We start from the raw sequence: 56,339 nt of genomic DNA, 5'->3' as shown, positions 1-56,339 counted from the left end.
TGCTCCTGAGGGCGAGCGAGCAGGTAACCCTGCACCAGATCGACGCCCATCTCGGTCAGCACCGCCAGTTCTTCCGGCAACTCGATCCCCTCGGCAATCACCTGCGCCCGCGAAGCCTTGGCGATTTGCAGGATCGAGCCGACGAACTCGCGTTTCAATGCGTCCTGATGGATGCCGTCGATGAAGTGGCGGTCGATTTTCACATAGTCCGGACGCAGCTCCGACCATAGACGCAAGCTCGAATAGCCGGCACCCAAGTCATCCAATGCAATCGAAAAGCCCATCGCCCGATAGTGATGCAGGGCGGTTTGCAGCAACTGGAAATCGTCGATTGGCGTCTGTTCGGTGAGTTCGATCACTACTTGGCTGGGTGGAATACCGAAGTCCTGCAGCAGTTGCAGGGTCCGCCCCGGTTGGTGCGCGGCTTCAAGCAGGGATTCCGGTGAGACGTTGAGGAACAGCTTGCCCGGCAGTTGCTGCTCGTTGAAACGACGGCAGGCAGACTGGCGGCAGGCAATTTCCAGTTCGCTCAGGCGGCCGGCCTGACGCGCCACGGCGAACAGCGCGATTGGCGAATGCAGAGGGCTGTTGGACGGGCCGCGAGTGAGAGCTTCGTAGCCGAGAATACGACGCTCGGAGAGACAGATGATCGGCTGGAACAGGCTGTGCAAACCGCTTTGAGTCAGGATCGAGCTCAAGGCACTCAGCTGTTCGGTCGTGGTCATGGCAATCTCTGGCGATAAAAAAAGGACTGGGAGCGCTCTTGCTTGAAGAGGCGCTCCCAGTCCTTTATTTCACGACAGAATGATGACTGTTTGATGACGCTCCGGGGAGCGTCACCACTAAATTGCCATCATCTTACTTCTTGGCCACCTGATTGCTCAGCTTCAGATAATCCAGCAGCACGCGCCCGGTTTCGCTCAGGTAGGCGTCGTCTTCTGGTTTGACCTTGTCCGGCTCAGCCGCAGCCAGCGCGTCTTCATCTTCTTTCTTCAGCTCTTTGAGCGGTTCTTCGCCTTTGGCTTTGCGACGAATGTTTTCCATGGCCAGTTGCTTGGCATCGATGTCCGCGTGCTGGGCACGGCGGTCGGCTTCGTTGAGGCTGACGGTTTTTTCTTCCATCAGCTTCTGCGCCAGGGCCAGCTTGTCACGGATGAACACGAACTCGGCATCTTTGGCGCTGCGTGCGTCATGCTCGGACTTGAGCTGCGCCAGGTACGGCTTGAACGGATCGGAGGCCGGCTTGATCGCTGCCTTGATGGTGTCCCACGGCATGGCTTCCGGCAGGGCGCTTTCGCCGATTTCCTTGGTGTCGATGATCGACGGGTAGTCGATGTCCGGCAGTACGCCCTGATGCTGCGTGCTCTGCCCGGAAACCCGGTAGAACTTGGCCAGGGTCAGTTTCAGTTCGCCATGGTTCAGCGGCTGAATGGTCTGCACGGTGCCTTTGCCGAAGGTCTGGCCACCGATGATCAATGCGCGATGGTAGTCCTGCATGGCGCCGGCGAAAATCTCCGAAGCCGAGGCGGACAGGCGGTTGACCAGCAGAGCCATCGGGCCTTTGTAGAACGCGCCCGGGTTTTCATCTTCCAGCACATCGACGCGGCCATCGGCGTTACGCACGAGTACGGTTGGGCCTTTGTCGATGAACAGGCTGGTCAGCTCGGTGGCTTCCTGCAGGGAGCCGCCGCCGTTGTTGCGCAGGTCGATGACCACGCCGTCGACTTTCTCTTTCTGCAGTTCGGTCAGCAGTTTCTTGACGTCACGGGTGGTGCTCTTGTAGTCCGGATCACCGGCACGGAACGCCTTGAAGTCGAGGTAGAAGGCCGGGATCTCGATGATGCCGAGCTTGTAGTCCTTGCCGTCCTGTTTCAGGTTCAGCACGGACTTTTTCACCGCCTGGTCTTCAAGCTTCACCGCTTCACGGGTGATCGGCACGATCTTGCTGGTCTGGTCGTTCGGCGCATTGCTGGCCGGAATCACTTCCAGGCGCACCACGGTACCTTTCGGGCCGCGGATCAGCTTGACCACTTCGTCCAGGCGCCAGCCCACCACGTCGACCATCTCTTTGTTGCCTTGGGCAACGCCGATGATCTTGTCGGCCGGTGCGACCTGCTTGGTCTTGTCGGCCGGGCCTGCCGGCACCAGGCGCACGACTTTCACTTGATCGTTGTCGCTCTGCAACACGGCGCCGATGCCCTCGAGGGACAGGCTCATGTTGATGTCGAAGTTCTCCGCGTTATCCGGCGACAGATAGTTGGTATGCGGGTCGTAGGACATGGCGAAGGTGTTGATGTACGCCTGGAAGATGTCTTCCGCGCGAGTCTGGTCCAGGCGCGCCAACTGGTTCTTGTAGCGCTTGGTCAGGGTTTCCTGGATCTGCTTGGAATCCTTGCCGGCGATCTTCTGCCGCAGCACTTCGTCCTTGACGCGTTTGCGCCACAGGTCGTCGAGTTCAGCGGTGGATTTGAGCCAAGGGGCGTCCTTGCGATCGATCAGCAAGGTTTCCTTGGTGGTGAAGTCCATCTTGTCGACGCCCTTGTTCAGCTCCGCAATGGCGAAGTCCAGGCGCGCCTTGACGCGGTCCAGATAGCGCTTGTAGATGGTGAACCCGGCGTTGAGGTCGCCGCTTTTGAGGAAGTCGTCGAACTGGGTCTTCCACTTGTCGAATTCGGCGATGTCGCTGGCCATGAAGTAGCTGCGCGACGGGTCCAGCAGCTTGATGTAGCTGTCGTAGATGATCACCGAGCGCGCATCGTCGAGCGGCGGCTTGCTGTAGTGGTGACGCTTGAGCAACTCGACGACGTTGAGGCTGGCGATCACTTCGTCGCGATCCGGCTGCAACTTGTCCCAGCTGTTGGCTGCGAATGTAGTGCCCGACACCGGCAACAAGCCGATACCGATGAAAAGAGCGAGGGCGGTGCTGGGGAGCAAATGCTTCATGCTGATTCGACGCGGGGACAATTGATAACGCATATTAGGCCGTCTTTGAAGTCGCCGGTTCTACGAGAGCCGGTCGCATAATGCAAAAAGCCCGGCGCTACAGCTTCGGGCTCAGTCCAGACTCACTATGGAGGCACTGTGAAGGCATTGCAAGGCGTTGAAGGTCAAGTGGCATGGCTTGAAGAGCCGAGTCCGGCATGTGATGTAGGACAAGTGCGCATTCGCGTGGCGGCTGCGGGCCTCAATCGCGCCGATTTATTACAGAAAGCCGGGCTTTATCCACCGCCGCCGGGCGCCAGTCAGGTGCTCGGTCTGGAGTGTTCCGGGGTGATCAGCGAAGTCGGCGCCGGCTCGTCCTGGCAGGTCGGCGACCGGGTCTGCGCCTTGCTGGCCGGGGGCGGAATGGCCGAGGAGGTGGTGGTCGATGGACGGCACGTGCTGCCGGTGCCCGAGGGCGTTTCGTTGATCGAGGCCGCGGCATTACCCGAGGTTTATGCAACGGTCTGGCTCAACGTGTTTCAACTGGCGGCGCTGAAACCCGGCGAGAAGGTTCTCCTGCACGCCGGGGCCAGTGGAATTGGTTCAGCCGCCATTCAGCTATGCAAGGCGTTCGGCAATCCCTGTTGGGTCAGCGTCGGGTCGGCTGAGCGATTGGCCTACTGTGAGGCGCTGGGAGCCCAGGGCGGCGTGGTGCGCACCGATGATCTGGAAAGCCTGCGCGACTTCGGGCCGTTTGACGTGATCCTTGATCCGGTCGGCGGCAACTATGCGGCACTGAACCTCAAGCTGACGGCGCTGGACGGACGCTGGGTACTGATCGGCCTGATGGGCGGACGTGAGGCGAAACTGGACCTGGCACAGGTACTGGCCAAGCGCGTGCAGTTGCTCGGTTCGACGTTGCGCAGTCGCGACGATCAGTTCAAGGCCGACCTGTTCAGCGATTTGAGCCAGCATGTGTGGCCGCTGTTTGCCGAAGGGCGGTTGAGTCCGCAATTGGCGAAAACCTTCCCGGTGAAAGACGCCGAAGCGGCGTTTGCCGAGCTGGCGAGTAATACGGTGTCGGGGAAAGTGGTGTTGGTGATTGACGACAGCCTCACCTGAAAACACAAACCCCTGTGGGAGCGGGCTTGCTCGCGAAAGCGGTGAATCAGACACGAATTTATCGACTGACACTCCGCCTTCGCGAGCAAGCCCGCTCCCACATTTGGATCGATGTTTAGCCGGATTTTTCGGCAAGCTCCCTTGCCACAGTCAATAATCCATATCTGGATCTTTGGTTATTTCCAGAGATGGATCGGCCAGCCTGCTTTTTCGGCGTGCTCCAGCAGGACCGGATCCGGATTCACCACATGCGGGAAGTCCACCTTCAGCAACAATGGCAAATCGTTGCGTGAGTCGGAGTAGAAACTCGCGCCTTCCAGGTTCTCTTCCTCGGCATCCAGCCATTCCAGCAGGCGGGTGATCTTGCCTTCGCGGTAGGTCAGCGTGCCGACGGTCTGGCCAGTGTAAACGCCGTGCGCAACGTCCAGTTCTATGCCGAGAATTTCGTCGATGCCCAGGCGCTCGGCGATCGGTTTGACCAGGTGCGTGCCGGAAGCCGAGATCACCAGAATCCGGTCGCCGGCCTTGCGGTGGGCGGCGATGGTTTTGGTCGCGTCGCTGAAGATGATCGGTTCGATGAAGTCTTCCACCCACGGGCCGACCAGGTGTTCGACTTCCTCCGGGGTACGGCCGACCATGGGTTCGAGGCTGAACGCCATGAATTCTTCCATGCGCAATTTGCCATGGCTGTAAGCGTCCATCAGTTCGTTGTTCTTGCGCATGAACGACTCGGGATCGACCCAGCCCAGGCGCCCCATCTGCTCGCTCCAGAGGGTGGCGCAGTCGCCGTGGATCAGGGTTTCGTCCAGATCAAAAATTGCCAGGGCCATCAGTGCAGTTCTCTCTTCAACGTCAGCAAAGTCATCAGGCTACCTCACACAGGGCCGTCGGATCGATGGAAAGCGCCAGACGCTGCCCGTCGGGATGCAGATCCGCCGCCGAGCGGTTGAGCACGTCCACCACCAGTTCCACGCCACGCGCTTCGACTCGATAGCGGATCACGTTACCGAGCAGGCTGTGGCTGCGGATCTGCGCATCGAGTTCGCCATTGAGGCTCAGTTCGATGGCTTCCGGGCGAATCGCGATGCGGTGGTTGATCGGCCGTTGCAACAACTTCGAGGCGCTGTCGGCGTCAAGCAAGTTGTAGTTGCCGATGAAGCCTGCGGCGAATATGTCCACTGGTGCGGTGTAGAGGGTTTCGGCATCGCCGCTCTGCACGATCTTCCCTTGGTTCATCAGGAAAATCCGGTCGGACATGGTCAATGCTTCTTCCTGGTCGTGGGTGACGAAAATCGTGGTCAGGCCGAGTTCGCGCTGGATCTGCCGGATCTGTTCACGCAGGTGTTTGCGGATACGCGCATCCAGCGCCGACAGCGGTTCATCCAGCAGTAACAGGCGTGGACGGGTCACCAGCGAGCGGGCGAGGGCCACGCGTTGACACTGGCCGCCGGAGAGCTGATGCGGATAACGGCTGGCGAAGTCGTTGAGCTCAACCAGTTTCAGCACCTCGGCGACACGCTTGTGGCTGTCGTCCGAGTTGACTTTTTGCATGCGCAGGCCGAAGGCGACGTTCTGTTCGACGGTCATGTTGGGGAACAGCGCGTAGCTCTGGAACACCATCCCGATCCCGCGTTTCTGCGGGCTCAGCGGCACGATGTCGACGCCATCAAGCAGGATCTTGCCGCCATCCACCGGCGTCAGGCCGGCAATGCAGCGCAGCAGCGTGGACTTGCCGCAACCGGAAGGGCCGAGCAGGGTGACGAATTCGCCCTTGTTGATTTCGCAGTTGATGTCGCTGAACACGGTCGTGCCCGCGTAGTTTTTCTGCAGGTGTTGGACGCTGACATAGCTCATTCGCTTTTGTCCTTGTTCAAGATGTTGGCGATCCAGGTCAGGACCAGCACGAAAAAGAAGTACGAGATCACCAGCGCACTGGTGAAGTGGCCGCTGCTGTTGCGCATGTTGTTCAGGTACACCTGCAGGGTTTCGTAGCGCGTGCCAACGAGGATGTTGGCGAACACGAACTCACCGAACAGGAACGAGAACGACAGCAGCAACGCGACCATCAGGCCCTTGCGCAGGTTCGGCAGCACCACCAGAAATGCCGCCTGAAAGGTGCTGGCGCCGAGCAGTTGCGCAGCGTCCATCAGGTCGCGCAGGTTGATCGCCTGCAGGTTGTTGGTGATCGCCCGGTACATGAACGGCAGCGCCACGGTGAAGTAGCAACCGATCAGAATCCACGGTGTGCCGACCATCGCCAGCGGCCCGGAACCGTACAGTTGCAACAGACCCACCGACGACACCACCGGCGGCACCGCGAAGGGCAGCAGGATCAGGATGTTCATCAGCGCATCGAGTTTCGGGAAGTGGTAATGCACCACGAACAGCAGCGGCAGGATCAGCACCACCGACAGCACCAGCGCGCCGACGCACACCAGCAGCGACTGGCCGAAGGCATGCAGGAAGCGCGGGTCGCTCCACAACTGGAGGTACCACTTGAAGGTGAAACCGCTGGGCAGGATGGTCGCCGACCAACTGCTGGCAATCGAGTAGATCAGCGTGCCCACCAGCGGCAGCAGCAGAATCGCGAACAGCAGATAAACCACGACGCGGTGGTAGACGCCGGCCGGGCCGGATTCAGCGCGAGACATGGTAGCTCCTCTTCAACAGCAGTTGATGCACGACGGTGACGATAGTCATCAACGCCACCAGCACCACGGCCAGGGCACTGGCGAGATTCGGATCGAGGGAAATATCCCCGGAAACCATTGCCGCGATGCGGATCGGCAGCACGTTGAAGTTGCCGGTGGTCAAGGCGTACACCGTGGCGTAGGCGCCGAGGGCGTTGGCCAGCAGGATCACGAACGTGCCGAGCAGGGCCGGGGTCAGCACCGGCAGACCGATGTGCCGCCAGAACTGCCAGCCGTTGGCGCCGAGCAGCGCGGCGGATTCGCGCCAGTCTTCACGCAAGGCGTCGAACGCCGGGTACAGCAGCAGCACGCCGAGGGGAATCTGGAAGTAGGTGTAGAGGATGATCAGACCGGTTTTCGAGTACAGGTTGAAGTCCTGAATGACCCCGGCCTGCTTGAGCATGATGGTGATGCTGCCGTTGAAGCCGAGCAGGATGATGAACGCGAACGCCAGCGGCACCCCCGCGAAGTTGCTGGTCATGTTGGCGAAGGCATTCACGAAGTTGCGCAGTTTCGAGTCGACCCGGCGCAACGAATACGCACCGAGCACGGCGATGATGATGCCGAATACGCTCGACCAGAAACTGATCTCCAGGCTGTACTGAATCGCCTGCAAATAGAACTTCGAGCTGAAGATCTTGCTGAAGTTGGCGAAGCCCCAGCCGAACTCTTCCGATTGCAGGCTGTTGATCATCACCCAGACCAGCGGGGCGATTTCGAACACGATAAAGAACAGCGCGAACGGCACTAGACACAGGGCCGCCAGCCATTTGCCGCGAGTCATGGCATTCATTTGAGCAGCTCCCGGCACACAGGTTTGTCGTGAGGGACGCCGAGCAGTTCGCAGACGGTGCCGCAGATCTCGGTCTGCTTCGGCGCGGCGTCAGCATTCAGGCTGAAGGCGTTGCCGAGGATAAACAGCGGCACCTGGCGCTCTTCCGGTAGCAAGCCGTTGTGCGAGCGGTCGTTGTTCATGCCGTGATCGGCAGTCACCAGCACCTGATAACCCGCGTCGAGCCAGCCTTGCAGGTAGTCGGCGAGGATGATGTCCGCCGAGCGCGCGCTGTTGCGATATTGCGCGGAGTCGAGGCCGTGCTTGTGACCGGCGTCGTCGATGTTCATCGGGTGGATCAGCAGGAAGTTCGGCGCATGGCGCAGGCGCAGGTGTTCCGCGTCGGCGAACAGGTGCGAATCCGGGTAGTGATCGTTCCAGTAGAAATGCCCGTGCTGGATCGGTAACGCTGGATCGTCGGTATGACGGTCGCGGGCCGCTACGAACGGTGAGCGGTTGTACAGCTCGCTGACCCAGTGATAGGCCGCTGCGGCGGTTTTCAGGCCGGCGTCGCGGGCATAGTGATAGATGCTGCGCTGGTTGGACAGGCGCGCAACGTTGTTGTGGACGATGCCGCTGTCGATCGGCGGCACGCCGGTAAGGATGCATTCGTAAAGCGGTCGGGACAGGGCCGGCAACTCGCACTCCAACTGATAGAGCGCGGCGCGTCCTGCGCCAACGTAAGCCTGCAGATGCCCCATGGCGTGACGCGCGACCTCGTAATTGAGACCGTCGAGCACGACAAGGATGACGTTGTGCTTCATAGGGGCAAAAACTCCGCGAAAACAGGACATTTCAGATTCAACCTGGATCCCCTGTGGGAGCGGGCTTGCTCGCGAAGGCGGAGTGTCAGTCAATAGATGCTTGACTGATCCACCGCCTTCGCGAGCAAGCCCGCTCCCACATTTGGATCTCCAATGGATCCAGCAGTGGGGATTTACAGGATTACTTCATCTCTACGATGACTTCTTCGTTCCACTTCTGCGGCAGGGCCTTGGAGGTTTTTTCCCAGGCGTCGGCGTCCTTGATCGGCGTGACCTTCTTGTACTGCTCGTTCGGCAGCAGCTTGGCCTTCACGTCTTCCGGCAGTTGCAGGTGCTCGGCACGGATCGGACGAGCATTGCCGCGAGCGAGGTTGGTCTGGCCGGCGTCGCTGAAGATGTATTCGCGGGTCAGCTTGGCGGCGTTCGGGTTTTTCGCGTACTTGTTGATGATGGTGGTGTAGCCGGAAATCACCGAGCCATCCGACGGGATCAGCACCACGTAGTCATCCGGGTTGGCCATCTTGGCCTTGTAGCTCAGGCCGTTGAAGTCCCAGACCACGCCGACTTCGATCTCGCCTTTTTCCATGGTGGCGATGGTCGGGTTGGCCATCGACAGGCGACCTTGCTTGGCGATGTCTGCAAACAGCAGCAGGGCCGGCTGGATGTTCTTCTCGTCGCCACCGTTGGCCAGGGCAGCGGCCAGTACGCCGTTGGCGGCTTGCGCAGCGGTGCTCACGTCACCGATGGAAACCTTGTATTTGCCGCCCTTGAGGTCAGCCCATTTGGTCGGGACTTCGGAGCCGTGCAGCAGCTTCTTGTTGACGATGAAGGCGATGGTGCCGGTGTAGGCCAGTGCCCAGTTGCCGTCCTTGTCCTTGGCCCAGTCCGGGACTTGATCCCAGGTGCTTGGTTTGTACGGTTGCACCACGCCCTGCTTGACCGCGATCGGGCCGAAGGCGGCACCGACGTCGCCGATGTCGGCAGTGGCATTGTCTTTTTCGGCGGCGAACTTGGCGATTTCCTGGGCCGAGCTCATGTCGGTGTCGATGTGTTTCAGGCCATAGGTCTTGGCCAGGTCTTCCCAGGTGCCTTTCCAGTTGGCCCAGTCATCGGGCATGCCGACGCTGTTGACGGCGCCTTCCGCTTTCGCAGCGGCTTCGAGGGTTTTCAGGTCGGTACCCGCCGCCATGGCGGAGGTGCACATTGCAATGGTCGAGCCTAACAGTGTTGCCAGGAAAAGCTGTTTCATTCCGAAGCTCCTTGGTCGTGTTCAACGCTGCGATTGCGGTTTGTGTTGGTCTAGGTCAGCAATACCTGAGCCAATTTAAGGGGGTTGGATGACACTTTGATGTCGGCGGTCGCCCGGCAGGCCTTTTATTGGCCCGGGTTCGGCGCTTGCCCGGTAAGCGTAGACCAAGGTCAAAGCCCCGGCGGACAAGGGACTTGGCCGATGTATTGCAAGTCATGAGGGCGACCGTCGGGCGGGTTTGTCATCTCTCGGTCATCTGCACTGCCTAGGCTTGCAACACATGAAAACGGCTTGCAGGCCGTACGGTTTTTGCCCCGAAACAGTGCTGGTCTAGTCCAGATAGGTAACGTTGATGCGCGATGAGGCAACAAAAGCGGTGACAGCGATTGGTCAGGTGCTGCAGGAGCAACTTGATCACGGCCTGCTCGCGCCCGGGAGCAAGTTGCCGGCCGAGCGCAAGCTCAGCGAGTTGTTCGGCACTACGCGCATTACGGTGCGTGAGGCGCTGTTGCAACTGGAGGCGCAGGGGCAGATCTATCGCGAGGAGCGCCGTGGATGGTTCGTTTCGCCGCCACGTCTGGCGTACAACCTGATGCAGCGCAGTCATTTTCACGCGATGGTCAGTGCGCAGGGGCGGGTGCCGTCGACCGAGGTGATTTCGGCGCGGTTGCAGCCGGCATCGGTGGCGGTGTGTGCGTTGTTGCAGTTGCCTGCTTTGTCGAGCGTGATTCAGATTTGCCGGTCGCGGCGGATTGACGGGCGGCTGGTGTTGTATGTGGAGCATTATCTGAATCCGCAGTATTTTCCGGGGATTCTGGGGTTTGATTTGAATCAATCGATGACCGAGTTGTATGCGCGGCATTACGATTTGCACTATGGGCGGGTGCGGTTCGAGATTGTGCCGACGTCGTTGGCGGTGGATGCGGCGGCGGCTTTGCGGGTTTCTGTCGGGAGTCCGGGGTTACGGATTGCTCGGGTCAATTATGATCAGCATGAGCGGTTGATTGATTGTGATCTGGAGTTTTGGCGGCATGATGCGATTCACGTTGGTGTAGATGTTGTTTGACCTTGGCGGCCTTTGGGCCGACCAGGTTCTTGGGGTTTTGGGTGTATATCCGTTGCTTCGGGTGTTGCCACTGGCGGTTTCGCTTTTACAGCGAGTCCCTTTGGCAAACGCCCCAAAGGAACCAAAGGTCTGTGCCCTGACGTTCGGCCCGCTCGCTAAAGCTCGGGGTTCCTTCGCTCCGGGATCGATCCGGGCGCATCGCCTCCGGTTTGCTTCGCTGCACCTCCTCTCGATGTGTTCGACTTCGTCGAACGGTCGCTTCGCTCCCACCCCCGGATCAATCCCTCCGCTCAGCCTGCCGACGGGCCGGTGAGTCAAGATCAAGAGCTTTCGGCGAGCTGACACTCGGCCATGGAGTGGTGAAGAGCCTGCGGTCGGCTTTTGCTTTGCTGTAGGGGTGAGCCTGCTCGCGATAGCGACCTCCCAGCCGACCAATCTCCAACTGCCTGCACCCAATCCAACTGTGGGAGCTGGCCTGCCAGTGGTGGTGACCTCCCAGCCGACCAACTCCAACAGCCCACACCCATCCACTGTGGGAGCGAGCTTGCTCGCGAAGGCGGCCTGACAGCCGACCAATCTCCAACTGCCTGCACCCAATCCCACTGTGGGAGCGAGCCTGCTCGCGAAGGCGGCCTGACAGCCGACCAATCTCTAACTGCCTGCACCCAATCTCTCTGTGGGAGCTGGCCTGCCAGTGATGGTGACCTCCCAGCCGACCAATCTCCAACTGCCTGCACCCAATCCCACTGTGGGAGCGAGCCTGCTCGCGAAGGCGGCCTGACAGCCGACCAATCTCCAACTGCCTGCACCCAATCCCACTGTGGGAGCGAGCCTGCTCGCGAAGGCGGCCTGACAGCCGACCAATCTCCAACTGCCTGTACTCAATCCAACTGTGGGAGCTGGCTTGCCAGCGATGGCGGCCTGACAGCCGACCAATCTCTAACAGGCTGCACACGGTCAAATGTGGGAGCGAGCCTGCTCGCGAAGGCGCCCCCACTGTCACTTCATCTCTACTTGCCCGCCCCGGCACTGGCATACAAATAATCCGTCGCCAACGACGCCATCGTCCTCACCCCAACCACCAGCGCCGACTCATCCACAAAGAATCCCGGATTGTGATTCGGCGCCGCCTTGCTCATGTCCTGATCCCGTGGCGTCACCCCGAGAAACACAAACAGCCCGGGCACTTCCTTGGCGAAGAACGAGAAGTCTTCCGCGCCGCCCACCAGCGATGCATTGACCACGTCATCCTTGGCTGCCCACTTCAACGTCGGCAGCATTTTTTCCGTCAGTGCCGGGTTGTTGATCGTGGGGTCGTATTTTTCGATGATGGTGACGTCGGCTTTCGCGCCGCCGCTTTCGGCGATTTTTTCGATGGTCTGGCGTACGTCGGCGTGGAGTTTCTGGCGGATGCCGTAGTCGTAGGAGCGGATGGTGCCGCTCATGTCCACGGATTCGGGAATGATGTTGTAGCGGGTGCCGCCGTTGATGGTGCCGATGCTGACCACCGACGGGTAGGACGAAATGTCGGTGCGGCGACTGACCACGGTTTGCAGGCCGACGATGGTTTGTGCACCGACGGTGATCGGGTCGATGCCGTCCCACGGGCGGCCGGCGTGGGTTTGTTTGCCGAGGATTTTGATGCGCAGGTCGTCGGAGCTGGCCAGGGTGGCGCCGGGGCGGTAGGCGATCTGGCCGGCGGGGACGCCGGCCCAGACGTGGAGGCCGAAGACGGCGTCGGGTTTGGGGGATTTCATCACGCCTTCCTGCACCATCATTTTCGCGCCCCAGGTGTTTTTGCCGTCGGGGATGAAGTCGCTCGGGCCTTCTTCGGCGGGCTGGAAATAGAACACAACGGTGCCGGGCAGGGTATTGCGCAGGCCCGTGAGAATTTTCGCCGTGCTCAGCAGGATCGCGGTGTGGGCGTCGTGGCCGCAGGCGTGCATCACGTCGACTTCTTTGTCCAGATAAGTGCCTTTGGCTTTCGAGGCGAAGGGCAGGTCGGCGACTTCCTTGACCGGCAACGCGTCCATGTCGGCGCGCAAGGCCACGGTCGGGCCGGGCAGGGCGCCCTTGAGGATCGCGACCACGCCGGTGCGGGCGACGTTGGTTTTGACTTCCAGGCCCATGGCCTTCAGTTGTCTGGCGACCAGTTCCGCGGTGCGTGTTTCGGTGTTGCCCAGTTCCGGATGCGCGTGGATGTTGCGGCGGGTTTCCAGCAGTTGCGGTTCAAGTGCCTTGGCTTGCGTGGCGATCTGTTCGCGGGTGCTGTCCAGGGTGGCGGCGCTGGCGGTGCCGGCCAGCAGAGTGAGCAGAACGGTCTGGGCGATACGTGTCAGCTGCATCGGGTGTCTCCATGGTTATTGTTTTTCTGGCTTCCCTGCCTGTGACCCGAGTGTCTGCGCGAAGTGCTATTCCTTCGGCTGGCCACCGCCGGCAGTGATGACCTGGACGCTCATGCGTGGCGTCGCCAGATCGAGTCCGGCTTCGTCCAGATGGCGTTTGAGCGACAGGTTGAACGCTCGGGAAACTTCCCATTGTTTGATCGGTGCGGTCTTGAAGCGCGCTCGCAGAATCGCGCTGCCGGACTCGAAACTTTCCACGCCCTGAATCTCCAGCGGCGACCAGATGTTCCGCCGTTGCAGTGGGTCGGTGCGCATTTTCTGGCCGACTTCGCGCATCAGTTTGATCGCATCGTCGATTTCCATGTTGTACGGCACCGCCACGCGGAAGATCGCGTAGCCGAATTCCCGGGAGTAGTTCTTGATGCTTTTGATTTCGCTGAACGGGATGGTGTGGACGATGCCGTCGATGTCGCGCAGGCGCACGGTGCGGATGGTCAGGCCTTCGACAGTGCCGAGGTGGCCGCCGACGTCGACGTAGTCATCAATGGCCAGCGAATCTTCGATGATGATGAACAGGCCGGTGATCAGGTCCGCCACCAGCGACTGCGCACCGAAACCGATGGCCAGACCGATCACACCGGCACCGGCCAGCAGTGGCGTGACGTTCATGCCCATGTTCGCTAGGGCGACGATCAGCGCGATGATGAAAATCGCCACGAACAGCACGTTGCGGATCAGCGGCATCATCGTCTGCGCGCGGGCATTCGCCAGGCCTTTGCGCGAGCGGGTGAGGGCGTGGTGCACGGCGGTGTCGGCGAGGATCCAGATCAGCCAGGAGAAAATCAGCGTGCCGATCAGGCTGAACAGTTTGACGCTGACGTCATGCCCTTCGCCCTCGGCAAAGCCGATCAGCGACTTGCCCCACACGCGCAGGCCGAGCTCGATGAAGATCAGCCACACCAGCAGGTGGGCGAGGGTGTAGAAGAAGCTTTTCAGGCGCTCCGAGTACAACGCATGGCGCTTCGGCCCGCGTTGCGGTTTGAGTGAATGACGGCGCACGAGGCCGTTGATCACCATGCACATCACCAGCAGCACCGTGCAGATCAGCGACTGACGCAGGGCGGTGCTGGTGTCGCCGGCGGAGACGAAGGTGGCGAACAGCGAGATCCCGACCAGCACCAGCGCCGGCACGTACCAGAAGGTGCCGAGGATATCGATGGTGTCGCTGAGGGCGCGGCGGGTCAGGCGGCGGGACAACGGCTGGTTGCGGATCAGGTGCGCGATCGGCCGGCGGAAACGCAGGATGAACAGCCCGGTGAACAGCGCCGCGAGCACGTTGGTGATGGTCGCGGTGGTGTGCGCCAGGTGCACGCCGAGGCCTTCGACCAGGCGCGGGTCACTCAGCGCTTCACCGAATGCGGCGAAGCTGCCGATCAGCCACAACGGACGGAAGGCCTGATGCCGCAGGATGTACAACGCCCGGTGCCGGTGCGGGCCGTCGAGCAGCGAGAAGGCGATCACGCAGATCGCCGAGAAACAGGTGCCGACCACCAGCGCATAAGCCAGCACCATCGCCAGGCTTTTACCCAATGACGACGGCAGCGCGTAGCTCATGTAAACGGTGATGACCAATGCAATCAACCACGGCCCGAGCTTGCGCAGGGCGAAGCGCAGCATGTCGAGGGCCTTGGGATGCTGCGGCAGTTCTTCGGTCAGGCCGAAGCGCATGCGCACCCGGTGACCGAGCCAGATCAGCGCGGCGGCGAGCAGGCTCCAGACCATCAGGATCACCGCGAAGCCGAAGATGATCGGCAGCCATTCGCTGGCCGGCAACATCAGGTTGTCGAGTTCGTCCCTGGCCAGATCGAACTCGTCGGACCAGCGGGTCAGCGGGCTGTCGTCACCGGAGAACTGTTTCTCGAAGCTGGCCAGGGTGCCGCCGATCAGGCCCAGCACGCCTTCTTCCGGTGAAGCCTGGGCTTTCTTGGTGGCGTCGCGCAGCTTTTTCAGATCGCTCAGCAATTGCGTGCGTTGCTTGTCGTTTTCCAGCGACTTGATGACTTCATCCAGCGACTGGCCCAGCGGCTCTTGCGCCTCCGGCTGCGTCTTGGTGGTGTTCAGCAGCCCCGGCAGACCGACCGCCTGGGCAGGGGCCAACGGCAGCAGCGTCATCAGGCAGACAAGGAGCAGGCAGGGCAGAGCAAACAGACGAGCGAACACTAGGCGGTCAACCTCGCAAAGGGGCGAATTGAGCGAGTGTACGAGGCAGCCAGAATCAATGCGAGCCGGGCGCGGATTTATTCGTTGAGTTTGGCGAGGATCTTGTAGACCACGGTCGCCAGGATCATCAGCATGCCGACCCACATGGCAAACACACCGGCGTTCTTGTCGCGGAAGTTGAAGCCGATCGCCAGCAGGATCATCCCGGACAGAATCGGAATGAGCATCGCGTGAAAGGAGGACATCGAAATCATGGTGACTGCCTTGTCGAAGGGGATGATTTAAGTCTAGGTCGCTTTTGGCGGAGCGGTTCTGATGTGTATCAGAATTGAGTCAGTCCAATGATGAAATTGTGTTGTCTGGACTACCGCTTTCGCGAGCAGGCTCGCTCCCACCCTGGAATGCATTCCAAACTGTGGGAGCGAGCCTGCTCGCGAAGCTTTTAAGGCAACTCGCGGCTGGCGTAGAACGCGCTCAGCACTTTGACCAGGTGCGCCAGATCGTGGCTGCCGCACAGTTCGCGGATCGAGTGCATGGCGAAGGTCGGCAGGCCGATGTCGACGGTGCGCACGCCCAGGTGGCTGGCGGTGATCGGGCCGATGGTCGAGCCGCAGCCCATGTCGCTGCGCACCACGAAGCTCTGCACCGGTACTTCTTCGGCCATGCACAGGTGGCGGAAGAACCCGGCGGTTTCGCTGTTGGTGGCGTAGCGCTGGTTGCTGTTGACCTTGATCACCGGGCCGGCGTTGAGTTTCGGACCGTGGTTGGCGTCGTGCTTCTCGGCGTAGTTCGGGTGCACGCCGTGGGCATTGTCGGCTGAGACCAGCAGCGATTTCTGGATGGTGCGGACGAACTCGTCACCTTCCGGCAGCAGACGGCGCAGGGTCTGTTCGAGCATCGGGCCATCGGCACCGCACGCCGAGCAGGAGCCGACTTCTTCGTGGTCGTTGCACACCAGCACGCAGGTTTCTTCGGTGTCGGCAGTGAGCAGGGCTTGCAAGCCGGCGTAGCACGACAGCAGGTTGTCGAGGCGCGCACCGGCAATGAAGTCACCATGCAGGCCGATGACCGCCGCGCTCTGGGTGTCGTAGAAGCTCAGTTCGTAATCCAGCACCACATCGGCGTTCAGGCCATGTTCGCGGGCCAGTTGATCAGTCAGTACGGCGCGGAAGTCGACGCGTTCGTCGCCGGCGAATTGCGCGAGGATCGGCGGCAGCTCGGTCTGCGCGTTGATCGCCCAGCCCTGATTGGCTTCACGGTTCAGGTGAATCGCCAGGTTGGGAATGATCGCGATCGGCGCCTTGAAGTCGATCAGTTGGCTTTCGACCTTGCCGTCGCGACGGAAGGTGACGCGCCCGGCCAGCGACAGGTCGCGGTCAAACCACGGCGCCAGCAGCGCGCCGCCGTAGACTTCAACGCCCAGTTGCCAGAAGCCCTGACGTTGCAGTTCCGGTTGCGGCTTGACCCGCAGGCACGGGCTGTCGGTGTGGGCGCCGACCAGACGGATCCCGTCGTGCAGCGGCGAGTTGCGGCCCATTTTGATCGCGACGATCGAGGAGTCGTTACGGGTGACGTAATAGCGGCCGTTGGCCTCGGTGATCCATGGCTCGCGCTCGTCGAGGCGCACGTAACCGGCGGCCTCCAGACGCTGAACGAGGCTGGCGGTGGCGTGGAACGGGGTAGGGGAGGCCTTGAGGAAGTCGATCAGGCCTTGGTTCAACTCTTCGCGCATAAGAAGCTCCAGACAGCAATGGGCGCGAGTTTAACGCATCGGCCCGGGAATTGAATCCGGACAGGATCGGGGTGGGAGCGGGCTTACTCGCGAAAGCGGTGGGTCAGATGCAGATTCTTGGATGACACACCGCTTTCGCGAGCAAGCCCGCTCCCACAGGGGATGGTGTGGATCAGCGGGCGGCTACGCGTTTTTTCAAGTAGTTCATGATGACTTTTTCGTCCTCCGGTTTATCCGGACGCGGCAGCTGTTGCGGCCAGGACTTCTGGCTCAGCAGTTTTTTCTGCTGGCTCTCGTCCCAACGCAGAATTTCCCGCGAGGCGCATTCCCACCATTCGTGTCGGCAAACGCTGTAGTACGGATCTTCCGGCGCGGCGCTGCCGTACAGCAGATCACGACCGACCTTGCGCAGGGCACCTTTCTGGTGGCGCAGCTTCCATTTGATTTTCAATCGGCGCCAGGCCGAGGGGAACGGTTTGACCCGTGGCACATCGCTGCACAGATCCACCAGGCGCTGGCTGAACTGCTCGCCGTGCTGGGAGAAGAAGTACGTCTGCATCGCGTGGAAGAAACGTTTTTCCGCGAAGTAGTGGTAGACGTGTTTGCGCGCTTCCACCACCTGACGCTCGCGCATGGCATACGACAGGGCGATCTGTTCGATGGTGTGGATTTCGAAGCCGCCGAGTGTCCACTCATCAATCAGGCGGATCGACTCTTCGAACAGCGCTGAGTCGCTGTCGGTCACGCCGCACAAGCCGCTGTTGTAGAGCTTGAAACCGTTATCCGGCGTCACGCCGTGGCTGCGCAGGTCGCGACCGAGTTTTTGATAGTCGGGACGCTGGTGCACATCTTTCCAGTCGTACTCGAAGCGATCCATCACCGAGCGATTCGGCTCGATGAATTTGAACAGTTGGCTCGGGTGGCGGGTGAACAGGGTGTCGGTGTCGACGAACAGGGTTTTTTCCGCCCACTGCATGCCCGCGGCGATGGCGCAGGCCTTGCGGCGGTGGTGATAGCCGTGGGTGCCTTGCCAGCGGGTCAGGGTCGCTTCATCCAGCAACACCGTGTCGACCGGCCAGCCCGCATAGTCATCGGGGCGATCGGTGAGAATGCGGATCGCCGGAAGCTCGCCGTTTTTAGCCTGGGACAGCGCGGTCAGGATGCTGAACTTGGCTTCGCGCCGGTACACATCCTGATTGCCGTAAATCAGGTAAAGCAGTTGATGACGAACTTTCGTGAGGGGGGTTACCCGGGAATCAATACAACTCATCCGAAAACAAAATCCTTGTACAAAAAAACGCGCTGCCGCTCAGGCAACGCTTAAAACGGTGCCGGGCATTCGAAGCGCAGACGCTCGCCGGTTTGCGGGTGGGTGAAGCTCAGCATGCTGGCGTGCAGGCACAGACGCGGCCAGGCGGCCAGGGCCTGTTCGTGGGCGTAGAGCCCGTCGCCCAGCAGCGGGTGACCGATGGACAGCATGTGCACACGCAACTGGTGTGAGCGCCCGGTGATCGGCGTCAGCTCGACGCGGCACCAATCGCCGCAACGTTCCAGTACGCGCCAGAAGGTCAGCGCATGCTTGCCGAATTCGTGGTCGACCACGTGCCGCGGTTTGGTCGGCGGATCGTAGCGCAACGGCAGGTCGATGCTGCCGCTGTCCAGTTCCGGCTGACCCCAGCAGAGCGCAGTGTAGGCTTTCTCTGTTTCACGATCGTGAAACTGCCGCGACAGTTCGCGGTGAGTATCCGCGTCACGGGCCAGCAAAATGATGCCAGAGGTTTCCCAGTCCAGGCGATGAACGATGCGCGCTTCCGGGTAGCCGTTTTCCTGCAGGCGGGTGATCAGGCAGTCCTTGTTGTCGTCGGCGCGACCGGGCACCGAGAGCAGCAACGTCGGTTTGTCGACCACCAGTACGGCGGCGTCCTGATGAATGATGCGGATGTTGGACAACGGCATTAAAACAGCCTCGTAACAAATGCCAACGGCGGCTCAGGGCCATTCCGCGATGGGAATGGCCCTGAGCCGCCGTCGTTCCTGCCGGATCGACTCAGCGATCGGGCAGGGTGATGTTGAGTTCCAGAATCGAGCAACTGCCCTGGCTTTCCAGTGCAACATGTACGTCGTCGTTGCCGATGTTGACGTACTTGCGGATCACGTCGACCAGTTCCTTCTGCAAGGCTGGCAAGTAATCCGGCGTGCTGCGCTGGCCGCGCTCATGCGCCACGATGATCTGTAGACGCTCTTTCGCTACCGAGGCGGTACTTGGCTTTTTGTTGGCACGAAAGAAGTCAAAAAGGTTCATTACCTACCTCCAAACAGGCGCTCGAAGAATCCCTTCTTCGTAACATCGAGGAAACGATGTTCTTTTTCTTTGCCCAGCAGACGATCAACGGCATCGCTGTACGCCTGACCGGCATCGCTCTGGTCGTCGAGAATCACTGGAACGCCCGAGTTGGAAGCCTTCAGTACCGCTTGCGACTCAGGGATGACGCCCAGCAGGGTCACGGCCAGAATTTCCTTCACGTCTTCGACGCCCAGCATTTCGCCATCGCTGACGCGCTGCGGGTTGTAACGGGTCAGCAGAAGGTGTTCCTTGATCGGCTCTTCGCCGAGTTCGGCACGACGCGATTTGCTGGCCAGCAGGCCGAGCATGCGGTCGGAGTCACGTACCGAGGACACTTCCGGGTTGGTCACGATGATCGCTTCGTCGGCGAAATACATGGCCAGGTGCGCACCTTTCTCGATGCCCGCCGGGGAGTCGCAGACCACGAAGTCGAAGTCTTCCTTCAACTGCATCAGGACTTTTTCCACGCCTTCCTGGGTCAGCGCGTCTTTGTCGCGGGTCTGGCTGGCGGCCAGCACGTAGAGGTTTTCCAGGCGCTTGTCTTTGATCAGGGCCTGCTGCAGGTTGGCTTCGCCGTTGACCACGTTGACGAAGTCGTACACCACGCGACGCTCGCAACCCATGATCAGGTCGAGGTTACGCAGGCCCACGTCGAAGTCGACGATCACTGTTTTGTGGCCGCGCAGAGCGAGGCCGGTACCGATAGCGGCGCTGGTGGTGGTCTTACCCACACCACCCTTGCCGGATGTAACCACGAGAATCTTGGCCAAGGTGTTTCACCCCTAAGGAAGAAGGACTTTTTAGCCCCTGAAAAACATCTCTTGAAAACTACTGCAGTCGGACAGCCTTGGCTGGAATTCGGCGCAAGTCGCAATTGCCGGGGGCAAACGCTGCTTGTTCCTTTTTCCTACTTCGTTTGAGCCGTTTTCGCTACGTTTTAGAGATGCTTGGAAAATGCGGCAGTATCCGTTAAAGCCGAATGATGTTCAACACGTCGGCCGACAGGCTGACCTGGACGCCGGAGCCCCACAGTGGATCGCGGCGCAAATCTTCGGAAACCTTGTAATGCCCGGCGATGGAGATCAGTTCAGCGCTCAATTGCTGACAGAAAATCCGGGCCTTGGTGTCGCCTTTGACGCCGGCCAGTGCGCGACCGCGCATCGGGCCGTATACATGGATGTTGCCATCGGCCAGAAGTTCCGCCCCCGGACTGACCGAGGACACCACCACCAGATCGCCACCCTGGGCATATATCTGTTGGCCACCACGTACTGGCGTGGTGATGACGCGGGTCGGTTTGACCGTTGGCTCCGGCGGCTTTTCCGGCTTCTTTTTGACTTCCGGTTCCGGCGCTTCCAGCGGTCGCTCGCGGGCGCCGGACGGCGGCAGCACCGGGATGTCGATGGCGATGGCGGCAGCGATGTCTTCGATACGGCTGGCGCGGATCGCCAGGGTGCGCAGGCCATGTTGACGGCATACGCGCATCAGGCCGGGCAGATCGACCGCGCCTTCGCCGGGCGGCAGTTTGTCCAGCGCCAGGACCAGCGGTGCATTGCTGAAGAAATTCGGCGCCTGGGCGACTTTGGCGGCCAGTTGCCGATCAAGGCTGTCGAGGTCGTTGCGGGACAGTTCCAGCACCGTGATGGCCAGCATGCTGCCCTTCAACTGGAACACGGGATCTCGGTCTGGCGATTCGTTTTGGCTCATATCGGCATACAACGGCTTGTCACTAAAAGTGCCGAGACTTATAACGAGAACGCCCGCGAGCCGCAAGCCGGGTCGAACGATGTAGAATGCGCGGCCACTGAATTTACGGAAGCTTTAATGGATCGCCCGCGTTTTCGAAGAGCCTTTCTTTCTCCCCGCTTCTGGCCGCTCTGGTGCGGTCTGGGGCTGTTGTGGCTGGTCGTGCAGTTGCCGTATGCGGTTTTACTGACGATCGGTCGTGTGCTGGGCGCATTGATGTATCGCGTGGCCGGCGACCGGCGGCGCATCGCCAAGCGCAATCTCGAGCTGTGCTTCCCGGAAAAATCCGCTGCCGAGCGCAAACGCCTGCTCAAGGAAAACTTCGCCTCCACCGGCATCGCGTTTTTTGAAATGGCGATGAGTTGGTGGTGGTCCCGTGAGCGTCTGGCCAAACTGGCGCATGTCGAAGGCCTGGAGCATCTGCAAAAGGCCCAGCGCGAAGGCAAGGGCGTGATCCTCATGGCCGCGCACTTCACCACCCTGGAAATCGGCGCCGCGTTGCTCGGCCAGCAGCACACCATCGATGGCATGTACCGCGAGCACAAAAACCCGTTATTCGACTTCGTCCAGCGTCGGGGCCGTGAGCGGCACAATCTCGATTCGCTGGCGGTGGAGCGTGACGACGTGCGTGGCATGCTCAAGCTGCTGCGTTCGGGCCGGGCGATCTGGTACGCACCGGATCAGGACTACGGCGCCAAGCAAAGCATCTTCGTGCCGCTGTTCGGCATTCAGGCGGCGACCGTGACCGCGACCACCAAGTTTGCCCGTCTGGGCAAGGCGCTGGTGGTGCCGTTCACTCAGGAGCGGCTGGCCGACGGCAGCGGTTACCGGTTGGTGATCCATCCGCCATTGGAAGACTTCCCGGGTGAAACCGAAGAGGCCGACTGCCTCCGCATCAACCAGTGGGTGGAAAGTGCGCTGCGCGCCTGCCCTGAGCAATACTTGTGGGCGCACCGCCGCTTCAAGAGCCGTCCACCGGGCGAGCCGAAGCTTTACCCGAAACGGCGCGGCTGATTCACTCACCCTTTCAAGCACCATGGAGCGTTGCGATGAGCCCAGCGGAACCGGTCACAGGTTTGATTCTTTCCGGCGGCGGGGCTCGGGCGGCGTATCAGGTGGGGGTGCTGGCGGCGATTGCCGAATTGCTGCCGCTGGGCGCGGACAATCCGTTTCCGGTGATCGTCGGCACTTCGGCCGGGGCGATCAATGCGGTCAGCCTGGCCAGTGGTGCCACCGATTTTCGCGCCGCCATCGAACGCCTCACACTGTTCTGGCAGGGCTTTCGCAGCCATCGGGTGCTGCGCAGCGACTGGCCGGGGGTGATCCGTCAGGCCAGCCGCTTTGTCAGTCACAGTCTGCTCGGCATCGGTCGCCAACTGCCAGTGGCGCTGCTCAACAGTTCGCCGCTGCGCGACCTGCTCAATGAAAAACTGCACATGCCCGGGATCGCCGAATCCATCGCCCGCAAGCAATTGCATGCGGTGGCGGTGACCGCGTTCGGCTACGAATCGGGCCAGGCGGTGACCTTCTATCAGGGCGGCGGCACGATCGATGCGTGGTTGCGCCATCGGCGGATCGGCGTGCCGGCGCAATTGTCGGTGGACCATCTGCTGGCAAGTTCGGCGATCCCGTTGCTGTTTGCCCCGGTAAAAATCGGTGAGGAATATTTCGGCGACGGTGCGGTACGCCAGTCGGCGCCGATCAGCCCGGCGCTGCACCTGGGTGCGAGTCGGGTGCTGGTGGTGGGCGTCAGCGGCAACCCGCGCGGGTTTGATCCGCAGCAGCCGCTGGAGCGCGCCTACACCGGTCAGCAGCCAACGCTGGCGCAGATTGGCGGACACATGCTCAACAGCACGTTCATTGACAGTCTGGAGAGCGACATCGAGTTGCTGCAGCGTTTGAACCAGTTCAGTCGACTGATGCCCGAGGGCGTGCCGACTCGTGAGTTGGGTGTGGCGCCGGTGGAAGTGCTGGTGATTGCGCCGAGTCAGCCGATCGACGAGATCGCGGCGCGACATCGACAGGAATTGCCGGCGGCATTGCGTCTGTTTTTGCGTGGGCCGGGGGCGACCAAGACCAGTGGGGCAGGGGTGCTGAGTTATCTGCTGTTCGAGGCGGGGTATTGCAGCGAACTGATCGACCTGGGACGGCGCGATGCGTTGGCCAAGCGTGAGGAGTTGTGCCGGTTTCTCGGGATCACCGAGTCGGTGGTTCCAGTCTGAGATTCGCGGTGAAGCCTTCGCGAGCAGGCTCGCTCCCACATTGGAACTCGGTCGAATGTGGGAGCGAGCCTGCTCGCGAAGCTTTTAAGATCAGAAGTGGAACTTCACCAGGAAGCTGGTCACGTTCTGATTGGTGGTGAACGCACGGGTGTCGTCGATCCCGTACTTGTCTTTCCAGTAGTCGTATTCAACACCGACATACAGCTGCTTCTCGCCGAAATTCAGCGCCTTGCCCAGGTCGTATTTGACCTGTGGGTTGAAGTGCAGGTTGGCGTGGTATTCGCCTTTGCTGTTGACGTCGTTGTCGACCACCCAGTCCATGAAACCGTCGATCAGGATGTTCGAGTCGCCAACCGGAATGGTGTAAGACCAGACCGGGGTGATCTGCCAGACGTTGTCACCGGCGCGCGAGCCTTCGGTGTGGCGCTGGTAGAAGTTCAGCTGGAAGTAGTCGAAGCCTGGAATCGCCAGGTCAAAACCCGGGCCGATCAGGTACGACTCGACGTCGCCTTCACCGAACTCGTAAGTCATCGCCAGCAGCACATCCTTGACCGGACCGAATTCGATCTTCTGGTCGAGGATCTTGCCCAGCGACAGGCGTGGGCTGAATTCGCCATAGTAAGTGTTGTTGCCGACGCCGCCATCCGGCTTGCCGTTGTAGAAGATCTTGTCGACGAACAGGAAGTTGTCCCCGTACTTCCAGGCATCGGCGTGCTCGAAGGTGACGGTCTGCTGGATCGCCGGGTTGACCTTGAAGTCTTTGCCGTAGAGGTAGGTCAGGCTGTTGTTCTGCCATTGCAGCAGGCCGTCGGCCATGGCCTCGCCGCCGGCCAGCATCGATCCCGCGAGCATCAGGCTGGTGCACATACGTTTCATTCGGTTGCTCCCAAAGTAGGTGTTCCACGTTTATTTTTTTAAGATCGGCGCTCTGGTGTGGCGCCTTTTTTCGTCGCTGCAAAAGTCATCCGATCGGTCAGCTTCGCTGGTGATAGCAAGAGCTGGGCCAACGCTTTCGAAAAGCAAAAAAACGCCCGTTCGGCTGCTGAAAAACAGTCGATTGCGCGTGTTTTCGGGATGCCTCGGTACTGACCGGGGCCGGGATAAGTTGGCTTGTCGGTCAGGAATTAAATCCGGGCTTTTTTTTAGACCGAATTCAAGAGGCCGCGGAGAATACTGACTCCTCGGCCAGCTCTCAAGTGCCCCGCAACAGAGCACCGACGACAGGTATGGGGCACGGTTGCGGGCCATCTCAGAAGTGCACCTTTACCAGCAGGCTGGCGGTGTTCTGGTTGGTGTCGAGGTTGTGGCTGCTTTCGACGCCGTATTTGTTTTTCCAGTAGCTGTATTCGGTGCCGACGTACAGCTGCTTGTGGCTCCAGCCGAGGGCTTTGCCGAGGTCGTATTTGATCTGCGGATTGATGTGCAGGTTGGCGTGGTAGGTGCCGCGCGAGTTCTGGTCGTTGTCGACGACCCAGTCCAGATAGCCGTCGATCAACAGGTCGGAGTTGCCCAGCGGCACGCTGTAAGACCAGCCCGGGGTGATCTGCCAGACGCCGTCGCCGGGGCGCGGGCCTTCGGTCTGGCGGCGGAAGATGTTCAGGGTCACGTAGTTGAAGCCGGGTACTTTCAGATCGAAGCCGGGGCCGATCAGGTAGGCCTCGCTGTCGCCTTCGCCGTACTCGTACGTCATCGCCAGCAGCACGTCCTTGATCGGGCCAAACTCGATTTTCTGGTCGAAGATCTTGCCGAACGAGAAGCGCGGGGTGAATTCGCCGTAGAAGGTGTGCGGGCCTTTGTTGCGGTCTTCCTGACCGTTGTAGAAGATCTTGTCGACGAACAGGAAGTTGTCGCCGTACTTCCACTTGTCGGCGTGCTCGAACGTCACCGTCTGCTGGATCGACGGGTTGATCGCGAAGTTCTTGCCGTACAGGTAGCTCAGGCTGTTGGTCTGCCACAGCAGTAAATCGCCGGCCATGGCCTGACTCGCGGCCAGCAGGCCGCCACTCAACAGAACGCTGGTTTGCGTGCGAATCATCGGTTGCTCCCTCTTGTTTTTATTGTTGAGGCAGGGTGTTGCACGTCCCCTGTGGGAGCGAGCCTGCTCGCGAAGAGGGCATGTCAGTCGCCATCACTGTTGAATGACACAACGCTTTCGCGAGCAGGCTCGCTCCCACAAGGTTTTGTGGTGACTTGGTTAGTGCTGATGCGCGTGGCAGTCGTTGATCGCTGCGCGTTCGGCGCCGCCGAGGATGTTGAACAGCAGATTCAACGTCAGCGCGCTGAGGGTGGCCATGGCGATGCCGCTGTGGGTGATCGGGCTCATCCACATCGGCAAGTGCGCGAAGAATTCCGGACGCACCACCGGGATCAGACCCATGCCGATGCTCACCGCCACCAGCAGTTGATTGCGCCGGTCGCCGATGTCCGCTTCCTGAAGGATCTTGATCCCGGTCGCAGCGACCATGCCGAACATCGCAATCGCCGCACCGCCCAACACCGCCGGCGGAATCGACGCCACCAGGAATGCGGCTTTCGGCAGCAGGCTGAGCACGATCAGCAGGCCACCGGCAACGATGGTCACCGAGCGGCAGCGCACGCCGGTCATCTGCACCAGGCCGATGTTCTGCGCGAAGGAGGAATGGGTGAACGTGTTGAAGAAACCGGCAGCGAACGACGCGCCGGCATCGCACAGCAGGCCGCGACGCAGCATCCGCGGGCAGACTTCCTGACCGGTGATCTTGCCCAGCGCAAGGAACATCCCGGTGGACTCGACGAAAATGATCACCACCACCAGACACATCGACAGGATCGGCGCCAGTTCGAATTTCGGCATGCCGAAGTGCAGCGGAGTGACGAACTGAACCCACGGCGCGTTGGCCATGCCGCTCAGGTCGACCATGCCGATCGCACCGCAGAGCACGTAGCCCAGGCACATGCCGATCAGCACGGAAATATTCACCCAGAAGCCGCGCATGAAGCGGTGGATCAACAGAATGGTCGCCAGTACCAGAGCGGCGATGGCCAGATAAATCGGTGAACCGAATTGCGCCGCGGCGGCACCGCCACCGGCCCAGTTCACGGCCACGGGGAACAGCGACAAACCGATCGAGGTGATGACTGTGCCTGTCACCAAAGGCGGGAAGAAACGCACGACCTTGGACATGAACGGCGCGATGAGCATGCCGAAGAATCCGGCGGCGATGGTCGCACCGAAGATCCCTTGCAGACCGATACCGGGCATGCCGGCCATGGCGACCATGCTGCCGACCGCCGCGAAACTGGCGCCCATCATCACCGGCATGCGGATACCCATCGGGCCGATACCCAGCGACTGGACGATGGTGGCGATACCGGCGACCAGCAGGTCGGCGTTGATCAGGAAGGCAATTTCTTCACGACTCAGGCCAGCGGCCTGTCCGATGATCAACGGCACCGCGATGGCACCGCCGTACATCAGCAGAACATGTTGCAAACCGACCAGGATCAGTTGCAAAAGGGGCAAACGCTGAATGGCGGGTGCGTCGGGGATGCGCGCTTTGGACAGCTCGGACATGCAACACCTCGGATCTTTTTTATTCTTGTGATTGAACAGCTGCCGGGTGGCTCACAGCTGTTTCTTTGCATCAGGTAAACCGCGTTGCGGCTAATCGCTGGCAAGCCAGCTCCCACACAGGCACTGCAAAACCCTGTGGGAGCTGGCTCGCCAGCGATGCTTTTACTGCTTAGTTGGTCTGGGCTCCCTGGGCGATCCATGCACCGATCAGGTCACGTTCCTGCTGGGTCATCTGCGTGATGTTGCCCAGTGGCATGATCTGCGTGGTGATGGCTTGCGCCTGGATCCGCGCCGCGTTCTGGCGGATCTGCTCGGGGGTGTCGAACATCACACCGGCAGGTGCCGCGCTGAACAACGGGCTGGTCGGTTTGGCCGAATGGCAGACCGCGCAGCGCTCCTGGATCACGTTGTGCACCTTGTCGAACGCAGGACCTGCGTTGGACGCTTGCGCCGGTGCCGCAGCAGGGGCAGCCGGAGCGGCTGGCGCTGCAGGTGCCGCCGCTTCAGCCGGTTTCGCGCCACCGCCCAGTGCCGTTTCCGGCAATGGCTGGTACTCGATTTTTGCTGGCGCCTTGGCCACGTCCGGTGCGGTCGGCATCGGCGCAGGGCCGGTGACGTACGCCAGGGTGATCATGCCCACCGCTGCCACAGGCAGGGTCCAGGCAAACTTGTGGCTGTCGTGACGGGTGTTGAAGTAGTGACGCACCAACACCGCCAACACCGCGATCCCGGCCAGAATCAACCAGTTGTACTGGCTGCCATAAGTGCTCGGGAAGTGGTTGCTGATCATGATGAACAGCACCGGCAGGGTGAAGTAGTTGTTGTGACGCGAACGCAGCAGGCCTTTGGCCGGCAGCGCCGGGTCCGGCGTGCGGTTCTCGGCAATCGCCGCGACCAGTGCACGCTGCGCCGGCATGATAATGCGGAACACGTTGCCGACCATGATGGTGCCGATGATCGCGCCGACGTGCAGATACGCACCACGACCGCTGAACACCTTGCTGAAGCCATACGCCGCGCCGATGATCAGCACGAACAGGATGAAGCCGAGCAGGGCGGGTTTCTTGCCCAGAGCCGAATCGCAGAGGAAGTCGTAGATGAACCAGCCGGCGATCAGCGAACCGATGCCGATGGCCACGCCTTCAGGGCCGGTCAGGCCGCTGCCGGGTGCCACGAGGTAGAGCACGGGATTGGAGTAGAACACCACGCACAGCAGCGCGATCCCCGACATCCAGGTGAAGTAGGCTTCCCATTTGAACCAGTGCAGGTTCTCCGGCATCGACGGTGGGGCCAGTTTGTATTTTTCCAGGTGATAGATACCGCCGCCGTGGATTGCCCACAGATCACCGGCCAGGCCGGTTTTCGGGTTGACGCGGTTGAGGTTGTTCTCCAGCCAGACGAAGTAGAACGACGCGCCGATCCAGGCCACGCCAGTGATCATGTGAACCCAGCGCACGCTCAGGTTCAGCCATTCCAACAGATGTGCTTCCACAGTCTTTACCTCTCGCCTGTCACTCTTGTTGTCGAGTGATCAGACCTTCTCTTATTGGTGGGGGGCGAGGATCAAACGCTCATCCTCTTTGAAAAAATGCTCATCGCAGTTGTTGCCTGTGCCACTGCGATCAACCACCAGGAAGTCATCCCGCTTTTCGATCGTCAGCACCGGGTGGTGCCAGACGCCGCGATGGTAATTGATGCCCTGCCTGCCGTTGGTGACGAAGGCGCGGACCAAGCCTGATACAGGTACATCGCCAAGTGGCGCGACCACGATCAGAAAGGGGTTGCCGAGCAGCGGAATGAAAGCCTGGCTGCCCAGCGGATGGCGTTCCAGCATGCTCACGGTCAGCGGCATGTCCTGCGCGTCGGCGCGGAAGATGCTGATGATCGCGTTGTCCTCAGGCGTAGCGGTTTCGACCGTCGCCAGTTTGTGGAAGCGCATGGTCGAACCGTTGTTGATCATGAAGTGGTCGCTGCCGTCGGTTTCGATCACGTCACCGAAGGGGGCGAAGGCTTCTTTGGTCAGCGGTTCAATCGTTAGTGTGCGCATGCTGTTCTTTTCCGAATTCTGTGTTGACTGTTCTGACGCCTTCGCGAGCAGGCTCGCTCCCACATTTGGAATGCAGTCTCCTGTGGGAGCGAGCCTGCTCGCGAATGGTTTCACTGCTTACTTCGCGACCTTGCCCAAAACGCGCAGGCGACTCACGCCACCATCCGGGAACACATTGAGGCGGATGTGGGTGATCGGGCCCAGTGCCTTGATCTGCTCGACGAAGGTGTGTTCGGCGTGCATTTCCAGCTTCTGGCTTGGCAGCAGTTCACGCCAGAACAGCGACTGGGTTTCGATCTGGCTGTCGGTGCCGCCCTTGACGAACGCGCCCTGGATCGAGCAGGTGTCCGGGTAGTTGCCCTTGAAGTGCAGGGTGTCGACGATGATTTTTTCGATCTCACCCGGATGGCCCAGCGCGACGATCACCCAGTCATTGCCCGGGGTGCGACGACGTGCGGTTTCCCAGCCGTCGCCCATGTTGATGCCACGGCCCGGGTTGAGGATGTTGCTCATGCGACCGAAGTGTTCGTCGGAGCAGGCGAGGGCGCGGCCACCGTTGAGGGCTGCAGCCAGATCGACTTGCTCATTGTCGCCAACAGCGGACCAGTCGCGGAACGGAATGCCGTAGACGCGCAGACGGGCGACACCGCCGTCCGGGTAGATGTTGAAGCGCAGGTGGCTGAACGCTTGGTCATTGCTGATTTCGTGGTAGTGGTGGCTGTTGCCTTGCAGTTCGACGGCCGACAGCACTTCAGTCCACTGGGTGTTTTCGTCCGGCTCGCCCGAGGCCAGGAAGCACGCTTCCAGCGAGGCCGATGGCGGGAAGTTGCCGGTGAAGAATGAGGTGTCGATGTCCACACCTTTGATCGAGCCCGGTACGCCCAGGCGGATTACCGCGCTGTCGTAGCCTTCGAAGCGCTTGCGACGCGATTCCCAGCCGTCCATCCACTTGCCGTTGTCGTCGAACACACCCTCCTTCCACACGGCCGGGGTCGGCTGAAACAGACGATTGGCGTCTGCGAACCAGTCATCGGTGACCGAGATGATTTTGGTGCCCAGACGGGCATCGGCCAGGTTGACGAACTTCTCGAAAGGTACGGCGTAAGCTTTCATTCTTCTTGTCTGCCTTTAATAAGTTGGCTGGGGATGCTTGCAAGGCCCTGGGTGCTCTCCGCGTTTGATGCACTCGGGCCAGGCTTCGCTAGAGAGTCAGTAAACGGAACAGGGCGATCTTGTTGATCTCCGCCAGCGCGCATTTGAATTCGGTGTCGACCGGGTTGTGAATGCGCGTTTCGAACGCCGCGAGGATCTGATGCCGGTTGCTGCCTTTTACCGCCATGATGAAGGGAAACTTGAACTTGGCCTTGTAGGCGTCGTTCAGCTCGGTGAAGCGCTGAAACTCTTCGGCCGTGCATTGGTGAATACCGGCGCCCGCCTGTTCATTGGTGCTGGCTTCGGTCAGTTGGCCCTGGACGGCAGCTTTGCCGGCCAGGTCCGGGTGAGCGTTGATCAGTGCCAGTTGACTGGTGTGATCGGCGCTCAACAGGATGTCGCTCATGCGCTGGTGCAGGGTTTCGATCTCGTCGATCGAAGCGTCCACGCCCAGGTCGTAAGCCTTCTCGGCTACCCATGGCGAATGTTCGTAGATGTCGGCGAAGGCTTTGACGAAGGCGTCGCGGCTCAGGGTCGACGGTTGCAGGGTTTGAAAGTGGCTCATTTAGCGGCCCCTTGGTACGGGTGGGTTTGGTGCCAGTGACGCGCGATGTCGACGCGACGGCTGAACCACACCTGTTCATGACTTTTGGCGTATTCGATGAAGCGCTTGAGCGAGGCCAGACGCGCCGGACGGCCGATCAGCCGGCAGTGCAGACCGATCGAAAGCATCTTCGGCGCTTCGGCGCCCTCGGCGTAGAGCACGTCGAAGGCGTCTTTGAGGTATTCGAAGAAATCGTCGCCCTTGTTGAAGCCCTGCACCTGGGTGAAGCGCATGTCGTTGGTGTCGAGGGTGTACGGGATCACCAGGTGCGGTTTGCCGGTCGGGTTGTTCGGTTCCCAGTAGGGCAGGTCGTCGTCGTAGGTGTCGCAGTCGTAGAGGAAGCCGCCTTCTTCCATCACCAGGCGTCGGGTGTTCGGGCCGGTGCGGCCGGTGTACCAGCCCAGTGGGCGCTCGCCGGTGAGTTCGGTGAGGATGCGGATCGCTTCGAGCATGTGCTCGCGCTCCTGCGCCTCGTCCATGTATTGGTAGTCGATCCAGCGGTAGCCGTGGCTGCAGATCTCGTGACCGGCTTCAACCATCGCGCGGATCACATCCGGGTGGCGCTGGGCGGCCATGGCCACGGCGAAGATGGTCAGCGGAATGTCGAATTCCTTGAACAGTTTCAGAATCCGCCATACGCCGGCGCGGCTGCCATACTCGTAAAGCGATTCCATGCTCATGTTGCGTGCGCCTTGCAGCGGTTGAGCAGCGACCATCTCGGAGAGGAAGGCTTCGGATTCTTTGTCGCCGTGCAGAATGTTGCGCTCGCCGCCTTCTTCGTAATTGAGCACGAAGGACAGGGCGATGCGCGCGTTGCCCGGCCAGTGTGGGTGAGGAGGGTTACTGCCGTAACCGATCAGGTCGCGTGGGTAGTCAGCGCTCACTGCAGTCTTCCTTCTTATTCGTTGACAGGTTTGTGTAACGGCCTGCACAGGCTGGCGTCACAGCGATGGGCTGATTGTATACAACTTTACTCGCAATTTGTAAGCCTGAATTTTCGCATTTTTCACCGACTGTCATCTTTTGCTGCTAATGGCGTAAACCTGCAAGAAACCTGCCTGATCAGTCAGCTAATGGCTGTGAGGTTCAATAGGCAGGCGCTTGAGGGGCAGATCAGGGGTAAACGCCCGAATGGCGGGGGTGAGGTGAAAAATGTCGTTTTTATTGTGTACAATTTTTTTTAAAAGTGTCTTAATCAGTCGCTCGCCGCAACTTTTCGTGCTCCGAATCGGTGCGGTCTCCTTTTTACCTGACTTCGGGAGGCGCGAAGTCTGACTGCTCTTTGCGGCCAGGCGCGCAGAATCAATGGGACGTTTGACAACACACGTTTTGGACGCTGCACACGGTTGCCCGGGCAGCTCGATCAAGGTCGAGCTGTACCGCGTTGAAGGCTCGCATCTGGAATTGGTCGCCAGTGCGATTACCAACAGTGATGGCCGGGTCGATGCGCCGCTGCTGCAAGGCGATGACTACCGCACCGGGGTCTATCAGGTGCAGTTCCACGCCGGCGATTACTACCGCGCCCGTGGCGTGCAACTGCCGGAACCGGCGTTCCTCGACGTGGTGGTGCTGCGTTTCGGCATCTCTGCCGAACAGGATCACTACCATGTGCCACTGCTGATCTCGCCTTACAGCTATTCCACCTACCGGGGCAGCTGACCCCAAGCAGCTGCCCCTACCGGGAAGCGACTGCGCATATAGCTTCTTTGGTCTTTCGCCCGCTCACACTGCGGGCTTTTTTTCGCTTGGAGGAAAGTGCTGTCTGGTCTGACGCCTTCGCGAGCAAGCCCGCTCCCACAAGGGAATGCATTCCAAATGTGGGAGCGGGCTTGCTCGCGAAGCTTTTGCTGTCAGCGGCTCAACAGCGACGCAGCACCGGCACCACTGAACAGTCCGGCACTCACCCGGTTGAACCAGCTCTGTCCCTTGCCGCTGCGCAGATAGCGCGCCGCGCCATGTGCACCCAGCCCATAAGCCAGTTTGCAGCACAGGTCGAGCACCACCCAAGTCGCGATCATGATCAGCAACTGCGGCAGGAACGGCTGTTGTGCGCTGAGGAACTGCGGCAGAAACGCGGCGAAGAACAGAATGTCTTTCGGATTGCTCGCACCCAAGACAAACGCACGCCCGAACAGTGTGCGAAAGCGTGGCACTGGTGCGGCTTGTGGCACTTCGGCACCGACCGCTGGCTGACGCGATTGCTGCCAGCTCTGCCAGGCGAGATAGAACAGGTACAGCGCGCCGACGATTTTCAGGGCGCTGAACAGTTGTTCTGACGCCAGCAGCAGGGCGCCCAGCCCCAGCGCCGAAGCACTGAGCAGGCAGATCGAGGCAATCACGCCGCCGAGAAACGCCGGGTAAGAGCGGCGCAAGCCGTAGTTCAGACTGTTGCTGATCATCAGCAATGACAGCGGCCCCGGAATCAGGATCACCACCAATGCCGCGCCGCTGAACAGCAGCCAGGTTTCCAGACTCATCACTTTGCTCCTTTTTTTGTTGTACTCAAGAATGTGCAAAAGCCCCACCCGCGAGGGTGAGGCTGGTTTGACGCTTGAACCGCGTGACGCTTACAAGAAGATGAACTTGGCGATAAAGATCGCGCAGAGCACCCACAGGCTGACGGAAATTTCCTTGTACTTGCCGGTACCGGCCTTCAACGCCACGTAGGTGATGAAGCCCAGCGCAATGCCATCGGCGACCGAGAAGGTCAGCGGCATCATGATCGCAGTGACGATCGCCGGGATGGCGTCAGTGGCTTCATCCCATTCGATGTGCGCCATGCCGCCCATCATCAGCATCGCGACATAAATCAGCGCACCGGCGGTGGCGTAAGCCGGAATCATCCCGGCCAGTGGCGCGAAAAACATCGCCGCTATAAATAGCACACCCACGGTGACTGCGGTAAGACCAGTCCGACCACCAGCCGCTACACCCGCGGCACTTTCCACATAGCTTGTAACCGGAGGGACACCGACCACCGCGCCGAAGACGCTGGAGGCGCTGTCGGCTTTCATCGCTCGGGAAAGGTTTTCGATACGCCCGTCCGCGTTGACCAGATTGGCGCGCTGGGCCACGCCCATCAGGGTGCCGGCGGTGTCGAACATGTGCACGAAGAGGAAAGCCAGGACCACGCTGATCATGCTGACGTTGAACACACCCGCGACGTTCATTGCCATGAAGGTCGGCGCCAGGCTTGGCGGGGTCGACATGATCCCTTCGTAGTGCACGATGCCCAGGCCCCAGCCGGCCAGGGTCACGGTGATGATGCTGATGAGGATCGCGCCGAAGACTTTGTGGTAGCTGAGGATCGCGATCATCAGGAAGCAGATCGCCGCCAGCAGCGGGCCGGGTTCACGCAGGGAGCCGAGTTTGATCAGGGTGGCCGGGCTGTCGACGACGATACCGGCGGTTTTCAGACCAATCAGCCCGAGGAACAGACCGACACCGGCGCCCATCGCAAAGCGCAGGCTGACCGGAATGCTGTTGAGCAGCCATTCGCGAATGCGCGAGAAGGTAAGGATCATGAACAGCACACCGGAGACAAACACCGCACCGAGCGCGGTTTCCCAGTTGTAGCCCATGGTGCCGACCACGGTGTAAGTGAAGAAAGCGTTGAGGCCCATGCCCGGTGCCAGGCCCACCGGCCAGTTGGCGTACAGGCCCATCAGCAGGCAGCCGAGCGCGGCGGCGATGCAGGTGGCGACGAAGGCTGCACCGTGATCGATCCCGGCATCGGCCATGATGTTCGGGTTGACGAAGATGATGTAAGCCATGGTGATGAAGGTTGTCAGACCGGCAATCAGCTCGGTCTTCACCGTGGTGCCATGCAAGCTGAGTTTGAAGATGCGCTCCAGCACGCCTGTGCGTAAGGGCGGCGAGAGTTCCAGCGTCGATGCTTCGGATTTGCGGCTTTCCACAGCGAGTACTCCTCAAGAGTTTTATTGTTATTTCCAGGGCCGGACCCATGAGGGGTGGCAGCAGCCCTTTGAGGCATACGCGAATTTGTTGACCATGCGGTCAGGAACTCGCACGCAGTGGATTATGCTTTTGTGTACAAATAAAGCAAATATTGTTTTTGGTTTTGTTTACGAAAGGTCAGGCGATAGGGATATATCGCCTGTTCTGGCCTCTTCGGGAGCAAGCCCCCTCCCACAGGGTTCTGCTGGTTACCCATGATTAGGGTCCACTGGAGATCCACTGTGGGAGGGGGCTTGCTCCCGAAGAGGCCAGTCCAGTCAATCAAGATGTGACTGGGAGCTCCCAAGTGCCATATTCACCGCCAACCACCCATTCACCGCCGCCTCCCCAGCCTCGGCAAACACCCGCTCGAGCAACTTAACCTGCTCACGCCGCAACGCCTGCTCAAACTTCTCACCTTCAGCAGTCAGCTCCAGCAGGCGCTTACGCTTGTCTGCCTCCGACGCCAGGCTCTCCACCAGGTGCATTTCCTGCAGCTGGCGCAACGGCATGTTCAACGCCTGCTTGCTCACGCCGAGCAAGCTCAGCAATTCCTTCACGCTCAAATTCGGATAACGCGCGATGAAGAACACAATCCGCTGATGCACCCGGGACAGGCCGCGCCGCTCGAGCATTTCATCAGCCTTGGCGGTGAACGCCTGATAGCCGAAGAAAAACGCTTCCATCGCCTGTTGCTGGCTGGCGGGGTTTTTAAGGTCAAGCATGTTGACGTACTCGCTCAAGCTGTCGTAGTTTCAGTCAACCAGTTTGACTCATTTTTCCCAGGCCTCGCTACCGGTGACTCCCATGGCTTTTTCCGAACGTGTTTCGCGCCTTAAAAGTTCTCTGATCCGTGAAATCCTCGCCGCCGCCCAGCGCCCGGAGGTGATGTCGTTTGCCGGCGGCTTGCCGGCCGAAGCCATGCTGCCGAAAGTCGAATGGTCCGAGATGCCGTTGGCGCTTGGTCAGTACGGCATGAGCGAAGGCGAGCCGGCGCTGCGTGAAGCGCTGGCGGCGCAGGCGCGAGCGTTGGGGCTGGAGTGCACGGCGAGTCAGGTGCTGGTGGTCAGCGGTTCCCAGCAGACCCTCGATCTGGCGGCCAAGTTATACATCGACAAAGGCACCGAAATCCTGCTGGAGGCGCCGACCTACCTGGCCGCGTTGCAGATCTTCCAGCTGTTCGGCGCCGATTGCCTGACCGTGCCGCAAGAGGCCGATGGCCCGAATCTGGCCCAACTGCGCAGTCGCCTTGAGCAACATCGCCCGGCGTTCATCTACCTGATCCCGACGTTCCAGAACCCCTCCGCCGTGCGCTACAGCGAAGCCAAGCGCGCCGCCGTCGCCGCATTGCTCGATGAATTCGGCGTGACCCTGATCGAAGACGAGCCGTACCGCGAACTGACGTTCGATGGCGGCAGCGCCAAACCGATTGCCGGGCGTTTGCAGAAAGCCAGCTGGATCTACACCGGCACCGTGTCGAAAACCTTGCTGCCGGGTTTGCGCGTCGGCTACCTGATCGCCAGCCCGGACCTGTTCCCGCATTTGCTCAAGCTCAAGCAATCGGCGGATCTGCACACCAACCGCATCGGCCAGTGGCAGGCGCTGCAATGGATCGGCAGTGAAAAATATCAGCAGCACCTGAGCGAGTTGCGCGGCTTTTACCGGCAGCGGCGGGATGCTTTCCAGTCAGCGCTGGAAACGCACTTTTCCGATCTGGCGAACTGGAACATGCCGCAGGGCGGGTTGTTTTTCTGGTTGACGCTGAAGCAACCGCTGGATACGCGGACGTTGCTCAACGAGGCGTTGGCCAATGACGTGGCGTTCATGCCGGGCGAGCCGTTCTTTCCCGAACCGGATAAAAACCTCGGGCACCTGCGTTTGAATTTCAGCCACATCGACCCGGCGCGACTGGATGAAGGGTTGAAGCGGTTGGCGGCGGTGGTGAGGCAGGCGCAGATAAATAAAGCGGCGTGAAAAACAAATAAACCGGCTCGAGGGCCGGTTTATTTTTGTCTGAGTAATGTGTTGTTCTTGCGGCCCTCATCGCTGGCAAGCCAGCTCCCACAGGTTATGTGAACGCTACAGATCACTGTGGGAGCTGGCTTGCCAGCGATGGGGTCATAAGCAACACAACATCAATATCAGACCGCCGCAAACCGCTTATCCAGATAATCAATAATCACCTTGGACTCATACATCCAGGTCGTCTGCCCATTCTCTTCAATGCGCAGGCACGGCACTTTGATCTTGCCGCCCTGGTCAAGCAGCGTCTGGCGATCCTGTTCATTGTTCTTCGCGTCCTTCAGTGCGACCGGCACATTCAGGCGACGCAGCGTACGACGGGTTTTCACGCAGAACGGGCAGGCGTGGAACTGATACAGGGTCAGGCCTTTGGCGGCGGCGTTGACTTGCGCCTGTACCTCCGCCGGGCGCTGTTTCTTGCCCGGGCGGGTGATGAAGTCAATGAAGATGATCAGTTGGCCAAGGCCGACACGAAGCGCTTTTACGAACACGTTGAAAGCCTCACGGTGCAAAGAGAGAAGGGCGCGCAGCTTACCCGATTTTTCACAGGCGAAAAAAAACCGGCGATCAACGCCGGTTTTTTTCTGCAGCCGATTACTTGATCAGGCTGAGGAACTCGCTGCGAGTCGCCGCGTTTTCGCGGAACTCACCGAGCATCACCGAAGTGATCATCGACGAATTCTGTTTCTCGACACCGCGCATCATCATGCACATGTGCTTGGCCTCGATCACCACGGCCACGCCCAGCGCACCGGTGACTTGCATCACCGCATCGGCGATCTGGCGGCTGAGGTTTTCCTGGATCTGCAGACGGCGGGCGTACATGTCGACGATCCGCGCGACCTTCGACAGGCCCAGCACTTTGCCGCTCGGAATGTACGCAACGTGCGCCTTGCCGATGAACGGCAGCAGGTGGTGTTCGCACAACGAGTACAGCTCGATGTCCTTGACCAGCACCATTTCGCTGTTGTCGGAGCTGAACAGGGCACCATTGGTGACCTCTTCGAGCGTCTGTTCATAACCGCGGCAGAGGTACTGCATGGCTTTGGCGGCACGCTTTGGCGTGTCGAGCAGGCCCTCGCGGGACACGTCCTCGCCCAGTTGGCCGAGAATCGCGGTGTAATTCTGTTCCAGGGACATGAAACTACCTGTGTGGATTTTCGCAAAGGGCAAGGGTACGGTGGCGGACACAACCCTGCAAGTTCGGTGTAACGCGATTATTCGTCGCGGCCTTCCATCATGGTGCGTTTGAGCATCACGTACACCGCGCCGGCACCGCCGTGTTTCGCCTGGCACGAGCAGAAACCGAGCACTTGCGGATGCTGACGCAGCCAGGTGTTGACGTGGCTTTTGATCATCGGCCGCTTGCCGTCCAGGCGCACGGCCTTGCCGTGGGTGACGCGCACGCAGCGGATTTCGAATTTGGTCGCTTCGGCGAGAAAGGCCCAGAGGGTCTCGCGGGCTTTTTCGACGTTCATGCCGTGCAGGTCGAGGCTGCCTTCGAACGGGATCTGGCCGATCTTGAGCTTGCGCATCTGGCTTTCCTGCACCCCGTCGCGGGCCCACATCAACTCGTCTTCGGGGCCGACGTCGATCACGAACTGATCGGACAGGCCATCCACGGTGGTGGTGTCGGTGCGCACGGTGGCGGACTGGCGCAGTTTGGCGATCTGCGCGCGGTCAGCCTTGGGTTTGCCAGTGTCGGCGCGGTCGTGCTTGATCGGCTTGACGCCTTGGATCGCACTTTTGAACAGGGAAAAATCGTCGTCTTGCATGTCAGCCTCCGCGAAGGGCGGCCAGTTTACCCAAGTCGAAACAAAACGGCCCGGCAAAAAGCCAGGCCGTGGAGTCAGTCGTGTTTTTTCATCAGGTGCGGGGACATGTTCAGCTCCCGCGATTGCCTGGCGCGACGCCGGCATCGACGCCACAGCGCCACACCGAAATACAGGAATAACAAGCCGACCGCGAGAATGATCGCCGAACCCATCGGCGTGGCATTCAAGTCGCCGAGCGCCGGCGGGCGCCCCAGCAGGCTGGCGGCACCGGCCATCGCCAGCAGCACACCGAACGTCGCCAGAATGGCGGCGATCGCTGCGCCGAATCGAAAACGCCAGTTGCTTTGGCCTTTGGGCCGCAAGCGGCGTGCGTCAAATCCATCGGATAACTTCATTCCGACCTTCCTCAATGGGTATCGGCCCTTCGACCGGGAGTTGACCGGGTTGTTCCTGAGGCTAAGGCAATTGAAGCAAATGCGAGGCTTTTGCGGATGAGCGGCATGCTGAGCCGCTCATCAGAGCAGATCAGATCAGATCTTGAGTCAGGGCGAGGGTGGCGAAGTTGTCGGCCATGATCGCCATTTCCGCTTCCTGCACCACGGCGGCGCTGAGCACGCGGCCCTTGAACGGCAGATCACGGGTGGCGCAGGCGTCTTCGACCAGGGTGCAACGGAAGCCCAGGTTCTTCGCCGCGCGTACGGTGGTGCTGACGCTGGAGTGGCTCATGAAACCGCAGACGATCAGGTCCAGCGAGCCAAGATTCTGCAAACGGTCGAGCAGTTCGGTGCCGTGGAACGCGCTCGGCAGCAGTTTGCCGATGATGGTTTCGTCACCTTGTGGCTCAAGGCCGGGGATGAATTCGCCGCGTTCGCCCTGCGGGTCGAACAGGCCACCGACGGTGCCGAGATGACGCACGTGCACGATCGGCCGACCGGCTGCACGGGCCGCGGCGACCAGTTGTTTGATGTTCGCGACGGCCGCGTCCATGCCGCTCAGGGCCAGCGGGCCACTGAGGTACTCTTTCTGGGCATCGATGATGACCACGGTGGCATGGCTCAGTGTGGCCGCTGCGTAACCGCGGCCGCTGAGTTGAAACATCGTTTTTGGAACGGACATTCGGGGCTCCTTGGGGTGGGGCTTTTGCGGCATTGTCCTCTGGCTGAGCGGTTCTGTGAACCGCTACCATCGTAGGCAGCGTCGTTACTGGCCTGCAGCCTTGTCAAGTTACACGTTCTGTTCAATAGCTGATGCAAAAAACAGAAAAGTCCTACTGTCGGCCGCGAATGTTTCCCGCGTCGTCGTGACGCGTTTTGGCTGGTAGAATCGCCAGTCGTTTTTTCTGGAGTTCTGCCCCGTGATCACTTCCCGACTTCGTACCCTGCGCGACCACATCCGTTGGGCCGTCAGCCGCTTCCATGGGGAGGATCTGTTTTTCGGCCATGGCACCGACAACGCCTGGGATGAAGCCCGGCAGTTGGTGCTCGGTGCGTTGCACCTGCCGTGGGAGATCGCCGACAGCTATCTCGACTGTGCGCTGGAAGACGACGAACTGGTCAACCTGCAACGCCTGCTCAAGCGCCGCATCGAAGAGCGCATCCCGACTGCGTACCTGTTGGGTGAGGCATGGTTCTGCGGCATGTCGTTCATCGTCGATGAGCGCGTGCTGATCCCGCGTTCGCCGATTGGCGAGCTGATCGAAAACCGCTTCGCACCGTGGATCGGCGACGAGCCGGCACGCATCCTCGACCTGTGCACCGGCTCGGGCTGCATCGGTATCGCCTGTGCCTACGAGTTCCAGAACGCCGAAGTGGTGCTGGCGGACCTGTCGTTCGAAGCGCTGGAAGTGGCCAACCAGAACATTGAGCGCCATGGCGTCGATGAGCGTGTGTACACCGTGCAGGGCGATGGTTTCGATGGCCTGCCGGGGCAGCGTTTCGACCTGATCGTGTCGAACCCGCCGTACGTTGATGCCGAAGATTTCGCCGACATGCCGGACGAATACCAGCACGAACCGGAGCTGGGCCTGGCCTGTGGTGATGACGGTCTGAACCTGGTACGCCGGATGCTCGCCGAAGCGGCGGATCACCTGACCGAGAAGGGTCTGCTGATCGTCGAAGTGGGCAACAGCCAGGTACACGTCGAAGCGTTGTACCCGGAAGTCGACTTCGCCTGGCTCGATTTCGAGCGCGGCGGGCATGGTGTGTTCATGCTGACCGCAGAGCAGTGCCGCGATCATCAGGCCTTGTTCGTCTCCCGCGTCTGACCCCTAAAAGCTTCGCGAGCAAGCCCGCTCCCACAGGTCCGGTGCACGACACAAATCCTGTGGGAGCGTGGCTTGCCCGCGATGGGTACGCCTCGGTTTCAAGGCTCTACCGGTGTGTGGCAATCCAGATCAACAACCCCGCCTGAAACACCGCAAACGCCACCAGACAGGTAATGGTGAAGCGCAACCCAGCGTCTTCACGCTTGAACTTGCTGACTTTGTCTTCCTGCTTCTTCAGCTTCACTTCCTGCTCGGCCAGGTTCTGCTCGGCCTGTTGCAGCATCTGCGCCGCTTCGAGAATCTCGACGATCTGCAGCTTCTCGCTGTTCCAGTCGCCCAACAGGTCACCGACCTGTACCTCTTTGACGCTGCCCTTCAAATGCTGGGCGTCGGCGTAAACCACGTCAAAACCATGCACGCGCAAGAAGTGATCGCGACGCAGGCGGGTGTCTTCGTTCAGCGCGTCCTTGTTGTTCAAGTCCATGCCGTCGACGGTGTAGGCGGGCCAGCGTTTTTTCGCCCAATTGATACCTTGTGCAGCCATGAAACGACCGATACCACGGTTCAACGGTTCGATCTGCAAACCGCTGTCGGGGCCGAAGTGCACACGTTTGCTGGTGTGATTGACCCACACATCCAGATGGTTCTGCTCTTTACGCACGCGCTGACCGGGCAGTTTGATCGCCATGCGCATCAGGCTGTGTTCTTTGCTGTTGCGCTCGGCGTAGCCGAACTCGACAAAGCGCAACGGCCGGCCACCGGTGTGACGGTCAGTCTGCAGTGGGGCCAGGCGGAGCATCTTGTGGTGCTCGACGCTGACGTCCGCCCATGGCAGCTCGACCGCTGGCGGTGCGTCTTTTTCAGCGGTGGTGTCGGGTGAAGTCGGGGTATCAGTCATAACGGCGAGATCCTGTCCAAGCCCTGCTTGTCGCCAGCCGATACGCTGGCGACAAAGGCTTATCGGCCGTTTTTTGCAGGACTGGAGGGCAAACTACGGTTAACGGTTGCGAATGCCGTCAATAAATTCGATGAGTTTGCCGCCCAGTTCCGCCGCCAGTGGCAAATTGGGGTCCTTGTACGAGGCCAATTGCCGCTTCACATCGGCGGGGACGATGCGCATGACGTGGTTCATGCCTTCGATCACCACCAGTTCGGCGTCGGGTTTGGCGGCTTTCAGCGCCTGCGCATCGCCGACGCCGACCTGCATGTCGTTGCTGCCCTGGACGATCAGCGCCGGCATCTTCAGTTGCGCAAAAGCCTTGGCCGGGTCCTGGCGGAAAAGCGAAATCAGATACGGCTGCACGCTCGGGCGGAAGATCGGTTGCAACGGCGCCGGCACGTCGGCATCGGTGTGACCGGCCTTGAGGCTGTCGAGAATCTGGTTGCTGCGCAGCATCAACGGTGGCGGCAGGCTACGGGCCAGTTGTTCGCGGATTACCTGATCCACCGGGCGGGCGCTGCCGGACAGCGAAATCAGCGCAGCGGCGTCGGCACGCGGGGCGGCGAGGGTGGCAATCAGTGCACCTTCGCTGTGACCGAGCAGAATCAACGGGCCGAAGCGCGGATCGTTTTTCAGCTTCTGGCTCCACGCCACGGCGTCGTCGACGTAGCCTTCCACCGACAGATTGCGCTCGTCAGGTGTGGCCGGCCGGCTCGCAGCCACCCCGCGCTTGTCATAGCGCACGCTGGCGATGTTGTGTTTGGCCAGCACCCAGGCCAGCCGCTTGAGGCTGTCATTGCGCCCGCCATCGGGATTATTGCCGTCACGATCTGTAGGACCGGAGCCGGCAAGGATTAGGACAACCGGCACTGGGTTGTCGGATTTTGGCAGCAACAGCGAGCCGAAAAGTTCACCGCTCCCAGTATCCAGAGAGATCGGGCGCTGCAGGACAGTCGCGTGGGCAAAACCGGTAGACAGGGTAAGACTCAAGATCAGAACTCGCAGCATCATCACGCCATCATTCGCCAAGGTGCCGGTTGGACTCACCAACACCACTAAGGTTCGAGGATGAACTACTCGGTTAGCCTGCGTATACTGGCGCGCATCACGAATTCGGGTTTGATTTCACGGAGCGTCCTGCATGTCCGGCAATACCTACGGCAAGTTGTTCACTGTCACCACCGCTGGCGAGAGCCATGGTCCGGCGTTGGTCGCCATTGTCGACGGCTGCCCGCCGGGCCTGGAGATCTCCCTCGAAGACCTGCAGCGCGACCTCGATCGGCGCAAGCCAGGCACCAGCCGCCACACCACCCAGCGTCAGGAAGCCGATGAAGTCGAAATCCTTTCCGGCGTGTTCGAGGGCCGCACCACCGGTTGCTCGATCGGCCTGCTGATCCGCAACACCGACCAGAAGTCCAAGGACTACTCGGCGATCAAGGATCTGTTCCGCCCGGCGCACGCCGACTACACCTACCACCACAAATACGGCGAGCGCGACTACCGTGGTGGCGGTCGCAGCTCGGCGCGGGAAACCGCGATGCGTGTGGCGGCAGGTGCGATTGCCAAAAAGTATCTGGCCAGCCAGGGCATCGTCATCCGTGGCTACATGAGCCAGCTCGGCCCGATCGAAATCCCGTTCAAGACCTGGGATTCGGTGGAACAGAACGCGTTCTTCAGCCCGGATCCGGACAAGGTCCCGGAACTGGAAGCCTACATGGACCAGTTGCGCCGCGATCAGGACTCGGTCGGGGCGAAGATCACCGTAGTCGCCGAAGGCGTGATGCCGGGCCTCGGCGAGCCGATTTTCGACCGCCTCGACGCTGAACTGGCGCATGCGCTGATGAGCATCAACGCGGTGAAAGGCGTGGAAATCGGCGCCGGTTTCGCCTGCGTCGCTCAGCGCGGCACCGAGCATCGCGATGAACTGACCCCGCAAGGTTTCCTCAGCAACAACGCTGGCGGCATCCTCGGCGGCATCTCGTCCGGTCAGCCGATCGTCGCGCATCTGGCACTGAAGCCAACGTCGAGCATCACCACCCCGGGCCGTTCGATCGACATCCACGGCAACCCGGTGGACGTGATCACCAAGGGCCGTCACGACCCGTGCGTCGGCATCCGCGCCACGCCGATTGCCGAAGCGATGATGGCCATCGTGCTGATGGATCACCTGCTGCGTCATCGTGGGCAGAACGCCGACGTGCGCGTCAGCACCCCGGTGCTGGGTCAGCTTTGATGGTTGATCGCCAAGCCGTCGCGGCCTGACCGTGGCGGCGCTCCCTTACTGGCGGCTGTCCAGTTTCTATCTGTTCTATTTCGCCTTGCTCGGCTCGACAGCGCCGTTTCTGGCGCTGTACTTCGATCACCTCGGGTTCAGCCCTGCGCGGATCGGCGAGCTGGTGGCGATCCCGATGCTGATGCGCTGTGTGGCGCCGAACATCTGGGGCTGGCTCGGCGACTACACCGGCAGACGCCTGGCCATCGTGCGCTTCGGTGCGGTGTGTACGCTGCTGACGTTCTCGCTGATTTTCGTCAGCAAGACCTACGCCTGGCTGGCGATGGTCATGGCGTTGCACGCGTTCTTCTGGCATGCGGTGTTGCCGCAATTCGAAGTCATCACCCTCGCGCACTTGCAGGGGCAAACCTCGCGCTACAGCCAGATTCGCCTGTGGGGCTCGATCGGTTTCATCATCACCGTGGTCGCGCTGGGCCGTTTGTTCGAATGGCTGAGCCTCGACATCTACCCGGCGGCGCTGGTGCTGATCATGGCCGGCATCGTCCTCAGCAGCCTGTGGGTGCCGAACGCGCAGCCACCGCAAGGTAATCGGCCGAGCGGGGAGGGCTTTCTCAAGCAGCTGCGCAGCCCCGGTGTGCTGGCGTTTTACGCCTGCGTCGCGCTGATGCAGATGAGCCACGGCCCGTACTACACGTTTCTGACCTTGCACCTTGAACGCCTCGGTTACACACGCGGCACAATTGGCATGCTCTGGGCCGTGGGCGTGGTCGCCGAGGTGCTGATGTTCATGGCGATGAGCCGGATTCTCGTGCGCTTTTCATTGCGTCGGGTGCTGATGGCGAGTTTTCTGCTGGCGGCGCTGCGCTGGTTGCTGCTAGGTTCGTTCGCCGAATTCCTCTGGGTACTGTTGTTGGCCCAGGTGCTGCACGCGGCGACCTTCGGCAGCTTTCATGCGGCTGCCATCGCGTTCGTGCAACGTAGCTTCGGTGCGCGTCAGCAAGGTCAGGGTCAGGCGCTGTACGCGGCGCTGGCCGGCACCGGTGGCGCGCTGGGCGCGTTGTATTCCGGTTACAGCTGGAATGCCCTCGGTGCGACATTGACCTTTAGTATTGCCAGTCTCGCGGCGCTCGCTGCCGCCGTTATCATTGCCACACGTATGCAAGAGGACAGGCCATGAGCCTTACGCGTGAACAACTCGCCCAGCAAATCGTCGATGCCGGGCGTTTTCTTTATGGTCGCGGCTGGTCGCCGGCCACCAGCAGCAATTACTCGACGCGTCTGTCGCCGAGCGAAGCGCTGCTGACCGTGTCCGGCAAGCACAAGGGCCAGTTGGGCCTGGACGACGTGCTCGCCACGGATTTGTCCGGCAACAGCCTGGAACCGGGCAAAAAGCCCTCGGCCGAAACCCTGCTCCACACTCAGCTCTACAGCTGGCGCGCGGAAATCGGTGCGGTGCTGCACACCCACTCGGTGAACGCCACGGTGCTGTCGCGCCTGGCGCCGCAAGACTTTATCGAGTTCGAAGACTACGAACTGCAAAAAGCCTTCAGCGGCATCTCGACCCACGAGTCGCGGGTGCGCGTGCCGATCTTCGACAACGATCAGGACATTGCGCGCCTCGCCGCCAAGGTGCAGCCTTGGCTCGACGCCCATCCCGATTGCGTCGGTTACCTGATTCGCGGCCACGGCCTCTACACCTGGGGCGCGCAGATGAGCGATGCCCTGCGGCAGATCGAGGCCTTCGAATTTCTGTTTGAATGCGAGTTGAAAACCCGCAGCGTCATGAACCGCCAAGGCTGACTTCACCAGAAGCCGCCCATTTGCCTGATCAAATGCACTGCCCGACCGGTCTGCAAGAGCCGGACGGCAAGGCCGATACCGAGGAATTGCCCATGAGCAGCCTGTCCGTCTATCACGTATCCAGCCCCGAGATTCCGAACAAGGTGCTGACCCATTTCGAAGACATCGCCTCGACGCTCGCCGAGCAGGGCGTGCGCTTCGACCGCTGGCAAGCCGCCGCGAAGATCCAGCCCGGCGCCAGCCAGGAGGAGGTGATCAGCGCCTATCAGGAGCAGATCGACAAACTGATGACCGAGCGCGGTTACATCACCGTCGATGTGATCAGCCTCAACAGCGACCACCCGCAAAAAGCCGAACTGCGCGCCAAGTTCCTTGAAGAACACCGCCATGGCGAAGACGAAGTGCGCTTTTTCGTTGCCGGTCGTGGCCTGTTTACCCTGCACATCGACGATTATGTCTACGCGGTGTTGTGCGAGAAGAACGACCTGATCTCGGTGCCGGCCGGTACCAAGCACTGGTTCGACATGGGCGAGCACCCGCACTTCGTGGCGATTCGCCTGTTCAACAACCCGGAAGGCTGGGTCGCGAATTTCACCGGCGAAGACATCGCCGGGCGCTTCCCACGTCTGGAGGACTGAGCCGATGCCGATCAAAGCCATTGTCACTGACATTGAAGGCACCACCAGCGCGGTGAGTTTCGTTTTTGATGTGCTGTTCCCGTATGCGGCCAAACACCTGCCGGACTTCGTGCGACAGAACGCCGAACGTGCCGATGTGGCTGAGCAACTCGACGCCGTGCGCCGCGACAGCAATGCACCGCAGGCCGATGTTGAACGGGTTGTTGAAATTCTCTTGAGCTGGATCGAGGAAGATCGCAAAGCCACGCCGCTCAAAGCCTTGCAAGGCATGGTCTGGGCGCAGGGTTATCACGCCGGGCAGTTGAAGGGCCACGTGTACCCGGATGCCGTTGAAGCGCTCAAGCGCTGGCATCAGGCCGGTTATCAACTGTTTGTGTATTCGTCGGGTTCGATCCAGGCGCAGAAGCTGATCTTTGGCTGCTCCGAGGCGGGAGATCTGACACCGCTGTTCAGCGGGTATTTCGATACCACGTCGGGGCCCAAGCGTGAGGCGCAGTCTTACACCAACATTCAACAGGCGATTGGTGTCGAGCCGCAGGACATTCTGTTTCTGTCCGACATTGTTGAGGAGCTGGATGCCGCTCAATCGGCAGGCCTGCAGACCTGCGGCCTGGCGCGCGAGGGTGGGGAGCTGGGAAGCCATATCACCGTCGACAGCTTCACCGGCATCGAACCCGAAGCCTTCTAACCACCCTCAATCCAATGTGGGAGCGGGCTTGCTCGCGAAAGCGGTGTGTCAGCCAAATATTTTTGACTGACACGCCGCTTTCGCGAGCAAGCCCGCTCCCACACGGAGTTTTGCATCAGCCAAAAAAACAGGCCGGACAGTGAAAACTGCCCGGCCTGTTTTTGTTTAAGGCTGTTTAAAACCTCGAATCAAATTACAGCGAGTGATACGTCGGCAGGGCAAAGCGCTGCTGGCTTTGCAGCATCGCAATCTGCGGCAGCTCACTGGCTTCTTCCGCCAGGTCACGACGGATCGCGCTGATCGCCCACGACAGTTGGTCGGCGTTGTGCATTTGCTGATACGTCAGGGCGCGCTTGAACACTTTGCCTTCACTGCTGCGCAGCGTCAGCAGGATCCCGCCATCGGGACGTGGCGCAGTGGTGACGTTGAAGTTGGAGAACAGCGAGGTAAATTTTTCTTGGATCAGGCTCATGTCTTTCAGCTCCGTATGCACTTGAATGGCAAGCATGCAGAGGAGGTTGCAGCGATTGTGCCAGCACGCGAAAAAATAAAAATGCTTATAAATCAATAAGTTAAAAATCATGAAATTTGCAGGCGTCGTGCAAACTGCATGAATGGCCATCGTGCATCCTGCATTTTGCGGGATTCTCATGAGTTGAACGGAACCAAACGGCAAAGGCGCAATCACTGCCGCCAGACGTGAAAGGGCGGATACAAAACATTGCAAAAACCGCGTGTACAGGCCGCGAAGCGCTGACGTATTTTCGATCTCGACCTTGCCCACCACGCAGGTCATGCCACAGCCCGAACAATAAAAAACCGGCCGACCAGGCCGACCGGGGAGCTGCCATGCGTCACGCGTCGAGCGACACGATTACCTGGAGCATGATGCTCCGCAAACTGCCGACGATCGCCAAAGCCATCCCGCGGGTGGTCAAGGGCATGAAAGTCGCCAACGTCACGGATCCGACCCAAACGTGTGGCCTCGGCTGGACCTTCGAGCAAGCAACGCTGCGCAATCCAGAGGGGCAGGCGATCTTGCAGGACAACGTCTTGCTGACCTATGCGCAGGTCAACCAGTGGGCCAACCGCATCGCCCACTATCTGAGCGCGCAGGGCATCGGCAAGGGCGACGTGGTCGCGGTGTTCATCGAAAATCGTCCCGAGCTGCTGGTGACCATTCTGGCGCTGGCCAAACTCGGCGCGGTCAGTGCGCTGCTCAATACTTCGCAAACCCGCGACACACTGATTCACAGCGTAAATCTGGTGGCGCCGGTGGCGATTGTCCTCGGTGAGGAATTGCAGCCGGCGTTTGCCGCGATCCGCGAGCAGGTGTCGATCCCGGCGCAGCGCACCTGGTTTATCGCCGACCGTGACACCTATAGCCACCCAGGCATTGCGCCCGAGGGCTACGTCAATCTGATCAGTGCCAGTGCTGACGCCTGCACTGAAAACCCGCCCAGCAGCGGCGAAGTGTTCTTCGACGATCCGTGCTTCTACATCTACACCTCCGGCACCACCGGCCTGCCCAAGGCCGGGGTGTTCAAGCACGGCCGCTGGATGCGCAGCTCGGCCAGCTTCGGCATGATCGCCCTGAACATGACCCCCGACGATGTCGTCTATTGCACCTTGCCGCTGTACCACGCCACCGGCCTTTGTGTGTGCTGGGGCTCGGCGATCAACGGCGCTTCCGGGTTCGCGATCCGTCGCAAGTTCAGCGCCAGTCAGTTCTGGCCGGACGTGCGTCGCTACAACGCGACCACCCTCGGCTATGTCGGCGAATTGTGCCGTTATCTGGTCGATCAACCGCCCAGCGCCGATGACAGCCGTCACGCGGTGCGCAAGATGATCGGCAACGGCTTGCGTCCCGGCGCCTGGGCCGAGTTCAAGACCCGGTTTGCCGTCGAGCACATCTGCGAGCTGTACGCGGCGAGCGACGGTAATATCGGCTTCAGCAATATCCTCAACTTCGACAACACCATCGGTTTCTCGCTGATGGCCTGGGAGCTGGTGGCGTACGACCACGACAGCGGTCAGCCGTTGCGCAGCGCCGACGGCTTCATGCGCAAGGTCGGTAAAGGCGAGCAGGGCTTGCTGCTGGCGCGGATCGACGAAAAAGCACCGCTGGACGGTTACACCGACCCACAGAAAACCGCCAAGGTGGTGTTGCACGATGTGTTCAGCAAGGGCGACCGCTTCTTCAACACCGGCGACCTGCTGCGCAATATTGGCTTCGGCCACGCGCAGTTCGTCGATCGACTCGGCGACACCTATCGCTGGAAGGGCGAAAACGTCTCGACCACTGAAGTGGAAAACCTGTTGCTGCAGCATCCGCATATCTCCGAGGCAGTCGCCTACGGCGTCGAAGTGCGCAACACCAACGGTCGCGCCGGGATGGCGGCAATCACGCCCGCCGAGTCACTGGCGACCCTGGATTTCGCCGAATTGCTGGCGTTCGCCCGCCAGCGCATGCCGGCCTACGCGGTGCCGCTGTTCCTGCGGGTGAAGGTGAAAATGGAAACCACCGGGACTTTCAAATACCAAAAGACCCGACTGAAAAACGAGGGCTTCGACCCCGGCCAGACGGGCGATGACCCGATCTACGCGTGGCTGCCCGGCACCCAGACTTACGTGCAGGTGACGGACGAAATTCTGGCCGATATTCATCAAGGCAAATACCGCTATTGAGATTGGCTATGGCCTGACTTGAGAAAAAGGGGGTGACAGCTATCGTCGCGCTCGGGAAACTGTCGGCTTTGCGAATAACCGAAAGTGGAGTTGCCCTATGTCTGACCAGAGCCGCCAGATGACCCCTGAAGAAGCTGCCGAATTCACCGAGCAGGTTTTCAACAAGGCGCGCGAAGGTGATGCGCTGATGCTCGATCGGCTGATCAGCGCCGGTTTGCCGGTGAACCTGAAAAACAGCAAGGGCGACACCCTGCTGATGCTCGCCAGTTACTATGGCCACGTCGACGCCGTGCAGGTGCTGCTCAAGCACAAGGCCGACCCGGAAATGCGCAACGGCAACGGCCAGAGCCCGATTGCCGGCGCCGCGTTCAAGGGCGATCTGGCGGTGGTCAAGGCGCTGGTGGAAGCGGGCGCCGAGATCGAAGGTTCGTCCTTCGACGGCCGTACCGCGCTGATGATGGCGGCGATGTTCAACCGTGTTGAAATCGTTGATTACCTGATCAGCAAGGGCGCCGACCCGCAAGCCAAGGATGCCAATGGCGTCACCGCGCTGGACGCGGCCCGCACCATGGGCGCGGTCGATACCACGGCGCAGCTGGAAAAACTGCTGGCCTGATCAGGTCAAAAGATCGCAGCCTGCGGCAGCTCCTACAGGTCTCACATTCGTTCGCCAAATGGGCGCGGAACTTGTAGGAGCTGCCGCAGGCTGCGATCTTTTGCTTTGTGCGCTATCCTCCGCGCCCTCAAATTCAACCTTCCACAGGATCCGCCCTCATGAAAGCCGCACTCGTCGAACTCATCAGCAAAATCAGCTCTGGCTGCATGGGCGAGGACGAGATCCTGAACGTGGCCGACGAAGCGGCGCAGGCCTACGCCGATGCCGACGCCTTTCTGGCAGCCAACCCAGACATCAACTACGACGACACCTTCCCGATCCCGCTGGGCGAGTGGGTGGTGGTCGGCAGCCTGCCGGAAACCGTGCTGTTCCAGGCTGATACCTACGCTGACCTGTTCGCGCAGATCGTCGCCTCGTTCGGCCCGGGCGTCGATTTCAACCTCAAGCCCAAACAACTGGCCAAGACCGAAGCGCTGACTGCGCTCAATCGCATCCAGGTGCAGATGAGCAGCCTGAACAAGGAAAACGGCGGTTACACGCTGATGAACTTCAGCCAGTTGCTCGACGACGAGCTGCAAGTGGTGCTGGTCTACGGCAACGACGTGCCACGGGTGCTGGAGCTGTGCGCCGAAGTCGGCATCGCTGCTGCGCCTTCGCTGGAAGCGCTGAAAGTCGCCGTTCACGTCTGAACGCAATAAAAGGGAACCCTGCGCGCGACCGTCTATCCTAAAAGTGCATGCCACTATTCTGGAGCGACACCATGGGTTCCACGTTCAACGGTCTGATTGGTCTGATCATTCTTGCCCTCGATATCTGGGCGATCATCAACGTACTGAAAAGCGGCGCCGAGACCGGGATGAAAATCCTCTGGGTTCTGCTGATCATCCTCCTGCCAGTACTGGGCCTGATCATCTGGGCGATCGCCGGGCCACGGGGCAATGTGCGGGTCTGACGCTTTCCCGAAAACACGCTGATCCCCTGTGGGAGCGGGCTTGCTCGCGAAGGCGATTGTTCAGTCGAAACACAGGTTGAATGACACTCCGCTTTCGCGAGCAAGCCCGCTCCCACATTGGTCTTGTGGTAGCTCCAGAGTGTGCCCTGTCGGAGGAAGGTTCGACCTGTCATCTTCGGCAACGTAGAATGCGCGCCTTTCCCGGGCAATCGTCCCCCACGATTGGCGCCCGCGCATTCATCGGAGCACTTGACCATGACCGTCACCAAAACCAGCGAGTACCTGGAAACCCTCTACGAAGGCTACGGCCAGCGTTTTCGCATGGAAAAACTGCTGCACGAAGTGCGCACCGAACACCAGCACCTGGTGATTTTCCAGAACCCGCGCATGGGCCGGGTGATGGCGCTGGACGGCGTGATCCAGACCACCGAAGCCGATGAATTCATCTACCACGAAATGCTCACCCACGTGCCGATCCTCGCCCACGGCACTGCCAAACGCGTGCTGATCATCGGCGGCGGTGACGGCGGCATGCTGCGCGAAGTGACCAAGCACGCCGGCGTCGAGCACATCACCATGGTCGAGATCGACGGCACCGTGGTCGACATGTGCAAGGAATTCCTGCCGAACCACTCCAAGGGCGCCTACGACGATCCACGGCTGAACCTGGTGATCGACGACGGCATGCGTTTCGTCGCCACCACCACCGAAAAATTCGACGTGATCATCTCCGACTCCACCGACCCGATCGGCCCGGGCGAAGTGCTGTTCTCGGAGAACTTCTATCAGGCGTGCCATCGTTGCCTGAACGAAGGCGGGATCCTCGTGACCCAGAACGGCACGCCGTTCATGCAGATCGACGAAGTCAAAACCACTGCCGGTCGCCTGCGCAGCCTGTTCCCGGACTGGCACTTCTATCAGGCGGCCGTGCCGACCTACATCGGCGGTTCGATGACCTTTGCCTGGGGCTCGACCAACCCGGCCTACCGCAAGCTGAGCCGTGAAACCCTGCAACAGCGCTTCATCGGCAGCGGCATCGTCACCCGCTATTACAACCCGGAAATCCACATCGGCGCATTCGCGCTGCCGCAGTACGTGCTGCAGGCGATCAACAAGCCAAGCAACGACTGACGCACTATTCCCGGATCGGTGATAGATCCCCTGTGGTGAGGGGATTTATCCCCGATCGGCTGCGCAGCAGTCGTAAAATCGGCAGACGCGTTGGAACTGACACTATGCGTTCGCTGAATTCAGGGACGCTTCGCGCCCATCGGGGATGAATCCCCTCGCCACACAAGCCTGTTTCCCCATCGGTTAATTTTTTTTCATGTTCGTCCGCTGCAATCCTTTTGAACGATCAATCTCGCCAAAAGTCGAGATAGTAGTAAGCCCATTTGCGGGTTTGATCGAGGAGGCACCGATGCAAAAGTGGAAAGTCACTTTCGTGGACGATCATGGTGAAATTGTCGATGAGGTGTTCGAGCGCGCGGAATGCCCCAGCGACGACGAGGCTGCACGCCTGATCAAGGAACGGCTCCTGCCGGTGGCCGCCGAACTGGATATGAACGATCTTGAAGGGCGCACCACCGATGCTGGCGTGAAAAGCCTGAAAACCCAGAACAGCATCGAAATCCGCAGTATCACGCCAATCTGAAATTCTTCCTGTCACTTGAAGCACCAGGCCTTGGCAGCAGCTCTATCTTGGGGCTACTCTGCAAGCGAGATCAGCGAAACAATCGCTAAGGTCTGGTCTTGTCAGCTACATGCTTGTTTCCCGCGTGCAACCACGTTGCCGAAGTACTTTGGCCTGTAAGGCCCGGGGCGGGAATACGGAAAGTCTATCCATCTATCCGAGGGGGACGATTCATGAGCACAGCCTATCAAGAAGACATCAGCAGCAATGTTCTGCGCCGCATGAAAGAAGGCGGTTTCGACTTTTCCCGGTTCCATCCCATCGAGTTCTACGCCATTTTCCCGGACGAGGAGCGGGCGCGCAGGGCGGCAGGCAAATTTCGTGGTGAATCCATCAATGCCCAGGTCAGTGCGCGCGACGATGGCGCCTGGTCGCTGGAACTGAGCAAAGTGATGTACGCGACCTATGACGACATTGGCGATTTCGAGCAGGGCTTCTCTGCCGTGGTCGAGCCGCTGGGCGGCATCATCGAGGGCTGGGGCGTCAAGCAGGAGGTGCGTAACCGCCATCGTCTGAACTGATCTCTGGTTTCAGGTATTGAGCAACGGCTGACCTTCGGGTTGGCCGTTGTCGTTTCTGGCCGCCGAATAGCCCGTGGCAAAACCCTGAAACAAGAATCCCGGGCAAAAAAAAGCCACCGGAGAGGGTGGCTAAAGGGAAGACCGATAAGGAGAGGAAACCGGTCAGGGTTACGGCCTGCGGGGACTGCGCGGGCAGTCCGGGTCAGTGGAGCTGAAACCTTCACCGGGGAAGTTTTCAGCGAATGCGCCGATTATCCGCAGCTCGGTGCGAGCGGTGAAATCAACTCTGACTATGCTGGTGATAGGCGATGCAATGCGTCGCAATGAAGCGGGAGCAATCCGGTTGGGGCCATTGCCGCACAGGAATGGTGCGGTGCTCGCGGCGTGATTATCCAACCGATTGAAATCAAAGCGTTTATGCCGATGGCACGGGCCTTGCGAAGGCCTGTAGGTCCGGGTGACAAGGAGTACGGCATGATCCGCACCTATTTTGATGAAATGTACGATGCCGGCGGCCAGGTCCGCCCGCATTACCGGGAGTTCGCCCGCTGGCTGGCCGACACGCCTGACGAGTTGCTGGCACAACGGCGACGCGAGGCCGATCTGCTGTTCCACCGGGCCGGGATCACGTTCACGCTCTATGGCGACGAGCAGGGTACCGAGCGCCTGATTCCGTTCGACACCATTCCGCGCAGCATTCCCGCCAGCGAGTGGCGGATCGTCGAGCGTGGCTGCATCCAGCGGGTCAAGGCGTTGAACATGTTCCTCGCCGACCTCTATCACGAGCAGCGCATCATCAAGGCCGGGATCATCCCCGCCGAACAGGTGCTGGCCAACGAGCAGTACCAGTTGGCGATGCAGGGCCTGGATCTGCACCGCGACATCTATTCGCACATCTCCGGCGTCGACCTCGTGCGCGACGGCGATGGCACTTACTACGTGCTCGAAGACAACCTGCGTACTCCGAGCGGCGTCAGCTACATGCTCGAAGATCGCAAAATGATGATGCGTCTGTTCCCGGAGCTGTTCGCCGCCCAGCGCATCGCGCCCATCGACCACTACCCGAATCTGTTGCTCGACACCCTGAAGAGCTCCAGCCCGATTGACGACCCGAGCGTGGTGGTGCTGACGCCGGGGCGCTTCAACAGTGCGTTCTTCGAACACGCTTTCCTGGCGCGGGAAATGGGCGTTGAACTGGTGGAGGGCGCCGACCTGTTCGTGCGTGACGACAAGGTGTACATGCGCACCACCGACGGGCCGAAAGCGGTGGACGTGATCTACCGCCGTCTCGACGACGCGTTCCTCGATCCGCTGGCATTCAACCCCGACTCGATGCTCGGTGTGCCGGGGCTGCTCTCGTCCTATCGCTCGGGCAACGTGGTGCTGGCCAATGCTATTGGCACCGGCGTGGCGGATGACAAATCGGTGTACCCGTTTGTCACCGAGATGATCCGTTTCTACCTCGATGAAGAACCGATCCTGAAGAACGTGCCGACCTGGCAGTGCCGCAACCCCTCGGAACTTTCCCACGTGCTGGCCAATCTTCCGGATCTGGTGGTCAAGGAGACCCAGGGCTCCGGCGGTTACGGAATGCTGGTGGGGCCGGCGTCAACCACGGCGCAGATCGATGCGTTCCGTGAGCGGATCAAGGCCAAGCCCCACGCGTACATTGCGCAGCCGACGCTGTCGCTGTCGACCTGTCCGACCTTTGTCGAAAACGGCATTGCGCCACGTCATATCGACCTGCGTCCGTTTGTATTGTCTGGCCGCGAAACCCGGGTCGTGCCCGGCGGTTTGACCCGTGTCGCCCTGCGTGAAGGCTCCCTGGTGGTGAACTCCTCCCAGGGCGGCGGCACCAAGGACACCTGGGTGGTCGAGGATTGAAGGAAGCTTGCCATGTTAAGTAGAACTGCCTCGGATCTGTACTGGATGTCGCGTTACCTGGAGCGGGCGGAAAACCTCGCACGGATGCTCGATATCAGCTATTCGCTGTCGCTGATGCCGCAGGACGGTCGCGGCGACGGTTTGCACGAACTGGCGATGCCGCTGTTGATCACCGGCACCCTCGACGATTACCTGGAGCGTCACGGCGAATTGCATGCCGAACGCCTGCTGCACTTCTTCGCCCTCGACGCGGCCAACCCGGCGAGCATCTACAGTTGCCTCGGCGCAGCGCGGGCCAGTGCGCATGCGGTGCGCGGGCGCATCACCGCGGACATGTGGGAGAACATCAACGCCACCTGGCTGGAGATTCGCGGCATTGCCGAACAGGGCCTCAGCCGTTACGGCATGAGCCGTTTCTGCGAGTGGATCAAGGAGCGCTCGCACCTGTTCCGTGGCGCGTCCTACGGCACGATCATGCGCAACGATGCGTTCCGCTTCATTCGTCTGGGGACGTTCATCGAGCGTGCTGACAACACGCTGCGCCTGCTCGATGCGCGCTATGAAATGGCTGGCGATCAGGCCGAAGCTGTCAGCGATGGCACCGCCCACGCCTATTACCAGTGGAGTGCGCTGCTGCGGGCGCTGTCATCGTTCGAGGCCTACACCGAGATCTACCGCGACGCACCGGGCGCCCGGCATGTCGCCGAGCTGCTGCTGTTGCGCGCCGATGTACCGCGCTCGCTGCGCGCCTGCACCGAGGAAATCGACCAGATCCTCGCCCAGTTACCGGGTGCCAATGGCCGTCCGGCACAGCGCCTCGCTGCTGAGATGGACGCACGCCTGCGCTACACCGGCATCAACGAGATCCTCGCCGAAGGCCTGCACGCCTGGCTCACCGAATTCATCCCGCTGGTGCGCCAGCTGGGCAACGCGATTCACAGTTCATACCTGGAGGCTGCATGAGACTTTCCATTAGCCACGAGACCACCTATCACTATGAAGATCAGGTGCGGGCGAGCATCCAGTATCTGCGCCTGACCCCGCACGACAGCGAGCGTC

General features: G+C 60.5%; 58 protein-coding genes (2 of these 58 running past the window's edge). 22 read left to right on the top strand and 36 right to left on the bottom strand.

Features of this window, described 5'->3' with window-relative positions:
- Positions 1–725: the start of a bifunctional diguanylate cyclase/phosphodiesterase gene (locus tag H043_RS0120180; RefSeq protein WP_027613363.1), read on the bottom strand. The gene continues 1,066 nt to the left of window position 1, outside the view; only the first 725 of its 1,791 coding nucleotides appear in the window; the start codon lies at positions 723–725; its stop codon lies off the left edge, out of view.
- Between the two features lie 133 nt (positions 726–858).
- Positions 859–2,943, bottom strand: a complete 2,085-nt coding sequence (locus tag H043_RS0120175) for a carboxy terminal-processing peptidase (RefSeq protein ID WP_167734107.1) — start codon at positions 2,941–2,943, stop codon at positions 859–861.
- A 138-nt stretch (positions 2,944–3,081) separates the two neighbouring features.
- On the opposite strand from H043_RS0120175, the gene H043_RS0120170 reads away from it, so the two are divergent.
- On the top strand, positions 3,082–4,044 hold the full coding sequence (locus tag H043_RS0120170; protein ID WP_027613361.1) for a zinc-binding dehydrogenase: 963 nt from the start codon (positions 3,082–3,084) through the stop codon (positions 4,042–4,044).
- Between the two features lie 176 nt (positions 4,045–4,220).
- Here the strand turns inward: H043_RS0120170 and H043_RS0120165 are convergent, their stop codons facing one another.
- The 6 genes from H043_RS0120165 to H043_RS0120140 form a co-directional block, all read right to left on the bottom strand.
- The gene (locus H043_RS0120165; protein WP_027613360.1) at positions 4,221–4,874 is read right to left on the bottom strand and encodes an HAD family phosphatase; all 654 of its coding nucleotides are present in this window, start codon (positions 4,872–4,874) and stop codon (positions 4,221–4,223) included.
- Positions 4,875–4,908: 34 nt separating this feature from the next.
- A complete protein-coding gene (locus H043_RS0120160; RefSeq protein ID WP_027613359.1) occupies positions 4,909–5,898 on the bottom strand; it encodes an ABC transporter ATP-binding protein in 990 nt (329 codons plus the stop codon).
- Positions 5,895–6,695, bottom strand: coding sequence for an ABC transporter permease (locus H043_RS0120155; RefSeq protein ID WP_007965346.1), 801 nt, complete (start codon positions 6,693–6,695; stop codon positions 5,895–5,897). Before H043_RS0120155 ends, H043_RS0120160 begins: the two co-directional genes overlap by 4 nt.
- Positions 6,682–7,518 carry an ABC transporter permease subunit gene (locus H043_RS0120150; protein WP_177325647.1) on the bottom strand — a complete coding sequence of 279 codons (837 nt, stop codon included), beginning with the start codon at positions 7,516–7,518 and terminating at the stop codon, positions 6,682–6,684. The genes H043_RS0120155 and H043_RS0120150 overlap by 14 nt, the downstream gene beginning before the upstream one ends.
- 5 nt (positions 7,519–7,523) lie before the next feature.
- A complete protein-coding gene (locus H043_RS0120145; RefSeq protein ID WP_027613357.1) occupies positions 7,524–8,330 on the bottom strand; it encodes an alkaline phosphatase family protein in 807 nt (268 codons plus the stop codon).
- Positions 8,331–8,511: 181 nt separating this feature from the next.
- Entirely contained in the window at positions 8,512–9,579 is a 1,068-nt protein-coding gene (locus H043_RS0120140) for an ABC transporter substrate-binding protein (RefSeq protein ID WP_027613356.1), read from the bottom strand.
- 352 nt (positions 9,580–9,931) lie between these two features.
- On the opposite strand from H043_RS0120140, the gene H043_RS0120135 reads away from it, so the two are divergent.
- Complete coding sequence (locus tag H043_RS0120135) at positions 9,932–10,645, top strand: UTRA domain-containing protein (protein ID WP_027613355.1); 714 nt, start codon at positions 9,932–9,934, stop codon at positions 10,643–10,645.
- Between the two features lie 1,010 nt (positions 10,646–11,655).
- Here H043_RS0120135 and H043_RS0120130 read toward each other — a convergent pair.
- From H043_RS0120130 to minC, 9 genes are all read right to left on the bottom strand, one after another.
- Positions 11,656–12,990 carry an amidohydrolase gene (locus H043_RS0120130; protein ID WP_027613354.1) on the bottom strand — a complete coding sequence of 445 codons (1,335 nt, stop codon included), beginning with the start codon at positions 12,988–12,990 and terminating at the stop codon, positions 11,656–11,658.
- Between the two features lie 66 nt (positions 12,991–13,056).
- Complete coding sequence (locus H043_RS0120125) at positions 13,057–15,210, bottom strand: mechanosensitive ion channel family protein (RefSeq protein ID WP_027613353.1); 2,154 nt, start codon at positions 15,208–15,210, stop codon at positions 13,057–13,059.
- Between the two features lie 77 nt (positions 15,211–15,287).
- Positions 15,288–15,464, bottom strand: coding sequence for a hypothetical protein (locus H043_RS30475; protein ID WP_007965354.1), 177 nt, complete (start codon positions 15,462–15,464; stop codon positions 15,288–15,290).
- A gap of 188 nt (positions 15,465–15,652) precedes the next feature.
- Positions 15,653–16,942 carry a M18 family aminopeptidase gene (locus H043_RS0120115; protein WP_027613352.1) on the bottom strand — a complete coding sequence of 430 codons (1,290 nt, stop codon included), beginning with the start codon at positions 16,940–16,942 and terminating at the stop codon, positions 15,653–15,655.
- 172 nt (positions 16,943–17,114) lie between these two features.
- Positions 17,115–18,212, bottom strand: a complete 1,098-nt coding sequence (locus H043_RS0120110; protein ID WP_027613351.1) for a hypothetical protein — start codon at positions 18,210–18,212, stop codon at positions 17,115–17,117.
- Positions 18,213–18,262: 50 nt separating this feature from the next.
- Entirely contained in the window at positions 18,263–18,898 is a 636-nt protein-coding gene (locus tag H043_RS0120105; RefSeq protein WP_027613350.1) for an RluA family pseudouridine synthase, read from the bottom strand.
- A gap of 91 nt (positions 18,899–18,989) precedes the next feature.
- Positions 18,990–19,244: a cell division topological specificity factor MinE gene (gene minE, locus H043_RS0120100; RefSeq protein WP_003223146.1), complete on the bottom strand. Its 255-nt coding sequence runs from the start codon at positions 19,242–19,244 to the stop codon at positions 18,990–18,992.
- The gene (gene minD, locus H043_RS0120095; RefSeq protein ID WP_007960626.1) at positions 19,244–20,056 is read right to left on the bottom strand and encodes a septum site-determining protein MinD; all 813 of its coding nucleotides are present in this window, start codon (positions 20,054–20,056) and stop codon (positions 19,244–19,246) included. Before minD ends, minE begins: the two co-directional genes overlap by 1 nt.
- A gap of 199 nt (positions 20,057–20,255) precedes the next feature.
- Positions 20,256–20,993 carry a septum site-determining protein MinC gene (minC, locus tag H043_RS0120090; protein ID WP_027613349.1) on the bottom strand — a complete coding sequence of 246 codons (738 nt, stop codon included), beginning with the start codon at positions 20,991–20,993 and terminating at the stop codon, positions 20,256–20,258.
- A 117-nt stretch (positions 20,994–21,110) separates the two neighbouring features.
- Here minC and H043_RS0120085 point away from each other — a divergent pair, with 117 nt between their 5' ends.
- Both H043_RS0120085 and H043_RS0120080 read left to right on the top strand, forming a co-directional pair.
- Positions 21,111–22,046, top strand: a complete 936-nt coding sequence (locus H043_RS0120085; RefSeq protein ID WP_027613348.1) for a lipid A biosynthesis lauroyl acyltransferase — start codon at positions 21,111–21,113, stop codon at positions 22,044–22,046.
- A gap of 35 nt (positions 22,047–22,081) precedes the next feature.
- Entirely contained in the window at positions 22,082–23,254 is a 1,173-nt protein-coding gene (locus H043_RS0120080) for a patatin-like phospholipase family protein (RefSeq protein ID WP_027613347.1), read from the top strand.
- Positions 23,255–23,344: 90 nt separating this feature from the next.
- Here the strand turns inward: H043_RS0120080 and H043_RS0120075 are convergent, their stop codons facing one another.
- The 8 genes from H043_RS0120075 to puuE all read right to left on the bottom strand — a co-directional run bounded on the left by H043_RS0120075 (position 23,345) and on the right by puuE (position 31,494).
- Positions 23,345–24,130 carry an outer membrane protein OmpK gene (locus tag H043_RS0120075; RefSeq protein WP_027613346.1) on the bottom strand — a complete coding sequence of 262 codons (786 nt, stop codon included), beginning with the start codon at positions 24,128–24,130 and terminating at the stop codon, positions 23,345–23,347.
- A gap of 373 nt (positions 24,131–24,503) precedes the next feature.
- A complete protein-coding gene (locus H043_RS0120070) occupies positions 24,504–25,289 on the bottom strand; it encodes an outer membrane protein OmpK (protein WP_027613345.1) in 786 nt (261 codons plus the stop codon).
- A gap of 159 nt (positions 25,290–25,448) precedes the next feature.
- Positions 25,449–26,807, bottom strand: a complete 1,359-nt coding sequence (locus H043_RS0120065; RefSeq protein WP_027613344.1) for a nucleobase:cation symporter-2 family protein — start codon at positions 26,805–26,807, stop codon at positions 25,449–25,451.
- Positions 26,808–26,976: 169 nt separating this feature from the next.
- A complete protein-coding gene (locus H043_RS0120060; RefSeq protein ID WP_027613343.1) occupies positions 26,977–28,299 on the bottom strand; it encodes a urate hydroxylase PuuD in 1,323 nt (440 codons plus the stop codon).
- Between the two features lie 51 nt (positions 28,300–28,350).
- On the bottom strand, positions 28,351–28,854 hold the full coding sequence (locus H043_RS0120055) for an ureidoglycolate lyase (protein ID WP_027613342.1): 504 nt from the start codon (positions 28,852–28,854) through the stop codon (positions 28,351–28,353).
- A gap of 117 nt (positions 28,855–28,971) precedes the next feature.
- Entirely contained in the window at positions 28,972–29,967 is a 996-nt protein-coding gene (gene alc, locus H043_RS0120050; RefSeq protein WP_003223166.1) for an allantoicase, read from the bottom strand.
- Positions 29,968–30,055: 88 nt separating this feature from the next.
- Complete coding sequence (gene uraD, locus H043_RS0120045) at positions 30,056–30,571, bottom strand: 2-oxo-4-hydroxy-4-carboxy-5-ureidoimidazoline decarboxylase (protein ID WP_027613341.1); 516 nt, start codon at positions 30,569–30,571, stop codon at positions 30,056–30,058.
- A complete protein-coding gene (puuE, locus tag H043_RS0120040) occupies positions 30,568–31,494 on the bottom strand; it encodes an allantoinase PuuE (RefSeq protein WP_027613340.1) in 927 nt (308 codons plus the stop codon). The genes uraD and puuE overlap by 4 nt, the downstream gene beginning before the upstream one ends.
- A 421-nt stretch (positions 31,495–31,915) precedes the next feature.
- Between puuE and uraH the strand changes: the two genes are divergently transcribed.
- The gene (gene uraH / locus H043_RS0120035; protein WP_003223171.1) at positions 31,916–32,269 is read left to right on the top strand and encodes a hydroxyisourate hydrolase; all 354 of its coding nucleotides are present in this window, start codon (positions 31,916–31,918) and stop codon (positions 32,267–32,269) included.
- Between the two features lie 191 nt (positions 32,270–32,460).
- Here the strand turns inward: uraH and H043_RS0120030 are convergent, their stop codons facing one another.
- The 3 genes from H043_RS0120030 to H043_RS0120020 form a co-directional block, all read right to left on the bottom strand.
- Complete coding sequence (locus H043_RS0120030) at positions 32,461–33,087, bottom strand: LysE family translocator (RefSeq protein ID WP_003223174.1); 627 nt, start codon at positions 33,085–33,087, stop codon at positions 32,461–32,463.
- Between the two features lie 90 nt (positions 33,088–33,177).
- The gene (locus tag H043_RS0120025; RefSeq protein WP_027613339.1) at positions 33,178–34,527 is read right to left on the bottom strand and encodes an NCS2 family permease; all 1,350 of its coding nucleotides are present in this window, start codon (positions 34,525–34,527) and stop codon (positions 33,178–33,180) included.
- A 318-nt stretch (positions 34,528–34,845) separates the two neighbouring features.
- A complete protein-coding gene (locus H043_RS0120020; protein ID WP_027613338.1) occupies positions 34,846–35,292 on the bottom strand; it encodes a MarR family winged helix-turn-helix transcriptional regulator in 447 nt (148 codons plus the stop codon).
- An 82-nt stretch (positions 35,293–35,374) separates the two neighbouring features.
- Here H043_RS0120020 and H043_RS0120015 point away from each other — a divergent pair, with 82 nt between their 5' ends.
- A complete protein-coding gene (locus H043_RS0120015; RefSeq protein ID WP_027613337.1) occupies positions 35,375–36,541 on the top strand; it encodes a PLP-dependent aminotransferase family protein in 1,167 nt (388 codons plus the stop codon).
- Positions 36,542–36,708: 167 nt separating this feature from the next.
- On the opposite strand, the gene H043_RS0120010 is transcribed toward H043_RS0120015, so the two are convergent.
- The 5 genes from H043_RS0120010 to H043_RS0119990 all read right to left on the bottom strand — a co-directional run bounded on the left by H043_RS0120010 (position 36,709) and on the right by H043_RS0119990 (position 39,480).
- The gene (locus H043_RS0120010) at positions 36,709–37,080 is read right to left on the bottom strand and encodes a glutathione S-transferase N-terminal domain-containing protein (RefSeq protein WP_007960660.1); all 372 of its coding nucleotides are present in this window, start codon (positions 37,078–37,080) and stop codon (positions 36,709–36,711) included.
- A 103-nt stretch (positions 37,081–37,183) separates the two neighbouring features.
- Positions 37,184–37,729, bottom strand: coding sequence for a GTP cyclohydrolase I FolE (folE, locus tag H043_RS0120005; RefSeq protein WP_003442011.1), 546 nt, complete (start codon positions 37,727–37,729; stop codon positions 37,184–37,186).
- A 77-nt stretch (positions 37,730–37,806) separates the two neighbouring features.
- A complete protein-coding gene (locus H043_RS0120000; RefSeq protein WP_027613336.1) occupies positions 37,807–38,364 on the bottom strand; it encodes a Smr/MutS family protein in 558 nt (185 codons plus the stop codon).
- A gap of 74 nt (positions 38,365–38,438) precedes the next feature.
- The gene (locus H043_RS0119995; protein ID WP_007914024.1) at positions 38,439–38,759 is read right to left on the bottom strand and encodes a hypothetical protein; all 321 of its coding nucleotides are present in this window, start codon (positions 38,757–38,759) and stop codon (positions 38,439–38,441) included.
- Positions 38,760–38,889: 130 nt separating this feature from the next.
- Complete coding sequence (locus H043_RS0119990; RefSeq protein WP_003223193.1) at positions 38,890–39,480, bottom strand: cysteine hydrolase family protein; 591 nt, start codon at positions 39,478–39,480, stop codon at positions 38,890–38,892.
- Between the two features lie 238 nt (positions 39,481–39,718).
- Here H043_RS0119990 and prmB point away from each other — a divergent pair, with 238 nt between their 5' ends.
- Positions 39,719–40,627 (top strand): 50S ribosomal protein L3 N(5)-glutamine methyltransferase, encoded by a 909-nt coding sequence (gene prmB / locus H043_RS0119985; protein ID WP_027613335.1) that lies wholly within the window; start codon positions 39,719–39,721, stop codon positions 40,625–40,627.
- Between the two features lie 106 nt (positions 40,628–40,733).
- On the opposite strand, the gene H043_RS0119980 is transcribed toward prmB, so the two are convergent.
- Entirely contained in the window at positions 40,734–41,525 is a 792-nt protein-coding gene (locus H043_RS0119980; RefSeq protein WP_027613334.1) for a hypothetical protein, read from the bottom strand.
- A 99-nt stretch (positions 41,526–41,624) separates the two neighbouring features.
- Positions 41,625–42,578 carry an alpha/beta hydrolase gene (locus H043_RS0119975; RefSeq protein WP_027613333.1) on the bottom strand — a complete coding sequence of 318 codons (954 nt, stop codon included), beginning with the start codon at positions 42,576–42,578 and terminating at the stop codon, positions 41,625–41,627.
- A 130-nt stretch (positions 42,579–42,708) separates the two neighbouring features.
- On the opposite strand from H043_RS0119975, the gene aroC reads away from it, so the two are divergent.
- From aroC to mtnC, 5 genes are all read left to right on the top strand, one after another.
- Positions 42,709–43,800 (top strand): chorismate synthase, encoded by a 1,092-nt coding sequence (aroC, locus tag H043_RS0119970; RefSeq protein ID WP_027613332.1) that lies wholly within the window; start codon positions 42,709–42,711, stop codon positions 43,798–43,800.
- 31 nt (positions 43,801–43,831) lie between these two features.
- The gene (locus tag H043_RS0119965) at positions 43,832–44,977 is read left to right on the top strand and encodes an MFS transporter (protein ID WP_027613331.1); all 1,146 of its coding nucleotides are present in this window, start codon (positions 43,832–43,834) and stop codon (positions 44,975–44,977) included.
- The gene (locus H043_RS0119960; RefSeq protein ID WP_027613330.1) at positions 44,974–45,600 is read left to right on the top strand and encodes a methylthioribulose 1-phosphate dehydratase; all 627 of its coding nucleotides are present in this window, start codon (positions 44,974–44,976) and stop codon (positions 45,598–45,600) included. Before H043_RS0119965 ends, H043_RS0119960 begins: the two co-directional genes overlap by 4 nt.
- Positions 45,601–45,692: 92 nt before the next feature.
- Positions 45,693–46,238, top strand: a complete 546-nt coding sequence (locus H043_RS0119955) for an acireductone dioxygenase (protein WP_027613329.1) — start codon at positions 45,693–45,695, stop codon at positions 46,236–46,238.
- Between the two features lie 4 nt (positions 46,239–46,242).
- Positions 46,243–46,926, top strand: coding sequence for an acireductone synthase (gene mtnC, locus H043_RS0119950; protein ID WP_027613328.1), 684 nt, complete (start codon positions 46,243–46,245; stop codon positions 46,924–46,926).
- 193 nt (positions 46,927–47,119) lie between these two features.
- Here mtnC and H043_RS30965 read toward each other — a convergent pair whose 3' ends face one another.
- Positions 47,120–47,398 (bottom strand): DUF3509 domain-containing protein, encoded by a 279-nt coding sequence (locus H043_RS30965; RefSeq protein WP_027613327.1) that lies wholly within the window; start codon positions 47,396–47,398, stop codon positions 47,120–47,122.
- Positions 47,399–47,775: 377 nt separating this feature from the next.
- Here H043_RS30965 and H043_RS0119940 point away from each other — a divergent pair, with 377 nt between their 5' ends.
- The 10 genes from H043_RS0119940 to H043_RS0119895 form a co-directional block, all read left to right on the top strand.
- Positions 47,776–49,614 (top strand): long-chain-acyl-CoA synthetase, encoded by a 1,839-nt coding sequence (locus H043_RS0119940; protein WP_027613326.1) that lies wholly within the window; start codon positions 47,776–47,778, stop codon positions 49,612–49,614.
- Between the two features lie 97 nt (positions 49,615–49,711).
- Positions 49,712–50,230, top strand: a complete 519-nt coding sequence (locus H043_RS0119935) for an ankyrin repeat domain-containing protein (RefSeq protein ID WP_027613325.1) — start codon at positions 49,712–49,714, stop codon at positions 50,228–50,230.
- Between the two features lie 158 nt (positions 50,231–50,388).
- Positions 50,389–50,919 carry a hypothetical protein gene (locus tag H043_RS0119930; RefSeq protein ID WP_027613324.1) on the top strand — a complete coding sequence of 177 codons (531 nt, stop codon included), beginning with the start codon at positions 50,389–50,391 and terminating at the stop codon, positions 50,917–50,919.
- 71 nt (positions 50,920–50,990) lie between these two features.
- Positions 50,991–51,182: a PLDc N-terminal domain-containing protein gene (locus H043_RS0119925; RefSeq protein WP_007960694.1), complete on the top strand. Its 192-nt coding sequence runs from the start codon at positions 50,991–50,993 to the stop codon at positions 51,180–51,182.
- 255 nt (positions 51,183–51,437) lie between these two features.
- A complete protein-coding gene (gene speE / locus H043_RS0119920; protein ID WP_003223223.1) occupies positions 51,438–52,313 on the top strand; it encodes a polyamine aminopropyltransferase in 876 nt (291 codons plus the stop codon).
- A gap of 289 nt (positions 52,314–52,602) precedes the next feature.
- Positions 52,603–52,836, top strand: a complete 234-nt coding sequence (locus tag H043_RS0119915) for a hypothetical protein (protein WP_027613323.1) — start codon at positions 52,603–52,605, stop codon at positions 52,834–52,836.
- 212 nt (positions 52,837–53,048) lie between these two features.
- A complete protein-coding gene (locus H043_RS0119910) occupies positions 53,049–53,396 on the top strand; it encodes a ribonuclease E inhibitor RraB (RefSeq protein ID WP_007960698.1) in 348 nt (115 codons plus the stop codon).
- A gap of 474 nt (positions 53,397–53,870) precedes the next feature.
- Positions 53,871–55,280, top strand: a complete 1,410-nt coding sequence (locus H043_RS0119905; protein WP_027613322.1) for a circularly permuted type 2 ATP-grasp protein — start codon at positions 53,871–53,873, stop codon at positions 55,278–55,280.
- 12 nt (positions 55,281–55,292) lie between these two features.
- Positions 55,293–56,243 (top strand): alpha-E domain-containing protein, encoded by a 951-nt coding sequence (locus H043_RS0119900; RefSeq protein WP_027613321.1) that lies wholly within the window; start codon positions 55,293–55,295, stop codon positions 56,241–56,243.
- On the top strand, positions 56,240–56,339 hold the beginning of the coding sequence (locus tag H043_RS0119895; RefSeq protein ID WP_027613320.1) for a transglutaminase family protein. The gene runs 704 nt beyond the window's last position; only the first 100 of its 804 coding nucleotides appear in the window; the start codon lies at positions 56,240–56,242; the stop codon falls past the right edge of the window. The genes H043_RS0119900 and H043_RS0119895 overlap by 4 nt, the downstream gene beginning before the upstream one ends.

The sequence above is a fragment of the Pseudomonas sp. URIL14HWK12:I6 genome, from assembly GCF_000514195.1.
Lineage (GTDB): Bacteria > Pseudomonadota > Gammaproteobacteria > Pseudomonadales > Pseudomonadaceae > Aquipseudomonas > Aquipseudomonas putida_A.
This window is presented reverse-complemented; position numbering and strand designations above follow the sequence as displayed.

Excerpts from the sequence above, each read along its gene's own strand:
- H043_RS0120155 (WP_007965346.1), bottom strand. The coding sequence starts at position 6,695 with ATGTCTCGCGCTGAATCCGGCCCGGCCGGCGTCTACCACCGCGTCGTG.
- H043_RS0120000 (WP_027613336.1), bottom strand. The coding sequence starts at position 38,364 with ATGCAAGACGACGATTTTTCCCTGTTCAAAAGTGCGATCCAAGGCGTC.
- H043_RS0120110 (WP_027613351.1), bottom strand. The coding sequence starts at position 18,212 with ATGAGTTGTATTGATTCCCGGGTAACCCCCCTCACGAAAGTTCGTCAT.
- H043_RS0120055 (WP_027613342.1), bottom strand. The coding sequence starts at position 28,854 with ATGCGCACACTAACGATTGAACCGCTGACCAAAGAAGCCTTCGCCCCC.
- H043_RS0120165 (WP_027613360.1), bottom strand. The coding sequence starts at position 4,874 with ATGGCCCTGGCAATTTTTGATCTGGACGAAACCCTGATCCACGGCGAC.
- H043_RS0120020 (WP_027613338.1), bottom strand. The coding sequence starts at position 35,292 with ATGCTTGACCTTAAAAACCCCGCCAGCCAGCAACAGGCGATGGAAGCG.
- H043_RS30475 (WP_007965354.1), bottom strand. The coding sequence starts at position 15,464 with ATGATTTCGATGTCCTCCTTTCACGCGATGCTCATTCCGATTCTGTCC.
- H043_RS0119925 (WP_007960694.1), top strand. The coding sequence starts at position 50,991 with ATGGGTTCCACGTTCAACGGTCTGATTGGTCTGATCATTCTTGCCCTC.
- H043_RS0120080 (WP_027613347.1), top strand. The coding sequence starts at position 22,082 with ATGAGCCCAGCGGAACCGGTCACAGGTTTGATTCTTTCCGGCGGCGGG.
- H043_RS0119940 (WP_027613326.1), top strand. The coding sequence starts at position 47,776 with ATGCGTCACGCGTCGAGCGACACGATTACCTGGAGCATGATGCTCCGC.
- H043_RS0120135 (WP_027613355.1), top strand. The coding sequence starts at position 9,932 with ATGCGCGATGAGGCAACAAAAGCGGTGACAGCGATTGGTCAGGTGCTG.
- H043_RS0120030 (WP_003223174.1), bottom strand. The coding sequence starts at position 33,087 with ATGAGTCTGGAAACCTGGCTGCTGTTCAGCGGCGCGGCATTGGTGGTG.
- H043_RS0119910 (WP_007960698.1), top strand. The coding sequence starts at position 53,049 with ATGAGCACAGCCTATCAAGAAGACATCAGCAGCAATGTTCTGCGCCGC.
- H043_RS0120140 (WP_027613356.1), bottom strand. The coding sequence starts at position 9,579 with ATGAAACAGCTTTTCCTGGCAACACTGTTAGGCTCGACCATTGCAATG.
- H043_RS30965 (WP_027613327.1), bottom strand. The coding sequence starts at position 47,398 with ATGAGCCTGATCCAAGAAAAATTTACCTCGCTGTTCTCCAACTTCAAC.
- aroC (WP_027613332.1), top strand. The coding sequence starts at position 42,709 with ATGTCCGGCAATACCTACGGCAAGTTGTTCACTGTCACCACCGCTGGC.
- H043_RS0120160 (WP_027613359.1), bottom strand. The coding sequence starts at position 5,898 with ATGAGCTATGTCAGCGTCCAACACCTGCAGAAAAACTACGCGGGCACG.
- H043_RS0120175 (WP_167734107.1), bottom strand. The coding sequence starts at position 2,943 with ATGAAGCATTTGCTCCCCAGCACCGCCCTCGCTCTTTTCATCGGTATC.
- H043_RS0119955 (WP_027613329.1), top strand. The coding sequence starts at position 45,693 with ATGAGCAGCCTGTCCGTCTATCACGTATCCAGCCCCGAGATTCCGAAC.
- H043_RS0119975 (WP_027613333.1), bottom strand. The coding sequence starts at position 42,578 with ATGATGCTGCGAGTTCTGATCTTGAGTCTTACCCTGTCTACCGGTTTT.
- folE (WP_003442011.1), bottom strand. The coding sequence starts at position 37,729 with ATGTCCCTGGAACAGAATTACACCGCGATTCTCGGCCAACTGGGCGAG.
- minE (WP_003223146.1), bottom strand. The coding sequence starts at position 19,244 with ATGAACCTTTTTGACTTCTTTCGTGCCAACAAAAAGCCAAGTACCGCC.
- speE (WP_003223223.1), top strand. The coding sequence starts at position 51,438 with ATGACCGTCACCAAAACCAGCGAGTACCTGGAAACCCTCTACGAAGGC.
- H043_RS0120015 (WP_027613337.1), top strand. The coding sequence starts at position 35,375 with ATGGCTTTTTCCGAACGTGTTTCGCGCCTTAAAAGTTCTCTGATCCGT.
- H043_RS0119960 (WP_027613330.1), top strand. The coding sequence starts at position 44,974 with ATGAGCCTTACGCGTGAACAACTCGCCCAGCAAATCGTCGATGCCGGG.
- H043_RS0119990 (WP_003223193.1), bottom strand. The coding sequence starts at position 39,480 with ATGTCCGTTCCAAAAACGATGTTTCAACTCAGCGGCCGCGGTTACGCA.
- uraH (WP_003223171.1), top strand. The coding sequence starts at position 31,916 with ATGGGACGTTTGACAACACACGTTTTGGACGCTGCACACGGTTGCCCG.
- minC (WP_027613349.1), bottom strand. The coding sequence starts at position 20,993 with ATGAGCCAAAACGAATCGCCAGACCGAGATCCCGTGTTCCAGTTGAAG.
- H043_RS0119980 (WP_027613334.1), bottom strand. The coding sequence starts at position 41,525 with ATGACTGATACCCCGACTTCACCCGACACCACCGCTGAAAAAGACGCA.
- H043_RS0120085 (WP_027613348.1), top strand. The coding sequence starts at position 21,111 with ATGGATCGCCCGCGTTTTCGAAGAGCCTTTCTTTCTCCCCGCTTCTGG.
- H043_RS0119930 (WP_027613324.1), top strand. The coding sequence starts at position 50,389 with ATGAAAGCCGCACTCGTCGAACTCATCAGCAAAATCAGCTCTGGCTGC.
- H043_RS0119905 (WP_027613322.1), top strand. The coding sequence starts at position 53,871 with ATGATCCGCACCTATTTTGATGAAATGTACGATGCCGGCGGCCAGGTC.
- alc (WP_003223166.1), bottom strand. The coding sequence starts at position 29,967 with ATGAAAGCTTACGCCGTACCTTTCGAGAAGTTCGTCAACCTGGCCGAT.
- H043_RS0119915 (WP_027613323.1), top strand. The coding sequence starts at position 52,603 with ATGCAAAAGTGGAAAGTCACTTTCGTGGACGATCATGGTGAAATTGTC.
- H043_RS0120130 (WP_027613354.1), bottom strand. The coding sequence starts at position 12,990 with ATGCAGCTGACACGTATCGCCCAGACCGTTCTGCTCACTCTGCTGGCC.
- uraD (WP_027613341.1), bottom strand. The coding sequence starts at position 30,571 with ATGAGCCACTTTCAAACCCTGCAACCGTCGACCCTGAGCCGCGACGCC.
- H043_RS0120105 (WP_027613350.1), bottom strand. The coding sequence starts at position 18,898 with ATGCCGTTGTCCAACATCCGCATCATTCATCAGGACGCCGCCGTACTG.
- H043_RS0120075 (WP_027613346.1), bottom strand. The coding sequence starts at position 24,130 with ATGAAACGTATGTGCACCAGCCTGATGCTCGCGGGATCGATGCTGGCC.
- H043_RS0119900 (WP_027613321.1), top strand. The coding sequence starts at position 55,293 with ATGTTAAGTAGAACTGCCTCGGATCTGTACTGGATGTCGCGTTACCTG.
- H043_RS0120150 (WP_177325647.1), bottom strand. The coding sequence starts at position 7,518 with ATGACTCGCGGCAAATGGCTGGCGGCCCTGTGTCTAGTGCCGTTCGCG.
- mtnC (WP_027613328.1), top strand. The coding sequence starts at position 46,243 with ATGCCGATCAAAGCCATTGTCACTGACATTGAAGGCACCACCAGCGCG.
- H043_RS0120115 (WP_027613352.1), bottom strand. The coding sequence starts at position 16,942 with ATGCGCGAAGAGTTGAACCAAGGCCTGATCGACTTCCTCAAGGCCTCC.
- H043_RS0120065 (WP_027613344.1), bottom strand. The coding sequence starts at position 26,807 with ATGTCCGAGCTGTCCAAAGCGCGCATCCCCGACGCACCCGCCATTCAG.
- H043_RS0120145 (WP_027613357.1), bottom strand. The coding sequence starts at position 8,330 with ATGAAGCACAACGTCATCCTTGTCGTGCTCGACGGTCTCAATTACGAG.
- H043_RS0120070 (WP_027613345.1), bottom strand. The coding sequence starts at position 25,289 with ATGATTCGCACGCAAACCAGCGTTCTGTTGAGTGGCGGCCTGCTGGCC.
- H043_RS0119995 (WP_007914024.1), bottom strand. The coding sequence starts at position 38,759 with ATGAAGTTATCCGATGGATTTGACGCACGCCGCTTGCGGCCCAAAGGC.
- H043_RS0119935 (WP_027613325.1), top strand. The coding sequence starts at position 49,712 with ATGTCTGACCAGAGCCGCCAGATGACCCCTGAAGAAGCTGCCGAATTC.